Consider the following 57671-nt stretch of genomic DNA (forward strand, 5'->3'; position numbering starts at 1 on the left):
GTCCCCGTTTCCTGTTAAGCAAAAAGCCGCACAAGCTGGTTAGCTGTGCGACTTTAGCCCAGGGTTAACATAAGTCTCCATGACTGTATTACGGGCGCCTCAACAAGCGCCATTCTGCAAGCTGGAATAAACCATCACCCCAGTTTGCCGTAATATTTAAACGATAGGATTTAAAGGCTTGTTTATTGTCGAATGTATATTTCTTTGTCTGGAACCGGGAAGGGAACGATTCATTGTTCCGGCTGTCGAGCACTACCCAGTCTACCCCGTTATTGGATCCCTGGATCTCCCAATTTTTGGGATCCCTTCCGGGGGCATCGTTGGCTGAGGTCATGGTATAGGCCCCTGTGAATTGCGGCGTGGCAAAATCCAGCTGTGCCCATACATTCGTGAAATTAAACAGCAGGAACTTTGTATTGATATTATTATCGATCAGCTTTGACGAATTTTCATTTCCGTTGCTGGTGTTCTCAAACTGCACGGTATAGCGGATATTGGTATTGGTGATATCCGTTTCTATCAGTTTGGCCGGATCCAGTACTATCACCACGGTTCGTTTAGTTGAATCGAGCAGGTGATCTGATGGCTCATTGAGGGAAATGGCCAGTACCGGTTTGGCGGTAGCATTCTTTTGCAGGCTCGCAGCTTTTACTTTCAGTGGAAACGTAGCTACGTTAGCGTTAGGATCAAAATTCACCGTAGCCGGCAGCGTATAGTCGTCACCGGTAAAGGCTACTCCGCCGGGGATAGCACCTTTATTGAGCAATTGCTGTACGGTGTCGGGCGCTCCCATCAATCCGGCTGTAAAGGCGCTGCCAGCCACGCCTCCGAGCGACACGCTGATAGGGATCGTAACATCGGAAGTACCCAGGATAGCATTATCTCCCGAAGGCTGGTAAGATATATTACCTGCGTCGGTAAAATAAACATAGTGGATCTCTCCGGGCGCAATCACTTTATCGGTGTGAATCACCACCACGGCGCTGCTGTTGGTATTATCCAATGTATTGTTCTTACCGGGGTTTCCCAGGCTCACCGCAAGCGCCAGATCCTTCCCATAATTCTTTTCAATGGCCTGCATGGCTACGTCGAGGTTAAAGGAAAGCGTATCCAATCCGAAACGGATTTCCGCCGTCCGCGGAAGCTGGTAGTAGCGCTGCTCCAGCAGTACGGCATTGGGTAATTTCCCGGCTGCTATCAGTTTGCTGACGGTATCATTATTCACGCCGATACTTACCGTGAAAATTTTTGGTGTGCTGGCTGAAAGTGCCATCTTTACCGGAATGGTGATCTTTTCATTTGATTTGATATAGTTGCCTGCGCCTGGTACTACGATTTGCCCGTTAGTGCTGCTGATAGCTACTTTCACCGGCGCCAGCTGTTCATCCTGGTAACGGTCGTTTTTTTTGCAGGCCATCACCAGCAGCAGTAAGCCCAGTAGCTGAATGTATATATTTCTGTACATGTTAGAATGTTTATAGGTAGACAAAATCCGCACTGTTATCCGCCGATATTCGCATAAGTAGTGATCCACACCCTGCCGTCGAGGTTCCATTTGGTATCGGCGGGGATCTGCAACCAGCTGAGTATCTGCCGTACTACATCCACTGGCTGTGGTACCATCTGAGAGAGATTACTGTTTGCATTGGGGCACATGAGGTCACTGAAATCTTCCCAGCTATAACTGTTGTTGATTTTGAAATCATGTTTCAGACTGCCCAGGTCTTTGAATACGCCGCCAAATCCATCTTTACAGGGCCAATAACCTGCGAGGTAATCATAATAAGGATGTGAGGTGGGTAATTGATCGGTACAGAGATACGTTTTGATGACATCGTCCGGTACTGCGGCCTTAAAGAACTTCACCTCCGTTATATAAGCATCCAGCCAGCGATCGTTGGAAACATTGCCTGGCAGGAATCCCAGCGTAAGCGGCGCGCCGGTATTGAAGTTCCCGTAACCGGTAATTTCGGTTTCAAGGTTGAATTGTCCGTCTGTTAGCATACGCAGCCAACGTTTTCCATCGTGGCGGTAAAAAACAGCCGCCAGGTCATGCCACTTACCGTCGCCGATATTACCACCCACCATCACGTTGTGTGTACTGTTCTGACCATAGTGAACACCCCAGTTGTTCTGCTCCAGTGAAAGGTTCCAACCGGTGTTATGCCACCAGTCCGTTGATGTATTGTTCCCGATGATAGAAGGCCAGGTATAGGAATAATCGCCTGAGGCGTTTTTATTCTTTTTTATTTTCAACTCAATCGTTGCATCCGTTGTATCGCCCAGATCATAATCTTCCTTTCCGCTGTCGATAGTTGCATATACTGCGCCCGAAGCGTTGTTACCATGCAAACGTACTGCCCTGCCGGTATAACGGTTACCTGTAAACGGCCTGTCGATGAAATTTGGATTGTATTTGGGAGAATAAAAAATGGTGAAGGTATTCACCCTGGTGTTGCTGAGAATAGTACCATCATCTTTCGAAGGATCCAGCTGAGCCGGGCCCCCTCTGTTGGAGGTTACTACTACCAGCCAGCCTTCTTTGCTGTAGTTGGGCCGTTGCCGTAGTGCAGTAAGGAGGTTGCCGATATAAGTATCTACCTGCAGAATGGCAGCCTTATATTCCGGTGTATTGACGTCGTATCCGTGTGCGCTACCCGCTGCAGCAACCTGATCGAACTGGCCAAATACGATGCCTGCGGAATCTGTTTTCAATTCAGTCAGCAATGCCTGCTGTACTGCGTCGTCGCTGCCTGCGAATGTTTTATTGACATCAGCTCCGGTGATCAGTTGTTTCCCCAACGCATCGCTGGCGCTGAATGCGGCGATCCTGTACGCCGGGTTACGCTCTTTGATATATTTGAAGAACGCCGGGTATTGCGCCAGATGATTGCCTGCAAAGTCGCTGCTGATAACGCCATGCTTCTCTTTATGAACACCCGTGAGCAAATCTGCCCAGCCGGAGGCATCCTGGCTGATGGTATCGCTGATACTGTTCCAGCAATAGATGGCACTATCGGCCATTGCTGTTAACTGAGGCGCCTGCGCATCGCGCACCGCTTCTCCCCTTGCTCCATCTACGACAATGAACAATACTTTTGGCTGTTTCGCAACAACACCCGTTACATCGTCGTATTTCTTTTTCACCGGATTGTCCAATCCCTTATTACAGGCCGCCAACAGTGCTGCTGCTGTGATGACAGCCATCAGGCATTTCCTGCTAAGTTCCTTGATATGATGCATATGCAAAATGATTTTATTTAAATAACAGTCTGAAAATGTACCCTGCATCCTTCTCATTGAACCGGGTAAAGAATCCCATTACCAGGGCCTGGGTTTGACCGGTGGCACTCGTTGTTTCCACTACCTTCGCCACATATCCGTTGAAATCGCCGGTATTGTTATATCCCGCGGCCAATGTACCATTTGGATTGAGCACCATAAGGCCGCCGCGATGTACGCCCATATAGCTCCGGAAATACCCGCTGGCAATGATCAGCCCATTATTCAGCTGATGCGCCATATCATAATAGTTGCCATTGGCAATGGGCGCTGCGGTGAACTGCTGATCGATAGTACCATCGGCCTTCAACATCACCAGCCCATTTGCTGTAGCGCCGTTAAATTTTGTGAAGGTACCGGCCACCATGAAACGCTGGGTTACCGCATTGAACCGGATAGCGCGTATATCATTATCAGCCCCTGTGCCGCCGAAACCTGCATCCAGACTGCCGTCTGTGTTAATCCTGGCGATATAGGGAGCAGGCTGACCGTTGTACTTCGTGAAGCGGCCTGCTATCACCAGCTTACCGTCGGGCTGCATGTAGGCATCGCTGACAGGGCCATTGGGGCCGTCGAAGCTCCTGTGCCTGGCCAGGTCGTAGTTGAAAGTGGAATCCAGGGTTCCATCCGGATAAAAGCGTATCAGCTGACGTATCATTACACTGTCTGTTACCAGTGAGTCGCGCTGATGCAGGAAATCGCCCTTACTATAATCATAACTGAGGTAGTAATTGAAACTCCCGATGGCCGTAATCCTGTTATTGTTTACAAATACTCTGTAGATACCGCCATCCGTTCCTCCATTGAAAGCCGGTACGGTATCTTTTTTCGTATAGGTGTTCACGACAGTAGTATCCAGTGAACCGTTGGTATTGAGTGTGGTGATGTTGCGTATCTGGCCGGTGTGTGTATCATAGGAAGAGAAGCCGCCTACTATCACCAGTTTGCCACTGGGGAGTGCTGCCGCGGTAGTCAGGGAACCATCGGCTCCTTTGCCCGATAAGAGGGTACGGTCTACTTCTCCATCTTTCGATGTTAATACAATCCTGTTCAAAGGCTTTACGACACCCTTACGTTCAAAGTCCCAGAATCCGCCCAGCAGCAGCATGCGGCCGTCGGAATACTGGTAGGCATCCATTACCGCGTTGTTGGCGCCTATCGCCACTTTATAGTTGGGATCGAGGTCCAGGTTACCTTTCACTTTAAATACGGGGCCAAAATAGATCTGATCACCGATCGTTACGGAAGTTACGCCGGTGCTGCCGGTAGCAGGTATCTTTACCTTGATGCCGGCAGTATCTACTGCAACCAGTTCGGCCTTTTCTCCGTTGAAAGTAAATGTCAGCGAGTCTTTATAACGTGCCAGCCCGGTTGCTTTGAATGTCACCACCGTTCCGGGCGCACCCTCTGCGGGTGTGGGCGGATCGGTACTCAATTGTACGCCCAATGGTGATTTCCCGCCTGCATAGGGATTATCGAACGTTTGATTGTCCTTTTTACAGCCGGCCAGCCACAAACCAGCCAGCAGTGCCAAAAGCAGGATATACGTCTTGTATGTTGTCAATCTGGATATTATTACATTCATGTTATCTTTCTTTTTTACTATCCTCAAAAAATATCATCCTCCGGTTTTCATCACCATTTTCATATCTGCCAGGAAGGCGCTGTAATCAAATCCGAAGTAATAGTGATCGTTGGATAGTACGTGCACTACTCCGTTCGTAGTAAGTATATTGCTTGAAGCCACATTGGCGCGGATCCAGCCATCCCTGGGCTTTCCGGGATCGGGGATATAACAGATCGTGAGCTGGCGGTAACCTACATACTTCACGCCGTTGTCGTCGTTGTAAATTACACCGATGTTCATGGGCTTTCCGTTCCACGACAGATACCCCTGCCCCGGGTAGATCGACAAGAGGTCATAATCTATCTGTGGATAGTCTTTCAGCTGATTTAACTGATGGAACATATACAGCTCCAGGTAGCGCTGCCAGATGGTTGCCGGGATATCAGCGAGCTTTTTCACGGTATCCAGCGAATTGAAGTTGAGATCAGCATTGAGCGATTGTATGAGATGTTTTATGCTGTTATTCGTCGGACAAAAGAAAGTAAGCGAATCCTGTTTGAATACCTTTTCCATGCCGGCCAGTCGTACTACCTGCGCTACGCTGTCGAAGAAATACGGCACTGCATCCAGGTAGTCCATGGTGCTGCCTTTGAAATGCGGATCGTGAACACCGGAATCACGGTAGTAGTCTTTCTTGCAAGCGCTCATCCATAGCAGGATTCCTGACAGGGCGAGCAGGATATATAACCGGTTTGTTTTATGCTGCTGCATGGGAAATATTTTATCTTGACCAGTAATTATTCAATTGCATATTGGGATTATTATTCAGCACACCCGGATTGAGTGGCCAGGTCCAGCCACCGTTATCGAATTGTGCCTGCGTAAGCGGATAATAGCACCATTGCGGATTTGTAACGCGACCGGTACGTACCAGGTCGAAATAATAATGCCCTTCCATCATCAACTCTTTAGCACTTTCCATGTAGATGGCCTGCCGGAGCGGTTCTCCGTCGGCGCCCTGATACAGGGTTGCCTTGGCCCTGGTACGAATCATATTCAGCATGGTTTTGGCTTCAGCACCACGATTTAATCCCACCAGCGCTTCTGCTCTCAGCAGGATGGCGCCGGCATAACGGAGCAGGATCAGGTCATTATCCACGTTGGTATCATTATCTCCCTGCTCAAAGATGCTGCTGTATTTCAGGAAACAGAAAGTACCGTCGTTGGCATACATCTGGGAATCAAACCAGGTGCTGGCCCTGGCGTCCTGGCCGTCGGCGTACAGGCGGCGAAGAAAATCAGCGCGGATATAAGTAAAGCTGTATTGGTGATTCCAGGCGGGTCTTTTATAAGGGTAGTGTACAACAAACTCCGACAGGTCGTTCCATTTATCGCCCAGGGTTTCGCCATAGTTGGAGTTTATCACGATATCGAAAAGACTTTCCTTCGAACGGCCTTTGAAGATCGTGAACGACTGATCGATCGGCAACAATTCATAGGCGCCGCTTTTCACCAGGTCGTCGCCGGCTTGTGCGGTTTGCGTGTAGTAACGGGTAGCATTGGCTTTATCGAAACCGGCATTCCACATGCTCATTTCCATGATCAGCGCAAGGGCTGCTCCCTTGCTGGCCCTGGCCCCACGGTATGCAGGATCAGCAAAGGTCCAGGCCAGGTTGTCTTTTACTTTCGTCAGTTCGTCAATACAATTATTCATTACCGTTACCATCTTTTCTCTGGCCAGGGGCGCATCGTGGTAGGCATCTGTATAATAGGGCACATCTCCCCACATGCGCACCATGATAAAGTAAGTCAGGCAACGCATGAAAACAGCTTCCGCCTGATAACGTTTAATATCATCTGATGTAATGTCTGATATCTTCCGGTGATCCAGTTCATATATCAGTATATTGCTCGCCTGTACGATACGGAAATAGGGTTTCCAGTCGGACAGATTCCTAAGCTTGAAAATATTCCAGAAGTCTTTACCACCGGGGGTATTGATCACATTCATCAGGTCGTTCTTTGCAATGTTAACCACAAAGCTGCGGTCGTTACCATCATTCTTTTGCGGCGACATTTCCATCATGCCGGCCCGCATTTCTCCGGCGCATGCAAACAGCGGACAAGATCCGGCAGCGTCCCTGAATAATCCATAGATATCCCACAGATTACTCTCCACATCCTGGCGGGTCTGGAAGAAAGTGTTGCCCGACAAGCGATCCAGCGGTTTTACATCCAGGAATTTTTTACACCCGAGCGGCGTAGTCAACAAGAAAATAAGTGCGATATATTTAATCCTGCGAAACATAGTCAACAACTTTTAATTGAGAAGATCACGTTTAAAACTCTACGTTCAAACCAAAGTTCCAGGTACGTGGCACCGGGTATCCGCCCGACTGGTCGCGACCCAGGGCCGATACGTTCTCGGGATTAGGCCCGCTGTACTTAGAAAAGGTGAACAGGTTATTGGACGAAGCATATACCCTGACAGAATTAATCCCATAACGATTCGTCAGCTTCCGGTTGAGCAGGTAGGCCAATGTCAGCGTGTTGATCTTGAAATAAGAACCATCTTCCTGTATCAGCGTTTGTTCGTAACGGTAAGGGTTAATCTGACCTGCTCTCATATAGTCGAAAGGGTTAGGATAGTAAGCGTTGTAGTTATTGGCGCTCCAATAATTCACGTCTTTGAAATCCACCATCGTTTTAGGATCATAAGGATTGCCGAGATACTGCATCCGCTGCGCCAGGGCGTTGTTGAGAATAGATCTGATCAGCGTGAAAGAGCAGCTCACGTTCACGGAAAAGTTCTTCCAGTTTACGTACGACTGCAAGCCACCGGTGATAAGCGGTTGCGAGTTACCTGCCGCCGTATAGTCGTCACCGGTAACTACGTAGTTACCATCCACATCCTGCCAGATAGGATCGCCGCCTTTGAAGTAAGTACCGCCGGAAGTTCTGTAACGCAATCCGGTAGCGGGATCCACGGGCACGTCCGCATCAGTGGCGTATACCCCTTTGGTTTTAAAGAGATAGTTAGTAAGACTATTACGCCCCACTTTATAAAGGATAAACTGGTTGCTGGCATTATCGTACTGGATCAATGCTTTGGCGCCATTGGGCAAATGGGTAAGGATGTCTTTGTTCAGTGCGCCATTGATAGAAATAGTCCATTGCACCGCACTGGTACGAGGTAAAGGCCGGAAAGTGAATGTAGCTTCATAACCGTAATCGATCAACGAAGTTTCGTTGGTTACGATATTGTTGAAGCCGGTCATATCTGCTACATCTTTTGTGCGCAACAGGTTCAGCACTGATTTGTAATACGCGTCGAATATTATTTCCACACGGTTATCGAATAAGCCAGCTTCCAGCCCTACGTTATATTGCGTGGTTGTGGTAGGCTTCAGATTGGGATTGGGTAACTGGTTAAAGTCGCTTCCCAGGCGGGGATTCGCGTTGTAAAGTCCGCGGGGATAAAAGGTACCGTAGATAGCGAAGATGTCTCCGGAGGGTACAATGTTCTGACCCCAGCTTCCACGCACAGAGCCATAGCTCAGCCATTTACTGTCTTTAAATATCTCTTCCTTATTGAAATTCCAGCGTAAACCTATGGCAGGATTTCTTGAATAGGGATCTTCAAAACCCGTGCTGGAAGTACCATCCAGGCGGTAGCTCAGATCGAGTACATACTTTTGCCGGTAGTTATAGGAAAACGTTCCGGCGAAAGAAGCCACGTGTTGCTTGGAGTAGTTATCCAGCAATCCACCACCGAGCGAAGCCCATCCATCATAGCCCAGCGGGCCTTTATACTGATTGTTGGGTGTTTTCTCTTCCTGTATTACCTGTGCCTGGAAACCACGATTGTAAATTTCATTGAAGGCAGATATGAAGAAATTATGTTGCTCATTCAGCGAATAGAAATACGAGAGCGTATTGCGGTTATAGAGTGTGAATTTACGATCGTTATAGGCATACACCTGTGAAAAATCGTTGTGTGCAGCAGCAGGTGTAAAGCGGTCTTCCGTATTGGAAGCATAGTCATAACTCACGCTGGTAGCTGCATTCAGGCCGCGCAGCAACTGATAGTTTACATCTATGCTGGCTCTGACGTTTGCTGTCTTATTATCGTTTTTAGTAGTGAGTGACGACAATACCCCTGCTGAGCTTTGATAAAACGAAGGGCCAGGGAGCAGTGAAGAAGCGCTGGCATTGTTTGCCACACCATTTTGCACCAGGCCATTTCCATCTCCCTTATTCCTTTTTCCCACCTGTGTAGATAAAGTGGTAAACACCCTTAATTTAGGATTAGGCTGATAGAGCATGTTGGTGTTGATAGAATAGCGATCGAAGCCGGTATTGCGTATCACGCCATTCTCATGATAGTAGCCCAGATCCACTTTATAGTTAAACTTGGGATCTCCGCCACTGATATTTACGTTGTGCGTTTGGTTATAAGTAGTACGATAAAAGATGCCCTGCCAGTTGGTAGAATTATTATAGTAAGGATTCAGGCTATCGGCGAGGAAAGGGGTGGCAGATATCCTGTTGATATCATCCCGGTTGCCGCTGGCAAATATCTCCGCGATGCGTAGCCGGCGCTCGTCTTTACCGCCGATGGTATTACGCAGTTGCGGCGGCGTGTTCAGGAAAAAGTTTCCGGTATACCGTACCAATGGTATAGGCGAGCTACCGCGACGGGTAGTGATGAGGATCACGCCATACGCACCCCTGGAGCCATACAGGGCCGTGGCCTGTGCGTCTTTCAGGATTTCCATACTTTCAATATCTTCCGGAGGGATCAGTGATAAAGGGCTCACGCCCGGTCCGGCGGTCTGATAGCCGTATTCAAAATTGGCATCCGCTTCAATAGGTACCCCATCTATTACGTATAGTGGTGAAGTGGGAGACAGAAAGGCGTCGTTACCACTGCCTTTCACGGTGATGTTAGACAATCCCCTGATTTGTATGGTACCTCTTCCACCCGGAGCACCCGTGTTATTTTGGATGTTAAGCCCCGCTACACGCCCTTGTAACAGCTGTTCCACGTTGGAAACAGGAATATCCTGCAATTCTTTCCCACTAACGATCTGCGCCGCTCCGGTGGCTATTTCACGGGTCTTCTTCTGATACCCTACAACAACAGATTCGTTCAGTTTATTTTCGTATACGCCTAACCGTATTACCACATCACGTTTATCCTTCACCTTTAGTTTGTAATCTGCGAAACCCAGGTAACGGAAAATCACGGTAGCATCCGGTGCTACAGCCACATTAAACACGCCACTGCTGTTGGTGATGCCAATGGGCTTCAACGGTGTGCCGCCCAGGATGCTCACGCCCACCAGTGGTTCATTGGTTTGCGCGTCCCTTACCACTCCTTTGAGCGGTACTTTATCCTGTGCATACCCTGGTGCAACCATCAAAAAGCACAACAACAGGGTAATTGCCACACAGGGTTTCATCTTTTTATAAGTACATAAAAAATTCATGCTTATGTAATTTGTAATTGCGGTGATCAAATGGATTGTATCGCTTTTCCGGCTGTTTTATTCATCTCTGAACCTCGGGTTACTCCGGAAGTAGAATATAATCTCCCAGTCGCCTTTCTGGTAAATGCCGAAATACAGATCTACCGTGCCTGTCTGGCGCGTATGCCCAAACCCTAACCTGTCGAACGAAAAACTGATATGAGCTGCGGAGCCATCACTATTGGTAAAGCGGGTGGGCAGCCTGATCAGCGGAATCGGGTAAGCCACCTGGTACGTAACGGCGTTTTGTGTAATTACCGGATTGAATCCATGCAGCAGGGAGTCCCATTTGGTGAGATTAAAATGACTGACATCTATCGGCAGGGAATCTTTATCTACGAACTTAAACGTGAGACTATTTCCGTTTCCTTTCTTATGAAACAATACTCTCACGCTGTCTGATTTCAGCGGCTGATTGTTGTCATCATCGGTGATATTATAGATCCCGGGATGATTGTATACCAGCGAGTATATGGAAGAATCGCTGGGGTTGGGATAGTTGCGCCGTTGCTGGCCCGTGTAGGGATCACCATCGTAGGGTGAATACGGTTGTTCCCTCATCGGCAACAGCTGCAGGTTCTTATACATGTTAGTGCCACCGGAATTACTTGCTTCCACATCGAACAGATAGCCGGAATCGGGCTGCTGCCGCATGAATGAACTGTCGGCTCCGGCCCACAATATAAAATCGCCGGAATTGGGGCGTATTTCCCAGGCAGGATGCGATTCCACTACTCTTTTAGCTTCAATTTCAGCGATCGATTTTTCATAGCCGGTATATGCCTGTTTCCACACCAGCGTTTGCACGTTTTTGTCCAGATCCGTTGCCGGCTGTCCCGTTTTTTTATAACGCACGTTCATGATCTTAAAGTGAACGGGCGTGGTGGAATTATCAGTATTGAAGATGAGGCTGTATACAGTAGTACGGCCCAGAATGGGATTGAATACAGTTTGATTATACACGGCCCTGGGGCTCAGGTAATCCAGATCATCCGGCGCCCACTTTCTGCAGGCAGCAGTCAGTAAAATAATAGCGCCTGCGATCGCCCAGTAAAAATTAGTCTGAATTTTTCGTTCCATTTAAATAGGTTTATTGCTGTGTAGGAAAAAGCGCTGTTAGTTAACGAGCTTAAAAGTGACCGACTTCACATCGTATCCGCCGGTGTCCATCACGAAGCGCATCTTATGTTTCCCTTTAGTCAGGTGAACGGGTGTGGTAATAGCGGTGCGTTTATCATAGCCACCGGTGTTGATGGCGCTTACCTGGCCTGTTACATCGGTTCCGTCAAATTCGATGTGAAAGGTTTTCTTACTGCTTTCGGCAGTTCCCATCATGGTAACAGCGTTGTAAAAGCCGGTGGTTTTAACGTCCACATCATACTCCAGCCATTCGCCTGCTCTGGTCCAGCCGATAACATATCCACCTCCTTCATGCGGTGCAAAAGCGATTCCTACGCCATCGTCAGGTTTGTACTGACCGCCATCGTTATGGTCAGTGGTATTGTGATAGCCTACGCCTTCACCACCGGGATTGTAGTCTTCCAGCTGCACGCAGCCCGGAATGGGGATCGGCCGGCCTTTAGGTATAAACTTTATGAAACGCAGGTCGTAGTAAGCATAGTCGTAATACACGGTAAGGACATGTTTACCTTCCGGCAGCCGCAGGGTGGTATGCACATCCCTGTAATTGCTCCAGTCGCCGGTACCAGGCAGTAGCAGGCTGCTGCCTGATATTCTCACACCATCCAGTTCCAGATGCAGGCGGCCATTATCGCCTGCGCTGCCATAACGGAGCAGCATATCATAATCACCTGTTTCCATGATCTGAATGGTATATTTCATCCACTCATCTGTTTCGGTCCATCCGATTTTGTAACTGTTGTTTTCAGCGGTGGTGATATCTACGTCTTCTGCGGGCCGGAACTGGCCTCCGGCGTTACCCCTCGACCTGTCGTGATAAGCCACTCCTTCGCCTCCGCGGTCGAACATTTCCAGCCCTATTGTACCGGGGATAAACATTGGCTCTCCGCTCCAGGGCGTTGAATAGGTAGGGTTCATACGTGATATAAATTCATCGAAGCCAAACATATGATCCTTCTCCAGCACATTCACGTAACCATTTTTTGTATTTATGTCGATGGCTACTGTGCTGGTATTACTCCAGCGATTGGTATAGATGACGTGTTTTGTGTCGGAGAACTGGATCACGCCCGGGCCCCCTTTCACGTACCCTTCTGCAGTAGTGCGGTTCAGCTTACCATGCATCGGGTAATCGTCAATGGTATTGAGGGTAATACCGTCCTGGAGCTGCATACTGTCGGCGCCAACTTTACCACGAATGATATAGCGGCATACGAGCGAGTCGAGCTGATCAACGGGTAATCCGGAAAGGCCCATCAGTGGTCGCCCCTGTATGGTACGCAGGGTATTCATATTATCAATAGCCTGCCGGAAACTGGCGTCTGTAGGCGCAAATACCGTGAGCAAACTGTCTTTGTTTTTCAGCAGATCTGTACGGTGTACGAGGTTGGCTGCCAGCAAAAAAGAGTCGTATTGCTGCTGTTGTTTCAGGAAGTCGTATATCGTACCATCAAATTGTTTCAGTTGATTCTGATAATTGTAATCGCCGTCATTTTTCCTGCAGCCGGCAAGAAGCAGGGAACCCGTTATACATATGGCTAACAGGCCGGTCATCTTATGGATGTTGCGCATGTTCTTCATCATTTTAATTATTGCCAATAAGGGTTTTGCTTAATCAGTGGATTCTGGGCGAGGATGTTTTTAGACACGGGCCAGAAAATGCCTCCGCTGGCGATGAGCTGCATGAAAGCGGGGTCGTTTTGTTTTATCTTATTATACCGTATCAGGTCGAACCAACGCCAGCCCTCACCCATCAGCTCTTTCCGCCTTTCCCGGAAAATTGCATCTATCAGATCGCCTTCCACCACCGGGTCGTAGCGTTTGATTTTGCGTAGATCGCGGATAACATTCAGCAGGTCTATGGCCTGCTGGCGCTGCCCGTTTACGGCCTGTGCTTCGGCCTGCAGCAGGGTAATATTTTCCAGACGGGTAACGATGATGGTGCTGGAGAAAGTCCGGAACGACGGGTCCGTAGAGGGTCCGTCCTGGATCACCTTTACTTTCGTGAAGATGGGGACCTGTGTATTAAAGGAGGTAAAGTAACGTTGAGAAGTAGGCGCCCCGGTGAGGGTATCCAAACTGAAGCGCTCATCCACCGGCTGATCGAAAACGGAGAGGATGGTTTCCTTCGGCACGTAGATATCCGGCAGATCCTTGTTCACCACGGGTTTAGCCAGGGTTAATTCTTCCAGGTGCCCGGAAAAGGATTCGTCGCCATGTCCCCAGTCGAAGTTAAAGGCGAGGATATGGTTGTCCTGTTTCCAGTGGAAAAAGCCGTCGCCTCTCACCAATTCATCTGTGCCTACGTAGTAGCTGCCGGCTTTGCCGTAGTTATCGAGCACAAACTGTGCATACACGGATACATCGGCGTACTTACCCTGCCAGGCCGCAACATGTGCCAGCAGCGCGTAAGCGGTGAGTTTACGGGCCAGTACGCCCATCCAGCGGGCGCCGCTTTCATTGTAATAATTGCCCTGCTGCTGGGGATCGTTCTGACTGTATTTATAAGGCAGGTCGTTAGCCGATAGCAGTATTTCCTTTTCTATGAACGCAAGCACTGTTTCTTTCTTTTCACGCGGTTTATTACTGAACTCACCGTCGTGCGAAGTGGTGATCAGTGGCACGTCTCCCCAGATCGTCACAAGGCAGAAGTAGGCATATGCCCGCATGAAATGCATCTGGGCAATATCTACCCGCATATTCTGATCTGTGTACTTGGGATCTTTGGCTTTCACTTCGCCCACATGTTCGAGGAACATGTTAGCAGCATTGACAACCGCATAGAAACGGCGCCAGTCGGAGAGCGACTGCAGCAGCGGATAAGACGCCCGCAGATCGCCCCTGATGATGGCTTTCAGGTCCTGGCGTTGCAACGCTGTGAAATCCCCGCTGCGTAACTCCCCGTACATCCAGTAAGCGTTGTTGTCCGCCAGTGCCGCCCGCATCTGACCGTATACACTGATCAACGCTGCCCTGGTGTCTTCATGGGAATTCCAGAAATTCTTTTCAGATACCACATGCGATGAATCTACATCCAGCAGTTTTTTACAGCCCAACCAACTCAGGCTGCACAGGAGTATTATTGATATGAGCACTTTTTTCATGTCAGTGATTTTGCATACATGCTGTTATAAATCCATTTTCAGCCCTATGGTGTAAGTCCTGGGTATGGGTAGTCCATAACCGGTATCGAAACCATTGTAGTTGACCAGCTCCGGATCTCCGCCGGTGTAAGGCGTGATCGTAAAGAGATTACCTGCGGTACCATAGATGACCATTTTATTAATAGGTGTTTTCTTCTTCCACCACCGGGCACTGGTCAGGTCGTACTGGAGCGACAGTGTACGCAACTTCAGGAAGGAGCCGTTTTCGAGGAAGAGATCCTGGTCGGCACGATAGGCATCTACGGTGCTCCAGGGATTGTAGATGGGGTATTTATCGTAGTTGCCGGCTTTGCTCCAGAAGGTAATCTCTTTGATGGCGGTCATATCTATTTTTCCTTCTGTGCTGATGAAATCAAACCGGCTGGCCATTTTAGCATTCAATATTTTCCGGCCGAGTGCATAGTAGAAAGAGAAACCGAGTGTGAAACCTTTCCATTGAAAGTCGTTGGAAAAACCGCCGGAAACCAGTGGCATGGCGTGGCCGGCCAGTACTTTATCTTTATCGTCTATCACATAATCTCCGTTCATATCCTGCCAGCGGGGATCACCGGCCTGCAGTGGAATACCCTGGTAATTCAGTTTCTTTTTCGTGACAGGATCCACCGGAATATCTGTTTCCCTGTTATAGATACCGTTGTTCTTCAGCACCCAGAACTGATCGATGGCATGGCCTACTTTGAGCATACGGGTACCATCGCCTACTACCAGCTCCTGCAGCCCATCCGGCAGTTCCAGCAGGGTATTGCGGTTATAGTTGGCGTTTAAGGAGGCCGTCCATTTTAGTTTAGCCGTTGCCGGTAGTACAGCTGCCTGCAGGGTAAGATCGATTCCCTGATTGCGGACTTTCATCCCATTCTTGTATTGCATTTTGTAACCATATTCGGAGGAGAAAGGCACACCAAGAATCATATTCTTATCGACACGGTTATACACGTCCAGCATTACATTCAGCCGGTTGTTCAGGAAGCCGGCATCCAGGCCGAGATCCGTCTGATCCACATAAGGCCAGCGGATGTCGTTACCGATATATCCGGCTGAATAAGCGCGACTGATACCCGGGAAGCCGTTATAAGAGAACTTCATTGGGTTATTACTGAAAGAAAGATCGGAGGTATACTGCGTCCCTTCTCCGAACCGGTCGTCGGTCATCAGGCGGGCAACGCGGCCCCAGCTGGCATGAAAGCGCAGGCTGTTGACGACCTCCTGGTCCTCCAGCCAGATCTTTTTCAGATCGGCGCCGGCAGTGAATGTCGGAGAAACGAACCACCAGTTATCCTTTTGTGCACTGGAAGAACCATCGCTTCTTACCAGCACGGAAAAATCGAGGCGGTCATTATATTTATAGGCAGCCCGGCCGTAGAAGGATAGTAAGCGATGCTTTTGCTGGTCGAGCAACATAAAGGTCAGCGCGCGGCTGAACGATTTTAGCGTCAGGTAATTGTCCTGCGTGTTATCGGAGTTCAGGATATTCAGCTTAATCAGATCGTTCGGCCCTTTGTAGGCATATGCATAATTATACCGGTTGAAGTCGGACTGGAACACTTCTCCTGCTTCGAGGTTCAGCTCATGTTTCTTGTTCCACAGGTGGCGGAAGGAGATGGTATTATCAAAAAACACGCGCTGGTTATATCCAAAGTAATTAGAAACATAGTTCACTGTTTCCAGCAGGGTACTGGGATAAAACAGATCTCTGAGCCCTTCATTGTAGTCGAAACCGAAGTTGGAGGTAATGTTCCAGTCGTCGCCCAATTTGTAGTTCAGTTTAAAATAGCCGTTTACCTCATTCGTTTTATTATCATCGAACGACTTCCCATATTCGTTAAGGAACTGACGGTAGATATCTTTATTAGGAGACAGCGGGCTACTGAGATCCGGCAGGTATTGCATTTCCGCAAAGCGGTCGCGCAGATAGCGGTTACGCTTACGTTCGAGGCGGGTAGCGCTGATCATGGAGGAAATGGTGAAACCTTTGAGCGGCACCATATTGATCTCGAACATAGCGTTGTACCTGTCGAGCGAAGTAGCATCAGCCGGATTGGCGGAGCGCCGGGCACCGGCAGCAAAGAGGAAATTAGCCCTTTCTGTGCCACTGGAGAGGCTTGCATTCACGCCATATACAGGGTGGGTGCGGTAGTAGAGGTCCGTCCAGTTGGAGGGGCCGTAATACGCCGCGTTAGTAGAATCGCGCAGGTAGAGCGGGTAGCTCTGCAGCTGGTCGGTAGTGGCGTATTTATCATAGAACTGTTGCCGGAAGCTGTTTTCGGAGCTGGCGTTGCGGGTGGTAACATGAGGCGGCTGCACGATACCGAAATAAGTATTGAAGCTGATTTTCCTTTTACCCGTCACGGGGGCTTTGGTAGTGATCAGGATTACACCGCCATTAGCCGCGCGGGGGCCATATTTTGCAGCGGCGGCGAAATCCTTTAGTACTTCGATGGAGGCAATATTATCCGGGTCGATGGCAGCCAGCAGATTGGTAGCCGGACCGAGGCGGTTATAGTCGAAGCGTTGTACATCGAACGCAAAAGGATGATCCATGATAAGTGGAATCCCATCCACGATTACCGTGGGCTGCGCGTCGTATACATCTTTTGTGCTGAGGAAAGGAATGGCGGTACCGCGCAGGAACATATACTGATTGGTGCCAGGCTCCCCGCTGGGTTCCTGTACGTATACCCCTGCGGCATTGCCTTTCAGCAGTTGTTGCAGGGAAGCATAAGGGTAGATGCGTTCGCGGTCCAGCGGCAGGCCCTTTGCGGCTTTCCGGTCATAAGGAAATACCTGCCGGGTGGTATCGGCACCGGCTACCGGCTGAACCGAATCTGGTTTGTAGCGTGTATACTTTTCCGTTAGATACCTGTCGAAACTGCCAGCCCGCGCGAGGGAAGCACAATACAGCAGCAGGCACGGCGTGAAGATCCGTACAAATAAGTGCATAATTTTTATTTTTTAAATAAGGCGGGGTAAGAGGTGTCAGCACCTGTCACCTGTCAAGTAATCGTTTACGGAGACCAGCATGGCAATTCCTGGGCGCCAGCGCTCCCTGTTTGTTTTCATGACGTCAACTGATCAACTTAGTATTCGACGATGCGTACCTGTGTTGCTCACATACCCGTGGAAATAATACTGTATAGCGGCTCTTATGCCATAAAAAATTCCTATCCCTACCTTACATTCCCTGAATAAATAAATCGATTTAGCGAATCATATTTGCCATTCACTGGATAATTTTGTAAAATCGATTTAGCAATAGCTGTGGAACAAATACTGAAAAAGGGTTCTGGTACACTTGTCTACATGGGCTTTTGGATTTTTTGATTGATAAATTAAATTGATAAATAAAACCTGATATAGCGATTTATTGGTTGTGCTAACGTGAATTTTTTTAGAGTCAGGGTTTCCTTCCCAGGGTGAAACATGCTCACAGTTCGATCATAACAGGTCAAATTTAGTGAGCGATTATTTAATAAAAACACCATTTTTTATGCAAAAAAGACAATCTCAAAACAACGGAACTTAAAGCTTACAATGCCGAATTCCTGAAAAAAACAGTATAATATTCATGATCCGTAACAGTATATCTAAAATCCATATGTAACCAGAATTTCCCGTAAAATGATAAACCCAAAAAAATTAAATTCCGTCAACCTAAAACTTTTATCCATCGTCCTTGCATTCCGTATTATTTCAATTAAATTGCCCGGGCAATAGCTACTCTATCGGACAAACAATGATCAAAAAGGAGAAGTAACAGTAACCACTCCCCCTACCCTACTTCCCATCTCATCTGTCTGTGTGTCTTAGTATGACCAGGTACAAATCATGTCGAACCGTTAAATTGTTATCCGATGGCTAAAGTTGACCTGTTAATCAGGCTTGTCAATACGCTTACTAAAGCAGAGAAAAGGTATTTTCGGCTATATTCATCGCTCCAGCAGGGTAGTAAGGACTATGTCAGGCTATTTGATCTGCTCGAAAAAGGCTGGCATCAGAAGACGGCAGATGTCAAGGTAGCTTTCACCCATTTATATCCTGGTATTTCCTATGATGTAAGCAGTAAATATCTTTATAAGATAATCATGGATTGCCTGCTGCATCTGCATCTGCAACATCATCCAGGTGCTATGCTGACAGCCGGGTTGCTTAAAACAGAAATCCTGTTTGAACGGTCGCTGTACGACGAAGGCCATGCCCAGTTGCAGAAACTGCAGGACGCAGCAGAAGCAGCCAATAAGCAGGAATTGTTGCTATGGGCACTCAACCGCGAAATGGAACTGCTTAACCTGCTTAACTTCCCGGACATTCCGGAAAAACTATTGCTGACCAAACAGGCACGTATAAACGAAGTATGGCAACGCCTGGGTAATACCCAGCAGCAAACAGCGCGATACCTGCAACTCCGGCATCATCTCCTGTACAAAGGAGCCGCCAGGAGTATGCAGCAAACAGCTGCCTTCCGCCAGATACCCGGGCTGCTGCAGGAACCCGGTAGTGAGGTCACAACATTGCTATTCAAGGCCAACTATGCCCTGCTAACAGGCGATTATACGGCTGCATTGGATTATTTCGGTACCCTGTTAAACCGCATGGAATCCGGCGGGCACCTGAATGCCGACCGGCCCACCGAGCATCTGCAGGTACTGGAAGGAATACTGGACAGCTTCCGGTCGACCAGAAGGTATAAAGACATGCACACACTCCTGCTCAACATCAAGCAGCTGCAAACCGGGGTGCCTTACCTGGAAATGATGATACACCGGCTGGTATTCCTGTATGAGCTTATCAGCTATATCGACAGCGGCAATTTTCCTGCTGCCCTCCGGCTCGTAGAGCTACAGGCGCCGGCATTGATGAAAAAAATGGAACTGCTGGATATCAGCCAGCAGGCTGAAATGTATCTCTACCTGGCGCTCGTATACCTCGGCAATGAGGATATTAACAGCGCCCACGACAGCCTGGAAAAAGTATTACAACAGGGAAAACGCTACAGCAGTCTTCCCATCTTCCGGACCTTTAAACTCATCCACCTGCTGTTACACTACGAGTTGGGGAACTACGAATACATCCGTTATGAAACGAGAGCTTTCCGGCGGCACCTGCAGTCGGATAATAAAACCTCTTATCTGCTGGAGAAAACCATTATCAAGTTCCTGCGCAACAAACAGGTGTTTCCGGTTAGTTCCCGGCCTTCTAATATGTGGAAGAAAATGAGTAGCAGTTTTGATAAAATAAAGGAAGATAAATATGAAATGCAGTTGATGAAATTATTCGACTTCTCAGCCTGGATTGAAGCCAAGGTAAAAAAGAAACCACTTGGTAAGATTCTGAGAGAGAAGTATGAAGCAGAGATGGAGAAATAGCTGCCAGCAGCTGGCTGCCAGTAGCCAGCTGCTATTTTTTCCCCTTATGCATCATCATTGTTTCAATAACAGCAGTTACTTCTGCAAATGGCATTTTTTCGGTAAGATAAGCATGCGGCCCTGCGGGGTCATCTTCCCAGCTGTTGTTGCCGCCGTCGATAATAATACGGCCACGTTTTATTCCAAAATAAGGCGCAGTGCCACGAATGGCCACCAGCACGGCCGACTGGTCCCAGCTCATCCGGCCGTCATGATCTTCGGCCGACATCGGCATGCACCAGGCGAATACATCTTTCACAGGGCTCTGCAGAGATTTGTTGGCCACCAGGCGTGGACCGGTTTTGATCTGAGCACCAATTTCGTATCCACTGAAGAGGATGGAGCCCGGCCATTCCTTACACACTTTTGCAGAAGCCGTAGAATCGATAAACACATTATACTCCCGGCCATGCGGAAATGCGCCAGCCATTGAAACCAGCAGCTTCACTTTTTTTGCCACCAGTTCCCTGCCGTTGAGGCGGGAGATTTTATCGGGTTTGGAATCGAGTAAGGCAGTGAGATTGGTAAAAAAACCAGTAGTGACGATCGTTACGCTCGCATCGGGATGGCTGGCCAGTATGCGGCGATACAGCATCACGGCGTCCGGTGCATCGGCAGTGGTTTTCAGCCGGTGTGGATATTTCTTTACGATCATGGCGGGCCAGCCCTGGGTAGCTGTCTGATCAGGAGCGGTGCTGCTTTTAGGCACGCCGACAGGAAGATTGGGCCTGCCGAAATAAGTATTCAGCACATCAATAGTAGGGCCCACCCATTCGTTTTTATTGCTGGCCATCACCGCCAGAGGTTTTACTTCTCCCTTATCAGCCAGGCAGTGCAATACCGCCATTGCGCCCACATCATCGTAGTCGGGCCCAATATCCGTATCCATAATAAGCAGTACCGGCGTATGTTTCGAGGCATGTTGCGCCTGGGATGCCGGCGTGCAGAAAAAGAAACAGCACAATAACAGCAGGTATTTCATCATCGTAGAATTATTTATGTTTTGGTGAATAGTATAATATTCGTGTATCAGGCGCCGGCTGCAATCACTAATCCGATACCGGCAATAAACAGCAGAAACATACCTGCAATCAGGCGACTGGTGGCGGCATTACTGCCTTTGAACTCTTTCCAGATAAATACGCCCCAAAAGGCTGCCACCAGTGTAGCGCCCTGTCCCAGGCCATATGAAATAGCCGGACCGGCTTTACCCGCCGCAATGAGATTGAAGAGGTTTCCCAATCCCCAGATACAGCCACCCAGTATGCCCACCAGGTGCACGCCGGGTCTGCCCCGGAAGTAGTCGGCATAGCTGATAGGCGCCCCTTCCAGCGGCCGGCGCATCAGGATGGAATTGAACAACACGTTGCTCACTAAGATCCCGGCAGCAAATACCACAAAGGCGGTATAAGGCGTCATTTTACCAGCCGCCGGCGACACAAAATTTTCCAGATCCATACCTGCTGCAATGAAAGGATAGAAAGTAGACATCAATACACCGGCTATAACGGAAACGGCTATCCATTTTCCGGGTTTGCGGTTACTGCCGCTGTTGCTATGACGACGATAAGCGATCGCATTCACAATAATAGCGGCCGTTACCAGCGCTACGCCCAGGAACAATAGCACGGGATTGCCTTTGCTGAGCATGATGTAATTGATCAATACCCCGATGATCAGCGCCAGGCCGATACCGGTAGGAAAAGCTACCGACATACCGGCGCCGGCAATGGCCGCGGTGAGCAGGATATTAGCAAGATTGAACACCACTCCGCCGGTGAATGCACTGCGGATACTGGCGCCACTGGCCTGCGCCAGATCGGTGGTAAAGGAACGGCCCAGCGCTCCGTTGCTGCCCAGCGTAAAAGCGGCCAACAGAGAGAACAGGAAAATGCCGATCACATAATCCCAGTAAAACAGCTCAAAGCGCCAGGTTTTTTGTACCAGTTTCTGGGTATTAGCCCAGGATCCCCAGCAGAGCATGGTGATAAAGCAAAAGAAAATAGCTACGGTATAGTCTTGAACAACGAACATGAATAACGGGAATTTATCTTTATAAAATCACTTACAGGTTAGTAATATCCAGCTTTAACGCTACCAATTCATTGCGGTAAGGGATAGAAGATTGTGCACCCAGGCGGGTAACTGAAATGGCCGCCGCTTCACCCGCAAATTGCACCGCATTGGTAATATCCCTGCCTTCGGATAAAGCCACCGCCAACGCGCCGTTGAACACATCTCCCGCCGCGGTTGTATCTACCGTATCCACCTTACGCGCACTTACTGTAGTACATGTTCCTTCTTCACAAATCACCGCCCCCAGCGGTCCCATTGTTACTACCACATTTTTTACTCCCATGCCGCATATCTTCATGGCCGCTGCTTTCGCCGTATCCAGACCCGTTACTTCCATACCAGCAATCATACCAGCTTCGGTTTGGTTAGGCGTAAGTATGTGCGTATTTTTTAGCAAGGCTGCCGATAATACTGTAGCAGGCGCAGGATTCAGGATTACTTTAACCCCTTTGGAGGCAGCATAAGCAGATACTTGTTCCACTACCTGCATAGGAATTTCCAGCTGCAGCAACAATATCCCTGCATTACCGATTACTTCACGTGCCTTGTCCACATCGCTGATACTCAGGCTGGCATTGGCGCCAGAGGCTACCACAATACTGTTCTCTCCGTCTTTATCCACTGTGATCAGCGCAACGCCGCTGGGTAATTCTTCATCCGATATCAGGTAGGTAGTATCTATTCCCTCATGGTTAAATAACTGGGAAAACTGCTTGCCAAATACATCGTTGCCCAGCTTTGATATAAATACCACTTCGCCTCCAAGCCGGGCTACTGCCACGGCCTGGTTGGCACCTTTGCCACCGGGGTTCATTAAAAAAGATCCTGATAAAACTGTTTCTCCCGGCACCGGGATATGATCGGTTTTTACCATCATATCCATATTAGAACTACCTACAACTATTATTTTCCTGGAATTCATAAAGTACTGCGTTAGAAAAATTCGATTGGTTATTTAGCCAAAACTATCCATCCATTTAGCTAAAACAAAACCTAATATTTTATAAATTGGGAATTACAGGAAGATATAAATAAGCATATTTATATCATAAATAATTGATTATTAATAGTTTATTATTTTAATTTTATGTCTTTCTTATTATTAATAAAGTAGTATTCCCGTTATGACCCAAAACACCGCTATTCACCTGATAAAATCATTATCGGGTGCTGAAAAAAGATTCTTCAAGCTATATGCAAAGCGGCAGTCGGTAGACCGGTGTTACCTGGATCTGTTTGCACTTATCGACAAAACTGTTCATCCGGAGCCGCAGGCAATTTTCGAGGCCTTTCAAAAGAAGCATCCATCGGTTTCGGTGCACAATACGGCGCGGTACCTGGTAAAGGTGCTGACCGATTGCCTGGTACAGCTGAAAACCGAGAAGGATCCTTTCTTTCAACAACTGCACGGCATCATGCAGGTACAGGTATTACAGGAAAGATCCCTTCCCGGCGAAGCTGCACGGCAGCTGGGCAGGATACGCGATAAGGCCCAACGTCTGCAGCAGCAGGTGATCGAGTACCTCACCTGGCGCTATGACCTGAACTTTGCGGCCGACGGCAATTTCGGAGGCATACATGATCAGCAGCTGGTGGATATGCAGATGAAAGCCCGCAACGTACTTAAATCCATCAATCATATACAGGATCATCATTCGCTGTTCGAACTGCTGAAGTACCGCCTCGTCAATGCCGGCAGGATCTCATCGGAAGAAAATAAAAAACAGCTGAACGATCTTATGCTGAGTGAAATGGGACTGGTGGCTGGCAGATCGGGCAAAAGCTTTGCAGCACATAAGCTGCACCTGTTGTTCCAGTCGTTTTTCTTCACCGATATTGGCGATTACCATTCCGCCCTTAAAACCTTTGCGTCCCTGAATCAGCTGTTCGAGCGGCACCTGGAGCTGCTGGAACATCCGCCGGTGGATTATCTTTCTACCCTAAACGGCATACTGGATAATTTGCATATGCTGGAACAATACGGCCAGATGGCGTTTTACATGGATAAGGCCCTGCAGCTGGACCAACCTGCCTATCCCGGATATTTCCGGTACCGGGTGAGGAAAACCGTGGCAGTATACCAGCTGGTGAGCCTCATTACCCGGCAGCAATACCAGGAGGCCACGGCGCTTGTGGGCACTGAGCTGCTGGAAGCTTATAACATGGTAGACGAAGAAAAACAGTGGGAGCTGTACTTCTACTATAGCCTGGCCTGGTTCCGGATGGGGAACTGGAAAAAGGCTCACCAACAGATCACTGCCGTTACTCAACGCCAACAACCACATCCCCGGTGGCTGGTATGTAAAGCGATCCGTTTGCTGAATATCATCGTGCATTATGAAAAAGGAGATGCAGATTATATTGAGTATGAATTAAGATCCTATAAGCGCTTCTTTGGCAAAGAGCAGCAACTGAAATCAGAAAGCCTGTTGTTTCGTTTCATGAAGCTGTGCCCGGCTCCCGGTCGCACGAGAATGCCGGAGGCACGGCTCAGGAGCATGACGCAGGCACTGCAAGGCTTGCAGAAAGATCAGTATGAAAGACAATTGTTAAAGTATTTTGATATAACCACATGGATAGCGCAAAAGCTCGGTAGGTAACAAGGTCTTTAATTTTTCAGCCAGATTAATTAATTTTTATTATATTCATTTTGACAAGGTTAGGTATACTACACAATTAAAAATTAACCAACCTTTTTCGAGAGTGATATTTATTTCCGGAACATCATCCTCTTATCCTTACCTGGAGATACACAATTAACCGATTGGCATGAATACTGGCTTATTGACAAACCTCAGTACATTCCGCTTGTTGACAGGTGTGCTATTGTTATTACTACTGCTGGCCGGGTGCGAAACACATTCGGGGTACCCGCCTGATCATTCGGAATATTTTGATCAGTTCTTTCAGCGTACTGATAGTTTAGAGGCCAGCCAGGCTTTGCATCAACTGGATTCCACCTTTGCAGTTTTCCCCAATCCTGGTCCGATGGATCTGGCCCGTAAATATGCGTATAAAATGAATCATTACTGGTCGCGCAAAAGGGACAAGAAGATGGCAAGACTATATGCAGATAGTATCTTCTATGTGCTTAAAGGTAAAACTGACCGGCCGGATTATGGCCGGGAATATGGCGAGGCATTGCTGACGACAGGAGATATTATGAGGGATGAGGGCAAGTTCAGCGATGCTTTTGCACGCTATTATGAAGGGCGGGCACTTATACAAAAAAGCGGTGATACCTGTAGTTTCAATTCCTATGATGGCAGGCTGGCAATGACTTATTATCTGCAAAAACGCTACCGGGAAGCAATTCCGTATTTCGAAGAAGCCTTCAATGCACTTAGCTATTGCAAAAATGACCCTTATTATGGGTTCCGTATTCAGCAGGGCGAGCTCGATAACATAGGGCTGTGCTACTATAATCTGAATATGAACGATAGCGCGCGTTTTTACTACGACAGTGCGCTTCATTACATTCAACTCAACGAAAAGCCGTTTCATGATAAAGATCGGCACGTACAATTTATCGCAGAAGCCAGGGCTGTGATATTCGGTAACCTGGGCAGCATCTTCCTGCTGCAGGGAGATACCGTGAATGCGGAAAATAATTTCCAGGATAACCTGCGAATCACCATGAGCGGGGATCATGATAAGAGGAACGCGCAACAAACCGTTGCGAAGCTGATTCAACTAAAACTTTACCAGTCGAAATACGACGAAGCCCGTACCTGGCTGCGAACACTGCGTGGCATGCTTGACACACTGCCCTATGATTCTTCAGAACTCAACTGGCGGCAACTGCAATCAAAATACTATGCTGTTACCGGCAAACCGGATACTGCATTGGCGTTTCTGCAAAGTTTCGTAGCGCTGAAAGACTCTCTCACCGCTGTCAACAGCCCGCTGAATGACCTCGACATACAACGTGAATTTGGTTATATCTCGAAGGAGTATGAGTTGGAATTGCTAAGGAAACAAAATGAGATCAAATCTATCTACCTGGTGGTATCTGTACTATTATTCGCCATGGCAGCCATTATTGCCTTCCAGATCTGGCAATACTCTAAACGGTCTAAAAAGCATCTGACCGCACTGGAACAGCTTAACAAACAAGTCACCGATCAGAATGCGCAGATGAGCCGGAGCCTGAATGCACTGGAACAAAGCCAGCTCGATAACTCACGCATGATGAAAATTGTAGCGCACGACCTGCGTAACCCGGTTGGCGCCATGGCCGGGCTTACAGAAATATTATCACTTGACCTGGACAATACTTCCGACGGCACCCAGGAAACGCTACAGCTGATGCGGGAATCCGGCGAACGTGCCCTTAGCCTGATCAATGAACTGCTGTACCTGAACGTTACCACAGAAATGCAGCGCGAACCCGTTGAAATGGATGTAGTATTGCGATACTGTGTTAACCTGTTATTACCTAAAGCAAAAGAAAAAGGCATTACCATACAACTTTATACCATCCCCGTTACATTCTTTGGTAACCGGGAAAAGATCTGGCGGGTATTCAGCAATCTTATTACCAATGCCATCAAATTCAGTCGCCGTGGCTCCGTCATTGATGTACGGATGCAGCCGGAAGAAAATGATATGGTAAAGATTTCCGTTAAAGATGAAGGCATTGGTATCCCTCCGGATATCCGTGAAAAAATATTCAACCTCTCCCCCGACTCCAGCCGGAAAGGCACTATGGGAGAAGAATCCTTTGGCCTTGGCCTGGCCATTTCCAAGCAGATTGTAATGGCGCATAGCGGAAGAATCTGGTTTGAGAGTGAAGAAGGAAAAGGATCGGTGTTCTATGTGGAACTGAAAAGGGGATGAGGGGAAATGAGAATTACGAATTAAGAATTACGAATTACGGATCAGAGCGAAGAGTTAAGCGGATATTGTTACTATCGCTTAGTTCTTCGCTCTGATCCGTAATTCGTAATTCCTATTTTCTTCTTATCTTCGAACACTGTTCGTAAAATTAAACACTACATGGGGAGCAAAGAAAGAATGGCCCGGGAGAAAGAGGAACTGAGGAAGAAGATCCTGGATGCTTCACTCGAAATTATTATTGCCGAAGGCTGCGAAGCGCTGAGCATGCGCAAAATAGCGGACCGGATAGAATATGCTGCGCCTACCCTTTATGAATACTTTAAGAATAAGGACCAGATCATGACCGAGCTAACGGGAAGAGGTTATACGATACTGTCCGACGAAATCCGGAAGGCGCTGGAGAAAAAGGGGGATGCGGAAACGAGGCTCCGGGCAATGTGGACGGCCTATTGGCGTTTCGGCTTCAAACATACAGAGCTCTACCGGCTGATGTACGGTGTTAAGGTAAGCTGCCCCAAACCCAAAGGAACGGTAGCCAACATCGACCGGCCACAGGAAATGTTTACCCGGGTAATCGGCGAACTCCTGCCGGATAGCCAGCCTGTGAAGGGAGAAGCGGAAAGATGGTATTATGCTTTATGGTCGCTCGTACACGGACTAATTGCCATCAATCTCACCAATGTGGAACTCGCAGATAAAATGAACAGGCAGATACTGGAAGATGCAATGGGAGGATTGATAAGGAGCATCCGGCATTAGTGGATGAGCAAATGAAACGTGATTCCTTTCATCCTGCTGGTTTAATTTATACGCCACTTTAAGCGTGGGCGCAGTCCACCGTTTCAAAGAGAACCAGCTGCTGGCAGCAGTTAACTATTAATCAAGCAGATGTTTCATGTATTCTTCGGAATTACATCCTCCCAGGTCCAGCATGCCGTTCATGGCATCCCAGTAGCAGGTTTTGGATATTCCTGTGGTGTTCAGCAGAATCAGAAAATGATAATCGGGCGCCAGCAGTATCAGTTTGTTTTCTTTATCCAGCTTCCAGTATAAGCCATTGGTGGTGTTCGGATTTTTTATTCCCTGGCCGTAAAGCCCTGTCAGCGTATTCCTGATCACCGGCAATTGCGCATCCGTCATTTCTATCAGGCATCCATTGATGGTTCCGTCGGCCTGCTCCTTTTTGAGCATTGCAGAAAGTTCGTCTGCGTTACTTACCCGTTCCATTTCCATATGACCGCCACCGCCACGCATCGATGCCTGGATTTTTTTCCGGTAGGCCGGGGATGTTAATTTGAAAATGACAGTAGCACTATCCAGCGGAATGTTGTTGAAACTATAGCTGTCGGTAACTGCATTGGTCAGTATCATGGCATCCGGCACTTCAACGGTCGACATGCCTACAGTAATGCCCTTGCTTTTCCATCTTACCAGGTCTTTCACCTGTTCATTCAAATGCAGTGTGGACAGGTCGATACGGGATTCTGGTTTGCAGCTGCCCAGTAATATGGCTGAAAGCAGCGTGATAGCGATCCTTCTGTGCATAGTTCTTTACAGGTTGTTATTTTGATCAGCCGATTGATTTGGTTGAATACAATGATCATAAATTTATCATTATTTTCTCTGATAAATTCATTCGTCTGAACATATTGTTACTTTTGATTCCCTCCCGGCCTGATTCTCTGTACTATGCCATAAATCGCAATGAGATAACATGCAATATTGATACCTGCCACCAGCACCACCATCATAGACAATCCTTCTTTCCGGTAGCCGCGGTAAACTGCAAAAGTAAATATCGGGCAAAGCAGGAGCATCACGATATAGAACCAGGTATTCCGGGGACCGGTTTGCTGCCGCGGAGGCGGCGCAGACGGGCGAATACGGTCCCTTGACCGCATAGCGGCCTGGTAGCTACCGGAATCGAATCCCGCTACGGAAAAGCCACTCCCATTGCCAATAAGATCGTCTGTCCAGTAACCAAGACCTGCTATCGCAGCATCATTTTGTTTTATACCTTGTATGACTTTGCTCAGATAGTCCAGCAATTCGGTTACGGAGGTGAAATTGGAAAAAGCGATGATATCGAGACTGATACCCTCGTTTGTTTGTTTTATTAAATCGGCGAGGTAATTCCTGAAATCTTCAAACAGCTGCAGGGCGCCGGGATAATGCGTTTGCAGGAAACGCTGCATATCGCGGGCATTATTCCCGAATTGCGCGGGGCTGATCAGGAGTTCGGAGGAAGGCAATGCCGCATCGTCCGGTTCTTCAGCATCCGGATCGTCATAGGCCTTTTCGATTGTCAGCCAATCGCTCTTATGCCGGTGCAGCATTTCTTCATCCAGCAGCCCGATCCAGAAGACCGGAAGCGAATTATTAGCCTCAAACAGGCAGTCATTTTCCTGAGGTGTTCGCAAATAGAGATAACTTCTATGTCCCATAAGGTGTATTTGGAGGAACTGATAAACCTGTTCAAAGATGCCTATTTAAGGTTAATGCAGGTTAATAATCATCAGCATGACAAGTTCATTATATACCTTTCTCGGCTCTTTCTTTTTCTACCTGCAAGATATTGTGCTGAATATCTTTCATGATCCACCTGGCCCACCAGCTTGCGTAAAAATTAAAAGTAGTTGTTAATTTAAAATGACTGTAAAGATGTAGTCTGTACGTTGTATCATTCAATTTTTCGAGCTCGTAAGTGCCATTCAGTACATCAAAATACTTTCCACCGATTACTACATGATCATCCATTGTTGTAGAAGGGATCTCGTAGGGATATGCCTTGATGGAAAAAACCATTTTTTTCTGTTCTTCATATGCCGATACTGTTTCGTGAAAAACAAGTCCACCGGTAAATATGGCCTTCCGGTAAGCGCCCACTCCGTTAAAATTCAATTCTGCCTTCACCGGCCGGGGAAAGCCGAGTGCTCTTGTGAGCCAACCTTTATCCTGTTCGGCGGAAATTGCTTTCACCCTCGTTACGTTGTTCCAGATCCTTTCTGCGGGCGCATGAATATCGATATACGTATAGGCTTCATAGGTACCCGGAATTTCTCCCACCAGTTTTTCCACCGGTGCAGCCATAAATGGCAGGAGCGCAAATAAAGAGATATAGCGTTTATTTTCCTTATCGCGTGATTTCAGATAGCCGCCAATGAAACCTCCGAGAGAAGCCGCCAGCAGGAAAAGCGGCAGTACCATCAGCCAACAGGCCCATCCCTCCAGCGCCAGTGCCAGCGTGATTACAAAAAATATACAGATCGGTATCCAGGGTGCGAAAAAGCGATATACCGGTTTTCTGGCCTGTTCAACATTTGAAAAATACACTGTTAGAATACCGACGATCACCGGCAGGAAAAACAGGAAGGATACCGACATTACCCTAAAGAGGCCGTCCCAGGTGTCAACCCCGAAAAGCAACCTCAGTATAATCGCATAAAGCACCGCAATACCTATCGCAATAAGTAATGCTTTTTGTCCTTTGCTCATCATCTATTTCAGAAAATTCACCGCCAGATAATATCCACCTCCTATCACCAATAGTGGTAATCCCGCGGCAGTTAGCAAGATAGCCCAATTGAAAATACCGAAATAACTCAGCATTCTCACTGTTTGGGGATCGTCGGGATGATAGATGAGCATTTGCTGCTCTCCTACCGACCACGCCGATGGACTGCTCGACATATTCAGATGGTATTTGTACTCTTCATTGTTACTGGTTCTGAATGTAAAGACGGGGCTATAGAACCTGCCGTCCGCATCATTGTATTCGGTTAATTCAGTAACGGTGCCCATTGCCTTTTCACCTGTGTGCAGGAAGAAAAGGGATTTCCTGAGAAAAAGACAGGCAAGGATTAACATCAGGCCCCCCAGGGCGAGCATCAGGCTATAGTACCACATAGGTGTTGCTTTATTGTTTAAGGGTTTAAACATGACCTAAAGATACGGGATTGTGCGGACGTATCGATCAATGCTGACTCCTGAACTCTTTGGGCGACATCCCTGTCTTATTCCTGAACAGCTTCGTAAAATGAGACGGATGCTGAAACCCCAGATCATAGGCAATTTCACTGATTGGGTTGCTGGTACTCCATAACAACAATTTTGCTTTATCCACCAGCTTTAAATGAATGTGCTCCTGTGTTGATTTACCCGTATATTTTTGCAACAGATCAGCAAGATAATTCGCCGACAGGTTCAGTTGCAGAGCAAAATACTTTACATCGGGAACTCCGGATTCAATAAGGGAATCACCCGTGAAATAATCATTTAAAAGTCTGTCGAATTTCCCGACAATATCATTGCCCGATCTTACTCTTGTCAGAAACTGACGATCATAGAACCTTGAGCTGTAAGACAGCAACAACTCGAGGTTAGTCAGGATGAGATTGTAGGAGTGAGTATCCAGGTTCATGGATATCTCCCTTTGAATATTTAAAAGGCAATCCTGCAGGATCTTCCCTTCTGTATCTGAAATATGCAGGGCTTCATTGGCATCATAGCCCCAAAAAGAATAGGTGGTTAATTGATGTCCTTTACCACTGGCATGTAAAAAATCAGGATGGATATAAAGCCCCCAGCCTTCTACCCTGTTCTCGATCCCGGGCGACAACACCTGGTAAGGCGCTGTAAACATCAATGTACCTTCCGAAAAATCGTAGCTGGTGTGGCCGTACTTAAAGGAGCCTTCCACTTTTTTGCAGGCAACGGAATACATGTCCATCCGGTATAAAGCCCCGGGCTTTCTATGCGAACGGTCTACTTTTGCCAGATCTACCACTGATATTAAAGGATGCAGTGGCTTATGATAATGAAAGAAATCGTGCAGATCAGCAATTGATTTGATATCTACGTACTCCATCTCGCATTGATTTAGATGCCGGATACAAAGCTATCAAAAATAAATCAGCCATCTGTCAGATAAAGATTCCACCACCAACTTCAATACGCTGCGCATTCACAAAACGGCTATCGTCCGATAGCATGGCTGCTACAAAAACGCCCACATCTTCTGCTTCTCCCAGCCGGCCTAATGCTGTCACGCCGGCAATCTGCTGACGTTGACTCTCATCCCCTTTACCACCTCCAAATTCCGTATCTATGGCACCGGGCGCAACGGTATTGACACGGATCCTTCGGGAAGCATATTCCTTAGCAAAGTACCTGGTTAGCCCTTCCACGGCCGATTTGATTGCCCCGTATACAGCCACTCCGGGAAAAGCAAACCGGGCAAGTCCGGAAGAGATATTAATGATTTGCCCGCCATCCTCTATAAGCGGCATCAGCTTTTGCGTCACAAAAAATACACCTTTGAAGTTCACGCTTACGAGTTGGTCGAAGATGGCTTCGGTAGTATCTTTAATCAGCGTCCGCTGGGCGATGCCCGCATTGTTGACGAGGTAGCTGAATTGTTCCGAGTTCCACTCCTGCTTAAGCACCTGCCGGACTTCTGCAACAAAATCATCCAGCGACACCATATTAGCGGTATCCAGTTTTACGGCCACCGCCCTGCCACCGTTTTTGTTGATCGCTGCAGCTACAGCGGTTCCTTCTTCCGGATGGCTGTTATAAGTAAGAATAACGCCCATACCACGTTTCGCGGCATTCAATGCAATGCTTTTCCCAATACCCCGGCTGCCACCAGTTATAATTGCGATCTTTGTATTCATGATAAATTAGTTTTGCAACACAAAGCTCCAACGATTCGCAGTGGCTTACTTATATGTTTAAGGAAAAGACTTATACATTTCTCTGATGGCCTGAAGGGCGCTGCCTGTCTATAAATCAGTAAAAAATTGCTTTGTTACATGTATATTAGTAACCAGTTTTAGCAAGATGTATTTCATGCTATAGCAGTCCCTGCCAAACGGACGGTGGAAAGCGATCTTCAAAACCTAAACGAATCCACATGAAACAGGAAATCGAAAAAAGAACATTCGTAACTGTTCAAAAAAACTTCCATACTTCCGCAGAAGAAGTTTTTGATGCGTGGCTCAACACCGGGTTGCTCGGGAAATGGATGTTTGGCCCAAGCGTCAGGGAGGAAACAATTGTTAGCCTTACCAATGATCCACACCCTGGTGGTAAGTTCAGCTATAAAGTAAAAAGAGGCGACCTGGTGCTCGACCATATTGGCACTTACCTGGAAATAGAAAGGCCTGCACGCCTCGTTTTCACCTGGGGTGTTGATATTGATTCAGGAGACGACAGCATTGTCACCATTCAGATTCAACCCGTTGAAAACGGCTGCACACTGTCTCTGCAGCATGATATGGATATCAAATGGGAACCTTATGCAGATCGCACAAAAGCATCATGGGCCTTCATGCTGAATCGCCTGGAGGAGCGCATGCCAGGCATTTAAAATCAGTTATAATATTTCCACATATCCATCTGTTCCATTCACCCGGATCCGCTGGCCATCGCGGATCAATTTAGTAGCATGTTCTACTCCAACCACTCCTGGCAAACCGTACTCACGTGCAATAACTGCTCCATGCGTCATCAAGCCGCCTACTTCGGTGATCAGGCCCCTGATCGATAAAAACAAGGGCGTCCAACTGGGATCGGTAAAAGAGGTCACCAGTATGTCTCCATCTTCCAGATCAGCATCCTCCATATTCAGGATAACACGTGCACGCCCTTCTATAACACCGGAGGATACCGGCAGCCCTACAATTGCGTTAGCCGGAAGATTTTCCCGCTTGTACTCCCCTGTAACAATCTCTCCGTCAGAGGTTATCACCCGCGGTGGATTTAATTTTTCATATAGCCTGTATTCATTTTTACGCTGGCGAATCAGCTGGTAATCCAGTGTATGCGTTCGCGTTACTTCACGCAATTCTTCCAAAGTAAGATAGTATATATCCTCTTTCTCCTGAATTACGTTGGTGCGTACGAGTTGTACCGCTTCTTTCAGTAACGCCTGTTTATAGATAATGTAATGGCTTACAATACTGTATTTGGGGTATTCCCTGTAACCGGCTAAACTCCGTACCAGATGGATCATTCGCTCAGTTTCTGCTGCTTTTTCCGTTCCATCCGGTAATTGCTTCAGCTGATCCAGTAACGTTTGTTCCTTTCGCTGTGCATCCTGTTTTCCCTGTTCAAATTTCCGGGTACTGGCACGTGGTTCAAAATTTTTGATATTACTGAGGATCAAAGGCACCAGGATAGCAGGCTTCTCACACCAGCGCGTTCTGGTAATATCAATTTCCCCGGCGCATCGCATACCGTATCTATCGAGAAAATCAGTAATCGCCTGCTGAGTTTCCTGTCCTCCATGAAACCCGGGCAGTTCATTCAAAAAGTTATCATCTTTCGTGTGTTGCAGATATGCTATTACTTCCGGATAAGGACGAATGACATCTGCCACATCCAATAACGCCAGCCCCATTTCTGAAGTAATATTATTGGGCACTGATTGAGAAAGCGTGTCGGCCACATTCTTTTCGTTCAGCCACTCCTTCATTTTATCATTGATCCATGCGGCTGCATTCATAGCTGTTACAATCACCCCCAGGCTCTGCGATTCCAGGAAAAACTTCCTTAAGTTTCTTGTGTCTTCTATGATAAAATCAATCAGCTCTGCCCCAGACTTCGTTTGTATGTTATGCTTTAGCTCATTTATCAAAGCCTGACTACTGCTGATCAGGTCAGATACAACTGCAGGATCATATTCATTCAGTGCCTGAAAATCCATGAGTGACCGGCCGCTGCCTGGTTCCTGGTCTTTTACGTCATCTGGTGGTAACTGCTTTATAAAATCATTCCGCTTTAAAATGGTCATCAATGCATCCTTTATGAGCGGGTCAGATTTGCCCAGCACATCCACCACCATATCTCTTTTTACAGGAGAAGCCAGTTCTGGTGCCACATCTACAAACAATCTTCCTGCAGCTACATACATAGGCCGGGTTGCCAAGCGGAATAACGACCAACCCAAAGGTCTCATGGGATCAGTCATCATTTGCTGATGCCCCACAGATACATAAACATGGTTCTCTTCATCATTCGCCTCGGGAACCGGGTATAAAGTAGTAATGGGCCTGCTCTGGACTATATAAAACGTATCATCCGACAGGCACCATTCAATATCCTGTGGCTGCCCGAAATGAGCTTCTATTTCCCTGCCAGTCTGCTCCAATTGTAAGATCTGTTCATCTGTCAGTGCAGGATTGTTCTGCAGTTCAGGTTGTATCGGTTGTTCTTTTGTGCCGCCATCTTTCAGGGGATAGATAGCCAGTTTTTTGGCAGATATCTTTTTATCGGTCACCCTGCCGCTGCGAACTTTATAGACGTCTGCATTCACCAATCCCGACACCAGGGCCTCGCCCAGGCCGAAGCTGGCATCGATGGATACCACCTTTCTGTTGGAAGTGACCGGATCGGCAGTGAATAAAATACCCGCTGCCTCCGGAAATATCATTTGCTGAACTACTACAGCCAGCTGAACTTTGCGGTGATCGAATCCATGCTGTAACCGGTACATGATTGCACGCTCCGTAAACAGGGATGCCCAGCATTTGCTGATATGCTGCAGAATAGCGGCTTTTCCGATGATGTTTAAGTAGGTATCATGCTGTCCTGCAAAAGATGCGGTTGGTAAATCTTCGGCGGTTGCGCTGGATCGAACAGCATACGCAGCTCCTTCTTCAAACCGGGATAGCTGCCGGAAAATTTCATCCACAATATCCCGGGGGATAGCTGCTTCTTCAATAAGCTTACGAATTCCGGTACTTAATGCGCTGATTTGATGCCGGCTATCGACCTTCAGCAACGCCAGCTGCTCCAATAATCTATTGATCAACGGAATTTCCACAATGATCCTCTCAAAGGCCTCCGTGGTTATACAAAAGCCATCGGGTACATGAATGCCGTTGATCCCCGAAAGCTCCCCCAGGTTCGCTCCTTTTCCTCCGGCCACGGCCAGCTTTGTTCTGTCAATTTCCCGAAAACTTAGTACAAATGAACCCTTACTGATCATATTTGGATGTTTTCTTGTTTGCTGCTTTTATTTACTGTTCAGCGTGTTGGTGGTATCATTCATTATTTCGATCGCTTTTGAGAAGTAGGTTTCTATGACTTTCATCTCTTCATTTGTAAACGAAGCCATCAATTTTTCTGTTTTGCTCCGGAATTCCTTATAAAGCGGTTCAAAAAGTGCCATTATTTTTTTTGTGTTGGGCACGATGATGACTTTTCGCCTGTCGTTTTCAGCGAATTGCCTTTTCACCAGTTTTTTCTTCTCAAACCTGTCTATCAACCCCGTGATAGCACCGGTAGTCAGACCCGTTAACCCGGAGAGTTCGCCTGCGGTCATTGCTCCTTTCACTATTAAAAAACCCAGGTACTTATGGTCAGTCCCTGACAGCCCGGCCTTTCGGCCAATGGCTTCGTGCATATGAATAGAGGTATAGGCGTATGACTGGCTGAGTTTTCTCACCCGGGTGATGATGTCGTCGTTCATTTTATATCTTACTAAATAAATATCTTAGTTACTAAGATAATACAAAATAACAAGGGAGAAAAATAATTTGAGGAAGATGTGAGAAAAGGGAAAAAGAGGTTAACAGAACAGGATTCATTTCCTCCGTGTCATTACAGCTTAAAATGCTGCCGGTCTATTTTATCTCGAAGGTAGTTGTTGCGATATGAAATGCTTTTTGATATTCCCTGCCACCAATTGTTCCGGGCTTTGTGTCAACCGCCGACACTTCCACCTGGTAGCCCCCCTGTTCTACGGCGTCAAATACCAGCTGATTGCTGCCATTAGCTGCTATATTGATATGCTTTCCGGAAGGAGAAAAAACAGTAATCTGATATTTCAATCCTTCCGGTAAAGTAGCGTGAAAGAACACTTTTTGGGTTCCTTTGCTTAAAACGGGTAAAATGCTCATTGGCAACAAACTTCTGTCGGGCGAAATAACATTGGCAACTGCATGATCATTTCCTATCCAAACATTGGTACAGGCATAAAAATAAGGTACAAAGGATCCGGTTCCGTCAAACGTCAACACGCCGATTCTTTCGTGTTTCAACAGTACCCGGTATAGTCCTTCTTCTTCCGGGGTAAACGTTGCGGCATAACAATCTTTCTGCGGTTTAGCTTCCAATTTGAACTGCTTCCCTGAAGGGCTTACTGCCCACAGGTCAAATCCTTTTGCCATGCTCCATTCCTTACTGTCCAAAAGCTCCTTTTGCTGAGCTGGTTCTGCGAAGTATACAATTACTTCATGGGGAGTTCCCTTTTTGCCAGTACCTGATGTTTGAAGCCATAAAGCATGCGCTGATGCATTGTATGCCGATAATAATAGTAAAAGAGCGACAATAGCTTTGGGTAATTTCATGTTTTCGTAATTCTAAATAATAAAAATGGATTTCCTGATTGGGTCAAAAACGCCTATCCCACAACATCAGCATATGAACGCTGATATCGGATACGGCTTAGCTACAGCTGGCGATATATGACATCATAAAAGTAGTTCCGCTATTTTAATATGATTTACGATTTCGGGAAAATAATTTATGATTTCGGGAAAGACATGCCTTGATAGTATTTTCTGGTCCGTGTCCATAGTCTGATAAATTCCTGAATTCGTAAATGGTTTTTCCAAATTCGAAACCTGCCAATACATACCCTGTTTAATTTGCGCCCGTCTAAAAAAATATAGTTCAATAGCTGAATTAAAATATCTGAAATGAGTAAAAAAATCGTACTAATCACAGGGCTGCTCTTTTTCATAACTGTAGCATTCGGGCAAAACGCCATCAGTATAAAGGGAAGAGTATTAACGGCAGATGGCCGGCCCATCGAAGGAATTTCAGTATCACTTGATAAAAAAAACCTGGTAACAGCAACAGATTATACAGGGCAATATGTACTCAGAAATGTTCATTCGGGATCCTATCATCTTATTATTACCGGCATAGGACTAAAAGCTGTAACAGTTCCTGTTACTGTTGGAACAACTGATTTACAGATAGCAGATGTGCATCTCACGGAAACTTACACAGCGTTAAGCGAAATCGTCATCAAATCGTATAAGACTAATAAGTTTGCCCAAAAGAGCAGCAGCTATGTATCTAAAATGCCATTGAAGAATCTTGAAAATCCGCAGGTATATACCAGTATAACCAAGGATCTTGTAGCAGAACAGGTAGCTTTCAGCATTGAAGACGCATTGAAAAATGCACCAGGTATTCAGAAAATGAGACAAGGATCCGGTCGTGGAGACGACGGAGGTACGTATTACAATTCAAGGGGATTCAGTGTACAGGCCAAACTTCGCAACGGGATAGCAGGTAATGTTATTAGTGGCATCGACGTAGCGAACCTGGAACGCGTAGAAGTAATCAAGGGGCCATCAGCCACATTATTTGGCAATTCGCTTACCTCTTTCGGGGGCTTAATCAATCGCGTAACCAAAAAGCCGTACAAAGAATTTGGCGGAGAAGTAAGCTTCGCCACTGGCTCATACGGTTTCAACCGGCTCTCCGGCGATGTGAATATACCGCTGGATAGCGCTAAAACAGTTCTGGCACGTATTAATACAGCCGTAACTTCCGAGAACAGCTTCCAGGACCAGGGCTTCTCCAGGAACTTTGTATTCGCCCCCAGCCTTACCTACCTGGCGAATGATAAGGTGACTTTTAACTTCGATGCAGAACTTGCGGTTGGCGCCAACAGCTGTCCGCAATACTTCTTCTTTGAACAGCCTGTCAGTCAGCTTTCAGCAAATAATATCAGGGATATGAAAATCGACTACAAGAGATACTACGCCATTGATGATATATTTGTAAACCAACGTACCGGAAACTTTTTTGGAGAGATGGCCTACAAAATTTCCAAAAATTGGCACTCTCAAACAAATATCTCCTTTACTTCAGGATTCTCGGATGGCCCGCTGAGTGCATTTTATATTAAACCCAACGACTCGCTTCGGCGCATAGCCCAGGTAACAAGATCTACATTAAGCCAGGCAACGGAAGTACAACAAACTTTTAACGGCGATTTCCAGATAGGAAGCCTGCGCAATCGCGTGGTGCTGGGACTGGATTATTTTAACCGCTATAGTAAATCTTCCATTTTCGTTGCTAATTTTGATCAGATTCCTGCTTATGGAAACATTCCTGCCTATACACGATTTAACCGGGCCAAACTGGATTCAGTGTTAAATAACCAAAGCACCATAAATCCTACTACTATTACCCAATCGAATACCTACAGCGCTTTTGTTTCAGATGTGCTGAATATAACGGAGGATTTAATGGTATTGGCGGCACTTCGCGTAGACCATTTTGAAAACAAAGGTTCATATAATCTGACAACCGGACAAACAACAGATAAATATTCGCAAACGGCACTTTCCCCCAAATTGGGAATTGTGTTTCAACCAGTACATAACAAGGTCTCTTTATTTGCCAATTATCAAAACAGCTTTAATAACCAGGGTGTCTATTACGCTTTTAATGAACCATCCAATAACCTGGTACAAGTTTCCGCAAAGCCCGGCTTTGCAAACCAGGTTGAAGGCGGGATAAAGCTGGATTTATTCAACGGACGCCTTTCTTCCACCATCTCTTATTACAATATTGAAGTTTCGAATGTGCTCAGAAGTGATATGCGCTTAGCTGGTGCATCCGTACAGGACGGAACCCAATTGAGTAAAGGAGTTGAAGTTGAACTGATTGCCAACCCCGTTAACGGTCTGAATATCGTTGCCGGCTATGCCTATAATGATTCCAAAATGACAAAGGCCGATGCCGATGTGGAGGGAAGAAGACCTACGGGAGCCTCTTCACCTACGACCGCTAATTTCTGGATGAGCTACCGGATGCCCAAAGGCGTTTTAAATGGGCTGGGCGTAGGGTTTGGCGGTAATTACGCCAGCGAAAACAAAGTAGTGAATAGTGTGAGCACGGGCGTTTTCAGTTTGCCGGAATTTACCATTTTAAATGCCTCTGTTTTCTATGATTACAGGAAAATAAGGGTGGCTTTCAAAATAGATAATCTCACCGATCAAAAATCATGGATTGCTTTGGGAAGTTCTTTCGGACCTCAGAAGCTTAGAAATTTTGGCGCTAATCTGGTCTATAAATTCTAGAAAAAGTGCATGCCCGGGCCGGGAAGACGGCTTTGCTGCGCTTCCCGGCACTTTAAAAATCATGATCGCGTCAACTGATATGTTCTATATCCAATCATTTTAACAAAATAAAAATGAAAGTAGCTGCAGCAAAAAAATGGTTCTGGTGGCATTCTGGGCAATATTCGACCTCGCTACAATTGCGGCATTGGCAACCGGGATATACCTCTGGATCAAAAGGCGAAATGCAGCCAATCAGCAATGGGTGTTAATGGAAGAATCTGAAAAAAACATGCAGGATGCAACAAGATAAAAGAAAGATATTAGTACGGTTATGGGAAATGCCGGTCTTATTATTTATCCTTACGCTGGCCGGCCTGATTATATGTCTAGTGTATGAAGGAATCTGGGATATCTTGTCCTGGATTACATTGGCAATTCCCATTGTACTTATAATGAAGTACCTTTACTGGCCCAGGCCGGATCATATGCAAAAATGATTTCAATCCTGGAGCAGGAAGCCAAAAGAGTGACAAATAACTATTTATGACAGAATTTTGGGAGAACAGTTTTCAGGAGAAACAGGAAATGTGGGGACTCAACCCTACTAACTCCGCCCTGCTAACCGCAACAATGTTTGCTGATAAGGAAGTAAAAAAAGTACTAATTCCAGGCATAGGCTATGGGCGCAACGCGCAGGCTTTCATCAATAAGGGAATGGAAGTTACAGGTATTGAAATTTCGGCAACTGCCATCGAAATGGCGGCAAAGCACTACACACCATCAGTAAAAATCTACCATGGCTCCGTGACGGATATGCCATTCGACAGTCATCATTACGACGGTATTTTCAGCCATGCACTCATTCATCTACTGGACAAAGGTGAGAGAGCAAAATTAATCAGCGATTGTTACCATCAGTTAACCGGCGGAGGCTATATGGTTTTCACTGCCATATCCAGGAAAGCCCCAACCTACGGACAAGGTAAATTAATCAGCAAAGATCGTTTTGAACAATTCGGAGGGGTGAATATATTTTTTTATGACGAAGAAGCCATCCAGGAAGAATTTGGCCCATATGGTCTCTTTCAGGTAGAGGAGATAGTTGAAAATTATCCGTTTTATTTGATTAAATGCAGAAAATAACCAGCGGATATCATTTTCATCTCTTCCTGTGATTTGTTTTTGTTCTTCAGTTAAAATGAGTTTTATTATAGGCAGTATTCGCTATCAACTCATTGCTACCACACTCCATGTCCTCCTACCGGAGAATGGACAGGCGCATACATAGGTGCGTAGAATGGAGAATAACCATTATAAGTACCTCTACCCACACCAACACTTCCGGAAATAGAGAATGTCCTGTCATTACTGATGTACATCACCCCTATTTTAGCATCAGACCAGGCAGAGAAGTTGTTTTGCTGCATCCAGCTATTCCCCTTATTCGTCATAGGCTGATAAGGCATGTTGGAACGAAAAACGGCGGGCGTAGCTGATACTGCGCCAAAAGCAAACAGGTTATTGGTTAACTGACGATTCAGTTGCAACGACAACGGCACCGACAAGAAAGAACCTCCTCCTCCTTTAAATGCTACAAAGCCGGCAGAAACGCCTGCATACTTCGTTATAGACCATTTTGAACGGATATGGTTCGTATCATTTACGGGTTGCGGGCGATTAAAAGCTGACTCCCGGCGATTCACAGCGCCGGAGGAGGAATCTGTCTGCGCTTTTACAGCCAAACCAGACATTAAAACAGCAGCAAGAAAAATGATCCGTAACATATATATGAAGATAAGCATCCTTTTTTTATTAAAATGCTAAGGGAATCACAATATATACCACTTATTTGCGGGCTGAGAGGGATCACAATCGAACACTTTGTACTCATTCTGACTTTTGATCTATTCAGGCCGCTCCAATTCTTTTTTATTTTAATGTGTTCATCAGTTTAATCTGCTCTGCCGCATCACCAGGAGCATATAATGCCTCTCGCCATAGGTACGACCTCCCTTTTTCTATCTCTCCCTGTTCAAGGTAATACTTTCCCAACTTCGTGCAGGCATTCTTCACCTGCCATTGTTCCCCATACCCTTTACTGTCTGCGAGTGAATGATACCATAGGCGAGCGCCCTCTCCATCATTCGTACTTTCATACCATCGTGCGATAGAGTCATGAACCTCAGGATTAAAATAGCCAGTCGAAATATAAGCCTTGATCGCACTTTCCATTTGTGTTTTTAAACTTTGGCTACCTATCTTTTCCAAAAGATAGATAAGAGATGGGTCCATTCTTTGAAATCGTGCTACATCATTTTGCGCCAGGTACTGCAGCAAAGTCTGAGCGACTCCTTTGGTTCCATTATAATTCTTTTCTACATAGTATTGGGTAAGCGCGTGGCTGAATACTTCGTCGTAGATGAGCGGATAAGCAGACGGCGTCTTCGTCTTCATCAAATCCTCATAAGAAAGATGTTCGCCATGTTGCAAAACAGCATGTTTAAAAAATGCAATGGCAAACGGAGAATTCAGCAAATTACCAAAACCCAACATGAACGGCTCGGAAGCAGCTACACTATTACTAAGTAAAATAAAGGCACGTTTTTCTTTTGGTATCCGGATAATAAGCGCCGCGTATGATTCTCCATATCCATAATGCCAGTGAACCTGCCTGTCGGCAATTTGTTGAGTTGACCAGCCTAACCCGTAAGGATTTTCCCTGCCACTATTGGTTACAAAAGGTGTTGTTAGTTTGTGATAACCATCCGCACTAAGGAGGGTATTGTTATCCAGCGCTGAACTATACGCTACCAGGTCATCAATAGTCGTAAAAAGGTTTGTTGCAGGAAATAATGTGGTGGCCCCGGAGAGACCTTTGTCCGGGTTGAATTTTTGATGTTCACGATCCCATGAATAAGTCGTTACGACCTTTGCGGAGAATGATACATTTTGATAAGTCGGATACCCTGGAAAAGTATTCTTCATTGCAAGAGGCCTTAATATGTTTTTAGTCACTTCATCAGCAAAGGCCTCATAATGCTTTGTGTTGCCACTAATCTTCTCGAATACGCCGTACACGAAACTATAGCGGTTGCCATTGTAGATATAATTTGAACCGGGTTCCCCTTCAGAGGTATGACTAAGTACATGCTTAATCTTCAGGTTCGGCGTCACCAGCCGGTCGGGTGTGAGGCCGACCGGCAAAAAGGGATAATCCAAAATATAGTCGTCTATACTTGCTTTGCCCTGCTGCTCATATAACATGAGTGTTACCGCCGCAAACGTTTTTGTAAGTGATGCAACAGGGAATATATGGCTACGGCTGATAGGGATCTTTTTCTCAACATCTGCGAAGCCCTCGGTCTGCAGGAACACAACCTGGCCATCTTCTACTACTGCTGCCACCAGGCCAGGGATCTTAAGCGTTGCTGCATGCGTGGCAACGGCTTTGCGTAACGAAGTAAACTTATCACCTCCAGTATTTGCAGAAGCATTAAAGGATAGTTGAGGGGTCAGGAGCGCGAGGGAGGCCATACCTGATTGTTTCATGAAAGTTCTCCGCGATGTCATAGTGGTAGATTTGATGCTACCAAAATATACAAATATTTACGTATATTATATTTATCTGGTTGTGATGTCTATGAAACAGTCTGAGCGCAGAACGCTGCACCATCCGATTTCGTTGACCACTTCAGTCGGGTTCTGACGGACCATCTTTTTCCGATTCAAACTGACCATAGTTATCCGGCTTAAACTTACCACACCTATTTTCACAGGGAAAGACCGATAGCTGTAATTGGAAAAAGGGATACTCCTGGCAGCCAGTCAGCGATGAGTATCACTCCGTACCACCATCATCAGCAAATTGTAGAATCATATCGGGTACCCGCTTATTTTCGTCCAATGCCAATTGCGATCTCAGATATTCCATTGGTTTTAAACCTGTAAAATGCGAGAAATCCTTTATAAAATGAGCCTGATCAAAATAGCCATACCGGTGAATGATGGCAAACCAATCAATATGGTCTTTATTCTTTTGAATTTCCGTCACCACCTGACTTAATCGATGGATCCTTTGCAGATATTTAGGGGAAAAGCCGGTATATGTTTTAAGCAGGTGTATGACATGTTTTTGTGAATAACCCGATTTTTGTATTAACCAGTCGAGGGGCTTGTCTATATGCTGGTTTATAAATTTCACAATATGATCGCCCATATTCTCCTCAACCGAATACTGTAAAAAATAGCGCTCGATCAATGCAACTCTTTCAGCAAAGGAGCTGGCATTGAGCAACTGTTCATGTAACCGCATAAAGGAACTTCCGAAAACTTCTTCTGCTTCAATACCCACCTCATCCAATACTGCTACAGGGATCCTGGTAAGCGAAAAAAAACCGCCGACCGTAAAGCGGATCCCCATGATAGTAGAATTCTGATTGTTTTTGTACATAATGGCCTGTTTCTGCGTGCCAGAGATCCAGGCATTCTTTACAACCTTCTTACTGCCGGTCATTATTTCCGGATAGACAGTATTTACAGTATTTTCATTCAACTCAATCACCAGGTTTATACCGCCCTGCGGTAGTTCCCTCAGGTAAGGAGTCGGTAATGCGCCGCTTACGTAAACGATGTGTTGAATAAAGTTGCACAGCGGATATTTTGGGATGTGCTGTTGTACCTGCATGATTGATCTAAAGTTACGTTAGAAAAGATTCATAAGCAGTGGCTTTTGCAGATCTATCAGGATGGCATTTATCGAACACCTGCCATGCTTTATATCCTATCCCACAATCATCTGATAATGAAGGAAAAAAGGGTTATTGATATACAAAAAAAGAGGAGCTTTTTAATAAAGCCCCTCTTAGCGGAGAGTCAGGGATTCGAACCCCGGGACCTGTTACAGTCAACAGTTTTCAAGACTGCCGCAATCGACCGCTCTGCCAACTCTCCATGCCGCGAAAGTATAAAAGAGATTAATTCTAAAAAAATTTGTTTTTATATTTTTTTTCCTTAATAATCGCCCCCCTGGCCTAATCCACCTGCTCCACTTTTACGTATACCCGTTGGAGGTAGTTTCGTTCCCTGTTCGGCAAATGGTTCCATCACTTTTCCGTAAATTTAGTGATGAACATATTTTTTGAAGGACCCGTTTTATGGTCTCAGATCGATGCTAATATGCATCTGCGCCACTCGGCTTATGCCGATTTCGCCGCCCAGGCAAGGCTCAGCCTCCTCGAAAAAGTAGGTATGTCTGCCGCGGATTTTATCCGCCTGCAACTCGGCCCCATCCTGTTCCGGGAAGAGCTCCTTTACCACCGGGAAGTAAACCCCAATGATACCATCCGGGTAACGTGTGAAATGACAAAGTGCCGCGCCGACGGATCCCGCTGGTCCATCCGGCATGAGTTGTTCCGCGGCGATGGCGTCAAATCAGCTACCATAGTGGTAGACGGCGCATGGATCGATACCCGCAAACGAAAGCTTGCAGCACTTTCCCCTGACCTGCTCGAGAAATTCAAAGCCGTTCCGCGCAGCAGCGACTTTGTAGAAGAAGGATGACTATTTCAAAGAGAGCGGTTTACCTTTCCTCTCCATTTCCAATTCCCGGATGAAAGGGAGCTGGTTCTGTATATAAGCGCGTGTTGACTGTTCCAGGTAATTGTCGAGCTGGAAAAATTCAGCTGCCCTGGTGGCGCCCAACAACTTGTTGATGCGCCGGAAATAACGCATCTGTAACCGGCCAAACTCCAGGTCATTGTTGATCAGTTGCCTGGTGAGCGAATTCATCTTCCGTTCGTCCAGAGAAGTAAATTCTTCGTTATACATCTTCAGTAATGCAAAACGCTCCTCCAGCCACGGCTTTTTATCACTCTCATATTCCAGGAAAGCATCCTGGAACATTTTTTCCTCAACCGGGGAAATAGCGAGGTAATCATTCAACAACGATTCCTTATTTTTTCCAAATATCCGGGTCACCAGATCATCATCGCTATTGTATACAGCCTCTGTGGGCAGGTTCTGGGCACACAACCGCCATGCGGCGCCCAGCAACACCAATAAAAAGAAGAACTTTTTCATGGGTCGAAAGTTTAAGATGAACGGGGCTTCATCCACTGATATAACGGCATCAATATATGGGGGGTACGGGCACCCGCTCATGGCGGTATGTAAGCAGGTTTAGATTTGCCAGGCAGGTGAAGTGCCCTCTACAATCCGTGGCAACGAAGCCAGTATTTAATTAACAACAAATGGCCTCAAATAGTTGTTACCGCTCCACAATTTTCCAGGAGCCTGTACACAAACAGGCGCCGCCCATAATTGGAACGACGCCTGTATAGTCCGGTACCCGAAGTACAGAAAATTGGGGTATTAGTTGGATGAAGAATGATACGCTTTCATAAAAGTATCGTAGGCTTCCCTGGTCCAGTGCTGATAGTCTTCCAGGTTTATACCCAGCCGGTCGTCGCGCTCCACTTCCTTGTACTCCCGGCTATCCCAATAGCCTCTGGCCAGTGACTGAATATGCCGCGCCACTACTGCCGGCTCATCTTCATAATCGGCTGGATAACTTTTATAATTACCTGTCGCCAATTGCTGAATTTCATGTTTTACTGCATCCTTACTTTGCTTAGCCATGGTTAAAATTTTTTGATTCTTAGCTGGTGAATCAAAAATGGTTCCTCCATGGCCAACCGAGCCTGTTTTTTAAGGTTTCTTTAACTTAACGAATTGTTAAGGCTTCACAGCATAATAGATTTGATCAGCGCGTTGCCGCCTGTTCCCCACTTCCCCATCACCTTGGTAATGGCCTCCCTGATTCCTTTGCTATCAACCGGTTTGCCTTTAACCGGAGGTGTTAGCGATGTTTCTTTTATATCATCTACCAACACTTTGGTGGCAAACCAGGTAATATGCTCATGCGGTAGCGCCACTCCCAATATCATCCCGGGTAAGCCGGAAAAGGACTCAGGACCACCCGATGGCACAATAGCATCTGTATAAAATGCCACCACATATACCGAATCCATGATCAGCGCATTCGCCCGCCGGCAGTCAAACCCTGCAATTTTGCGGGTTTCATCCGTGATCTTCCAGTTGATCTTCCTCACCGAATCCTTCACCAAATAGATCTGCTCGAATACTTTTTTCTGAGATATACTCTGCATACTGTCTAACCGGGTATACACAATGTTCTCCTCCGCCGGCCCATCGCCCCAGATAGACTTTTTAGTATCTGTATTCTCCCTTCCCGGCTTGTACAGCGCTACATTCCCGGAAAAAGAATAATCGAAATAACTCACCTGATACTGACTCATGCCTTTCTTTATAGCATCACTCCAGGAATCATCTTCTCCCTTATTCTGCTCATCCATACGGGCATAAGCATTCACCCGCTTTTCAAATTCGATACGCCCCGATTGCAGAAACATGCCCTGCTGCGCTTTCAGCGATAAAGCTGTCAATATAACGATAACGAATACACTAATTCTTTTCATATCGATTATTCTTTAGCGGATCCGGGACCCAGTTTGTTGAAATTCCAGATAAACGACAACATAGCATACCGGCCAATAGTACTCTGCGTAGTTTGCGTGATAGTATTGGTATTAACCGACCGCTGGAAACCTATGTTCTGATTTAATATGTCATTTACAGCAAGATTGATCTGCACCAGTTCTTTCTTACCAAATTTCTTCGCCACGAAAGCATTTAATATGGCTGCATTGTTGTTGCCAGTGAATATTTTTGTTTTCTGACGGATGTTATAGTTCATATCTGCATGCAGCTGAATATGTGCAGGAAGAGAAACATCCCCGCTGGGGTTGATATTGAAGGTCCAATATTGGGTGGTCAGGCTGTTATCAACAGAGGAAACGCTGTGATTATAATTTGTGCCCATATCAAGACTAACATCATATTTCTTCTCAACGTATTTGCCTATCCAGTAGCCCAAACCTACATCCGTTGCGCGCGTTATATTCTCCAGGCCATTTACGAAGTTTACATTCCGGTTCAATCCGCCATTCATGCGTACACCTACCCTGGTGTCAATAGGCGCAATTTTCCAGTTAGTGTTGAGATAGAGCCGGGCATTCCTGTTCCCGTTCACATTCACTGCCTGCGATGTACGTTTACCCGACGCATCCACTATACTACGGTCGCTGATCGCATTGCTGGTCGACTGATAGTTAAAGCTTACCCAGTAACCATTTCCGGACATCACTTTGTATTCTGAATAGCTGACATTGAAACTATTGTTGAAGGAAGGCTTCAATTCAGGGTTACCAATTATGATATTCAGGGGATCGTCATTCACCTGTATAGGCTGTATCTGATTCATACTCGGCTGCTGGGTATTCCCGTTATAGTTGAACGACAACCGGCGCTGCTGCGACAAGCTATAACGAAAACTTGCCCTCGGATACCAGTTCACAAAGCTCCGCTCCATCTTGCGATCACGGAACATATCTTTCTGGTTATAATCCGTGAAACCAACATTACTGCCTATGTTAACCTTTAATTTATCCTTTGAGAAATTATAGGTAAGCCCTCCTTTATGCGTCAGTACATTAAAAGCATAATCGTTACTGTACAATGAATCGAGCGATGAATATTTCCCATCCGTTCCCCTGTTGAAGGAGCTCCGGTTAGAATGATTGTTGTTCACAATCACGCCATAGTTAAATGCCAGGGAAGACGCCTTGGACAACGGTTCTGTATAAGTAAGATTAGTGACGAGGTTGACACTCTCATTATTGGTTTTCTTGGCCTGATCTATCTTCTGTGTAGAATCTATTATTCCTTTACCGTAATAGTCTGTAAGGGCATACAGGTTACCATCTCCGTTTGTACGATTATAGTTTTCTGCGATATCTAATGATATCGTTCTGCCTTTCTTTTTCAATTTCTTTTTCCAAAGCATATTGGAGTTAAAGCCTCCGATATCTGATGCGGAAGAAGTATTCCGGCTATTGGCGTTGATCAACTGATCATTCAGCTGCATATTGCTGGAGGTGTTCATCTGCGAGATCTTATGATCAATACTCCCGTCGACCGACAGCTTGATAGATGAAGAAGAATCCACCTGTATTTCATAGCTGCCGTTCAAACGGTTCCTGAAAATGCTGTTTTTGAAGCTTTCGTTCGACCTGTTATAATAAGTCTTATCCGGCAATATATTCTGCGACAGGGTTTGCTTGTTGCCATCCACATATAACTGCATGATCTTATAATTGGCATTCATATTCTGCCGGTCACGGTCCCACTTGTTATTGTAATGCAGCCCTCCGGTTTGTACCAGCGGATAGCCATCACCGTTAAACCTGCCGTCCCAGCGGTCCAGGTCGTCGCCGCTATAAGAAAACATCATATCACCATCATCCGTCACCGACATTTCTCCGCTTCCGGACCCGAATTTTTCCCGATCGCCCCAGTCGAGTCCTATCTTACCGGTATTGGAAGCAATTCCAAAAACCGAGAATTTCTTCTTGCCCTTGAATAAATTGAACATTGCCTGATTTTCATGAAATCCGTCGGGGCCTGCTCCCAGCGCCAGTTTACCGAAATACCCTTTCTTCTTATCTTCTTTCAGTTGTATATTAATGGTCTTTGTTTTCTGCCCATCATCTATCCCGGTAAAATTGGACTGATCGCTCTTTTTGTCGTACAGCTGAACCTTATCCACCATATCAGCCCGTAGGTTCTTGGTTACCAGGGTAGGGTCATCACCAAAAAACTCTTCCCCGTCTACCAGTACTTTCTTTACAGTTTCCCCCTGTGCAGTAATCTGTCCTTTACTATCTACCTGTATCCCCGGCAATTTCTTCAACAGATCCTCTACCGAGGCATTGGCAGCGGTTTTGAAGCTGGCAGCATTGAATTCAGTGGTATCCCCCTTCATTTTGATAGCAGCTACTTTCTGCTGAATCACCACTTCCTGTAATAATCTTGATCGCTGGGTCAGGATAACTTTTCCCAATTGTACTGCCGAAGTATCTGATAACGTTAACGGCTCTACGTAATCAGCAAAGGAAGGATGGCTGATCATGATTACATACTTTCCAGCCCGCAGCCCCTTCAGCTCAAAATGCCCTTTCTCATCACTGCGGGTGAACTTGTATAGAATAGAATCTTTCGCTTGTAAAAGCGCTATCACTGTGTTGTGTAACTGTACCTGGTTTAGTGTATCTCTCACATTTCCTTTAACGACCGCCTGTTGGGCTGTACACAAATGGGCCAGGAACATAGACAAAATAATCGCGTAAATTTTTTTCATTGTGGATTCTACAGGTTAGTTGTACAGATGCAACGGAATTAAAATTCCATAATAAAATTTGAATTTTATTTGAGGTGAATGATAAACATCTGTTAAATGATAGCCTAGTTATCATGTAGGGAAAGCATGGAATAAAAATTTCCGGTTTCGGGGGCATTGACATAGAAGAGCAAAAAACGTATTTTAGCCCTTAGCCTTGGTTGTCATTAAAAACTAACAGCTAAAGACTAAACGCTAAAATCACGTTATGCATCAACTACGAAGCAGCAATTGGTTTGCCCGCGATGGCAAGGACGGCTTTATTTACAGGGCCTGGTTAAAAAAGCAGGGAATTCCGGCTTATGAGCTGGAAGGGAAACCCATTATAGGTATTTGCAACACCTGGTCGGAGCTCACACCGTGTAATTCCCATTTCCGGGAGCTGGCAGAGTCCGTAAAAAGAGGAATCCTGGAAGCTGGTGGTTATCCGCTGGAGTTCCCGGTAATGTCATTAGGCGAAACGCTGATCAAACCTACAGCCATGCTTTACCGCAACCTGGTAAGTATGGATGTGGAAGAATCTATCCGTGCCAACCCGCTCGATGGTGTAGTGCTCCTGTGCGGTTGCGACAAAACCACTCCGGCGCTGGTGATGGGCGCCTGTAGTGTGAATCTCCCTACTATTGTGGTTTCCGGCGGCCCAATGCTTACGGGTAAACATCGGGGCCATAGTATCAGCACCAGCGATGTATGGCGCTTCAGTGAAGATCTTCGCGCCGGACGCATGACACAGGAAGAACTGGCGATGGCGGAAGCAGGCATGTGCCGCAGCGATGGCCATTGCGCCGTGATGGGCACCGCCTCTACCATGGCTTGTATGGTGGAATCCCTGGGGCTTTCATTACCACAGAATGCCGCCATTCCTGCCCCCGATGCAGCCCGCAAAGTGCTGGCTCACTTCTCGGGGATTGAGATTGTAAAAATGGTCCGGGAAAACCGGCGTCTTTCTGATATACTTACCAGGCAGGCATTTGAAAACGCGATCCGTGTTAACGCCGCCATCGGAGGATCTACCAATTTTGTTATTCATCTGCTGGCCATTGCCGGCCGCATGGGCGTGGAATTGCAGCTACAGGATATGGACACTTTCTCCGTCGATATCCCGCTTATAGCTAACCTACAGCCTTCCGGCAGTTATTTTATGGAAGACATGTACTACGCAGGAGGTCTTCCGGCGGTCATCAATGCGTTACTCGATCATCTGCATAAAGAGGCAATCACGGTGAATGGTAAAACCATCGGCGCCAATTACGCACATGCGCAGAGCTATAATAAAGAGGTGATCAGTTCCCTGCAGGAGCCCTTCAATGCGGTTTCCGGAATTGTTGTGCTGAAAGGAAATATCTGCGAACAGGGAGCCGTTATCAAACCTTCCGCTGCCAGTCCCCACCTGATGCAGCATACCGGTAAAGCAGTTGTTTTTGAAGATATTGATGATTACAAAAAGCGGATCGATGATCCTAACCTGGAAGTAGATGAAAACAGTGTGCTTGTACTCAAAAACGTAGGGCCTAAAGGCTATCCCGGGATGCCCGAAGTGGGTAACCTCGGCCTGCCGGCCAAATTGCTGGCCAAAGGAATCACCGATATGGTGCGCATTTCCGACGGCCGTATGAGCGGTACCGGCTTTGGTACGGTTGTGCTGCATGTTTCTCCGGAAGCCGCTGCCGGCGGCAACCTGGCCATCCTTCGCGATGGCGATGTTATTACGCTGGATGTACACGAACGCCGCTTGTTTGCTGATATTTCGGAAGATGAGATCGCACGCCGTAAACAAGCGTGGCAGCCATCTTATCCGCAGTCCACCCGTGGTTATGTACAACTTTACCAGCAACACGTGGAGCAATCGCATCTTGGCGCTGACCTCGACTTTCTGAAAGGCAGCTCCGGCAGCGAAGTTACAAGGGATTCACACTAAAATTATCAATGGAAAAATCTACGTTATGACATTCAGCAAGAAAGTAGCCATCGTTACCGGCGCAGGACAGGGCATAGGATTCGAGATCTGCAGACAACTGGCTACCCGTGGCGCCACCGTGATACTGAACGATATCGACAAAACGCTGGCAGACAACGCTGCCAATGAACTCTCCGGGCTCACCGGGCAGTGTATTTCCATGCCAGGCGATTCCAGCGATGTTACCTTCATTCAACAAATGGTTCATACAGCTGTTACGGAATACGGAAGCCTTGATGTAGTCATTGCCAATGCCGGCATTACATTGTTCGGCGACTTCTTCACTTACACACCCGAATCATTTAACCGGGTGATGCAGGTGAACCTGGGCGGCACTTTTTTCCTCGCCCAGGCTGCCGCCAATCAGATGAAGCAACAGTCCCGCGGCGGCGCCATCCTTTTCACTTCCTCTGTTACGGGGCATCAGGCGCATAAAGATCTTGCTGCATACGGCATGAGTAAAGCCGCACTTGAAATGCTTGCCAAAAACCTGGTGATTGAATTATCGCCGTTCAGGATCACGGTAAATACCATCGCGCCCGGCGCTACGCTTACCGAACGCACACTGGACGATCCCTCCTACGAGAAAACCTGGTCAACGCTAACGCCTATGGGACGTCCGGCATATACCACAGATATCGCCAATGCGGCGCTGTTCCTCGTTTCCGACCAGGCCAGGCATATCACCGGCCAAAGCCTGATCATCGATGGCGGATGGACGAGCATCAGCCCTTCGCCATTCTGATATTACTGCACTGTGATCAGTTCCAGTAATTCCTTTGCACTGAGCTTGCCCGACCGGTCGCTGCCTTCCAGCAGCCGGTCGGCCAGGTCTCTTTTGCTATTGTGCAACGCTATAATCTTTTCCTCAATCGTATGTTGCGCAACCAACCGATAGATAGTGACCGGCCGTGTTTGTCCTATGCGGTGCGCCCTGTCGGATGCCTGCTCTTCTGTAGCCGGGTTCCACCACGGATCCATGTGGATCACATAATCCGCTGCCGTCAGGTTCAGGCCTTGCCCTCCTGCTTTCAGACTGATAAGGAACAACTGCCCCTCTCCTGCCTGAAAGGCTTTCACCAGCTTATCGCGCTGTGGTAATGATGTGCTGCCATCCAGGTAAAGGTAGCTGATACCCATCTGGTCCAGCGCGGCAGCTACCAGGTGAAGATGCTTAACAAACTGGCTGAACACCAGCGCCCGGTGGTTATTGGATATCAACTCTCCGGCGATTTCCCGGAATGCCGTTAGTTTGGAAGACAGCAAATCCGTTTCGCCATCCACCAGCACCGGATTGCAGGCAGCCATTCTGAGGCGCCCTATTTCTGCCAGTGCACGGATCCGTTGTTGCGCAACATTGCCCTCCTGCGTGCGGATGTTTTCCAGTGCCGTTCTGCGCAAAGCTTCATAAAAAGCTGCCTCGTCGGGCGACAGGCTCACCATTCTGGTGATCTCTGTTTTCTGCGGTAGTTCGTCCAGCACCGAGGTTTTGGTACGGCGCAATATAAATGGCGCTATCAGTTTCCGAAGATGCGCTTTCACAGCGCTTTCGGGGTTACGGATAGAAGGGAATACAAACTGCTTGTTGAAATGTTCCAGCGTGCCCAGCAATCCGGGATTGAGGAAATTGAACAACGTCCATATCTCTCCCATATGATTTTGTATAGGCGTTCCTGTTAGCATGAGTCTGAAATCGCCTTGCAGCGACATGGCTGCCTTAGCAGTTTTCGTCTGGAAATTCTTGATCATGTGTGCTTCGTCCAGCACGAGGGTATGCCACTTCACTGCCGATAACAGGGTTTCTTCCACCTGCAACAATCCGTAGGTGGTTACCAGTACATCAAAAGCACCGGCTTTGCGGATGAGTGCTGCACGCCGGCCCCCTTGCAGGGTGATCACGTTGAGAGAAGGCGCAAACTTATGTATTTCATCGCACCAGTTGCTCATCACAGAAGCCGGGCAAATCACCAGTGCCGGCCCATTGCCGGCGCGCTGAAGCAATATGGTAATCGCCTGTATGGTTTTTCCCAGCCCCATATCATCGGCCAGGCAGGCGCCTGCCCCCCAGGCTGCCAGGTGTGCCATCCAGCGAAATCCGTCTTCCTGATAAGGGCGCAGCGTTGTTTGCAGTGTAACCGGTACAGCCGGCACCTGTTCCATCGCCGCCAGACGCTTTTGGGCAAAGGCTTTCCAGGCATCGTCGGTAGTTACGCTGCCCGCCTGTTCCACCAGCTCATCGAGCATAGGCACCGCATAGTAGGGAATACGAACGCCACTACGATCTATCTGGGCTGCGCTGCCCATTTCGTTCAGCCGTTTACGTAAGTTACCCGTCAGCGCCAGGAATTCGCCATTCCGCAGCTCAATAAAACGCTGCTTCACGATGCGGCCGGTATCCAGCAGGTCCTTCAGTGCGAGCACAGTATGCTCATCCACCTTTAGCTCACCGGTGCACTGGAACCAGTGGTCTTTTTCCAACAGGGAGAAATGCAGGTCCGGAAATCCTGCCGTTTGCTTTAGTTTATACCGCTCCCCTTCGGGCCATTCGGCGCGTACGATTTCCGGATGTTCCCGGATTACCTCCAGCAGGAAAAGGCAGTCCTGCGGATCCTCGAAAATGATGGCATCGTCGGTTACTCCCTGCGTAACCATTGCCTGAATCAGTTGCAGCAGCATATCCAGGTGCATCCGTTCTTTCTCAAGATCGCGAATGGCCTGCCAGCGTTCACCGTTGCTGATACCGATGATATTGTGAGCACCTGTACCAGGCTTACAATAAGGAGGATCGGACGTAAAGGGTTTTACATAGATGGAAGCCTTCAGGCCTTCTCCCAGCGGCGACAGCTGAATAACGATCCTGCTGTCGGCAGGGCGTTTACTGAGATTGGCGGCAATTTCCCCCATATCCGCGTGAATGGTAAGATGAGCGCCCAGGCTCTTCAGTGCCTGTACCAGTTTATCTTTCCCGGCGGCGGGCACCAGCGGAATCTGTTGCAGCGTTTGCAGCAGCCTGCGTTGCTGCTGACTAAGCTGTATGATCTTCAACCGGAAGGATCCTTCCTTCACAAAAACAGTTTCGCTGACAAAGTCACTTATATTGGCACTAAACGTATAGCCGTGAGCGGTACTGTTCACGCTCAATTCTGGCTGCGCCCGGATGATTTCCACCGGCTGGGCCGGATCATCTGCCGAAAACAGCAGCGGATGGCCGGCAATTTCTTCCCACACATTTTCCGCGAATGTATACATCTCACCCTGACCATAATGATAGTGCTCTTTTTGTACGGTGGCTCCTATTCTCAGGTCCTGCTCCGTCATTGCTTCGGCCTTTCCTTCTTTCAGCCGTTTCAGTGCCACATTTCTTCCGCCGCTCCAGGCGCTGCCGCCCTGCGAGGTTTGCACTACCGGCTGTATCCGGTAGTGGTCGAGGTCTACGAGGTAGATCAGGCGATGTACCAGCTCGTTCTTTGCTTTCCTTCCCGTAGGCTGATCGGCCCCCAGCAATGAGTTTAGCAGCCGCTCCCAGTCGGGCGTCCGCTCTGCCAGCGAAAATACCGGCGGGTGGCCGGCGATGGCTTCCGCCTCCTGGAAGGCACGCTGATAGCCCTGGTAATCATCGTCGTGAAACAGGTATAAATATTCGTAGGTCAGTAACCGGTAGCCATGCAACATAGCCGTGTTCAGCCAGCCAGCCGCGGCTGCACCGTAGGTGCGCAGCAGCCTGCTTTTAGGATACAACAGCTGCAACACCAGGATAGCGAGGAATCCGGGCAGCTGTTCTTCCTTACTTTCCAACAGCAGCTGCAGGAGGCTTTCGCCTTTTTCTCTGCGTCCCGCATGCAGATGCAGCAAAGCAACAGCCGGCGCCAGATGAGGGGGCAGTTTTCGTTCATACGCTGCCGTTATTTTCGTGATCAGCGGATTCACCTGGTCGCCCGGAAGTATGGAAAGTGTATAAGCGTAGTAGAAAGCAAACAAGGGCGACAGTGGCAGCGTATTCTTTTTATCGTACTGCCGTTGACGTTTGATCCCTTTCTCAAACAAAGGTAAGGCCTTCGCCGGCTGGCCGCTGTAGAGCGTCTGCACCGCCTGCGCGTACCAGTCGTCCGCAGTGAATTCCGCAACAGGTATGTTAAACCGCAACTGCAGCAGCTCCAGCTCCGGAAAGCTGACATCATATTGCCGGCGGAATCGCTCCAATGTGTCCACCGGCGGCATTTTCAGCAGATTGGATTTCAGTGCGTATATCGCAATTTTATCTATACTATCGGGCGAAAAATATTGCAGTAATCCTTCATAAGCCGGAAAATAAAGCAGGTACATCAGGTAGGGCTGGTATTCCTCCAACTCCAGTTCCAGCTTTTTCACCGGCGCCAGTATAAGTGAACGGTCGCCGGTAAACCACGCCACCAGTAACTGCTGCAGATCCTGCATGCGGACGTTGAAGCTGTAAAAGCTCAGTCCCCTGTAACGGACGTTTGCCAGCAGTTCCAGGTATGCCGGCTTTACAATGTTTTGTGGAAACAGGGTGAAGTTCATCTCGGGCACCAGCGAATAACTTCCCGTTACCTGCTTTACAGCAAGCCCGGCATCACACAAATGCTTCAGAATAGCACTAATCCGGGTGCCCTTTACTTCCATCACCCGGTTCACCGCATCCGTAATGGTATATGTTTCCAGCGGATACAGGTAGAGCGACATGATATCCATTACCAATCTGCTATCCTTTCCATCTTGTTCGTATTGCTGCTGGTAAAAATGCTCATTGACCATAGTAACAAAATAAGGAAAAATATTTCTTTCAGCAGGCAACCTTCCGCATGGTTTGTACGAACTATTGACCAGATTCTTTATTAAATCCATTCACATGAATCGTATACAAATCACTTTACTGGCATCGATGATGCTGATGGGAACCACTATGTTCTGTGCCTGCAGCGGCAGCAGGAACAATTCAGACAACCCGGCCCCCAAACCCGTCGTACAATTGAGTAACAGCGCAACACTGGGAAGTTATCTTACTGATGGAAGCGGCAATACTTTGTACTATTTCTCAAACGACTTTAACGGCAGCAACAATTGTAGCGGAGGATGTGCTGCAGTATGGCCTGTTTACTATGCAGGAGCAACACTTACACAGGCCATGCTGGGCACCGGCCTTGATATCAAAGACTTCACCACCATTACCACCAGTGATGGCAAACAACAGACTGCCTACAAGGGCTGGCCTCTCTATTATTTCGCTCCTTCTGTAAATGGCAGTAATGTGAGAGAAGCGCCAGGCGAAACAAAAGGAGAAGCGGTGGG

General features: G+C 47.2%; 42 protein-coding genes and 1 tRNA gene (1 of these 43 cut by a window edge). 12 read left to right on the plus strand and 31 right to left on the minus strand.

Features of this window, described 5'->3' with window-relative positions:
- Window positions 1-88: 88 nt before the first annotated feature.
- The 10 genes from UNH61_RS20620 to UNH61_RS20665 are packed head-to-tail and all read right to left on the minus strand — an operon-like array spanning window position 89 to window position 17621.
- The gene (locus tag UNH61_RS20620) at window positions 89-1465 is read right to left on the minus strand and encodes a discoidin domain-containing protein (RefSeq protein ID WP_326993890.1); all 1377 of its coding nucleotides are present in this window, start codon (window positions 1463-1465) and stop codon (window positions 89-91) included.
- 35 nt (window positions 1466-1500) lie between these two features.
- The gene (locus UNH61_RS20625) at window positions 1501-3243 is read right to left on the minus strand and encodes an alkaline phosphatase family protein (RefSeq protein ID WP_326993891.1); all 1743 of its coding nucleotides are present in this window, start codon (window positions 3241-3243) and stop codon (window positions 1501-1503) included.
- Between the two features lie 13 nt (window positions 3244-3256).
- Window positions 3257-4867, minus strand: a complete 1611-nt coding sequence (locus UNH61_RS20630) for a DUF5008 domain-containing protein (RefSeq protein WP_326993892.1) — start codon at window positions 4865-4867, stop codon at window positions 3257-3259.
- Between the two features lie 33 nt (window positions 4868-4900).
- Window positions 4901-5620, minus strand: a complete 720-nt coding sequence (locus UNH61_RS20635) for a hypothetical protein (RefSeq protein WP_326993893.1) — start codon at window positions 5618-5620, stop codon at window positions 4901-4903.
- Window positions 5621-5630: 10 nt separating this feature from the next.
- Complete coding sequence (locus UNH61_RS20640; RefSeq protein WP_326993894.1) at window positions 5631-7157, minus strand: RagB/SusD family nutrient uptake outer membrane protein; 1527 nt, start codon at window positions 7155-7157, stop codon at window positions 5631-5633.
- A 31-nt stretch (window positions 7158-7188) separates the two neighbouring features.
- Window positions 7189-10341 (minus strand): SusC/RagA family TonB-linked outer membrane protein, encoded by a 3153-nt coding sequence (locus UNH61_RS20645; RefSeq protein WP_326993895.1) that lies wholly within the window; start codon window positions 10339-10341, stop codon window positions 7189-7191.
- Window positions 10342-10398: 57 nt separating this feature from the next.
- A complete protein-coding gene (locus UNH61_RS20650; RefSeq protein ID WP_326993896.1) occupies window positions 10399-11460 on the minus strand; it encodes a DUF5007 domain-containing protein in 1062 nt (353 codons plus the stop codon).
- A gap of 36 nt (window positions 11461-11496) precedes the next feature.
- The gene (locus tag UNH61_RS20655) at window positions 11497-13092 is read right to left on the minus strand and encodes a carbohydrate-binding protein (protein ID WP_326993897.1); all 1596 of its coding nucleotides are present in this window, start codon (window positions 13090-13092) and stop codon (window positions 11497-11499) included.
- Between the two features lie 17 nt (window positions 13093-13109).
- Window positions 13110-14624 carry a RagB/SusD family nutrient uptake outer membrane protein gene (locus UNH61_RS20660; protein WP_326993899.1) on the minus strand — a complete coding sequence of 505 codons (1515 nt, stop codon included), beginning with the start codon at window positions 14622-14624 and terminating at the stop codon, window positions 13110-13112.
- A gap of 24 nt (window positions 14625-14648) precedes the next feature.
- On the minus strand, window positions 14649-17621 hold the full coding sequence (locus UNH61_RS20665) for a SusC/RagA family TonB-linked outer membrane protein (protein ID WP_326993900.1): 2973 nt from the start codon (window positions 17619-17621) through the stop codon (window positions 14649-14651).
- 911 nt (window positions 17622-18532) lie between these two features.
- On the opposite strand from UNH61_RS20665, the gene UNH61_RS20670 reads away from it, so the two are divergent.
- Window positions 18533-20044 (plus strand): hypothetical protein, encoded by a 1512-nt coding sequence (locus tag UNH61_RS20670; protein ID WP_326993901.1) that lies wholly within the window; start codon window positions 18533-18535, stop codon window positions 20042-20044.
- Window positions 20045-20075: 31 nt separating this feature from the next.
- Here UNH61_RS20670 and UNH61_RS20675 read toward each other — a convergent pair whose 3' ends face one another.
- The 3 genes from UNH61_RS20675 to rbsK are packed head-to-tail and all read right to left on the minus strand — an operon-like array spanning window position 20076 to window position 23081.
- Entirely contained in the window at window positions 20076-21068 is a 993-nt protein-coding gene (locus UNH61_RS20675; protein WP_326993902.1) for a nucleoside hydrolase, read from the minus strand.
- A gap of 44 nt (window positions 21069-21112) precedes the next feature.
- On the minus strand, window positions 21113-22117 hold the full coding sequence (locus UNH61_RS20680) for a GRP family sugar transporter (RefSeq protein ID WP_326993903.1): 1005 nt from the start codon (window positions 22115-22117) through the stop codon (window positions 21113-21115).
- A gap of 31 nt (window positions 22118-22148) precedes the next feature.
- Window positions 22149-23081: a ribokinase gene (rbsK, locus tag UNH61_RS20685; protein ID WP_326993904.1), complete on the minus strand. Its 933-nt coding sequence runs from the start codon at window positions 23079-23081 to the stop codon at window positions 22149-22151.
- Between the two features lie 202 nt (window positions 23082-23283).
- Between rbsK and UNH61_RS20690 the strand changes: the two genes are divergently transcribed.
- From UNH61_RS20690 to UNH61_RS20700, 3 genes are all read left to right on the plus strand, one after another.
- Window positions 23284-24759 (plus strand): hypothetical protein, encoded by a 1476-nt coding sequence (locus UNH61_RS20690; RefSeq protein WP_326993905.1) that lies wholly within the window; start codon window positions 23284-23286, stop codon window positions 24757-24759.
- 169 nt (window positions 24760-24928) lie between these two features.
- Window positions 24929-26998 (plus strand): ATP-binding protein, encoded by a 2070-nt coding sequence (locus tag UNH61_RS20695; protein WP_326993906.1) that lies wholly within the window; start codon window positions 24929-24931, stop codon window positions 26996-26998.
- A 159-nt stretch (window positions 26999-27157) separates the two neighbouring features.
- Entirely contained in the window at window positions 27158-27757 is a 600-nt protein-coding gene (locus UNH61_RS20700) for a TetR/AcrR family transcriptional regulator (RefSeq protein ID WP_326993907.1), read from the plus strand.
- 117 nt (window positions 27758-27874) lie between these two features.
- Here the strand turns inward: UNH61_RS20700 and UNH61_RS20705 are convergent, their stop codons facing one another.
- The 6 genes from UNH61_RS20705 to UNH61_RS20730 all read right to left on the minus strand — a co-directional run bounded on the left by UNH61_RS20705 (window position 27875) and on the right by UNH61_RS20730 (window position 32673).
- Window positions 27875-28543 carry a hypothetical protein gene (locus UNH61_RS20705; RefSeq protein ID WP_326993908.1) on the minus strand — a complete coding sequence of 223 codons (669 nt, stop codon included), beginning with the start codon at window positions 28541-28543 and terminating at the stop codon, window positions 27875-27877.
- 107 nt (window positions 28544-28650) lie between these two features.
- Window positions 28651-29442, minus strand: coding sequence for a hypothetical protein (locus tag UNH61_RS20710; protein ID WP_326993909.1), 792 nt, complete (start codon window positions 29440-29442; stop codon window positions 28651-28653).
- Window positions 29443-29530: 88 nt separating this feature from the next.
- The gene (locus tag UNH61_RS20715) at window positions 29531-30493 is read right to left on the minus strand and encodes a hypothetical protein (RefSeq protein WP_326993910.1); all 963 of its coding nucleotides are present in this window, start codon (window positions 30491-30493) and stop codon (window positions 29531-29533) included.
- A gap of 3 nt (window positions 30494-30496) precedes the next feature.
- Entirely contained in the window at window positions 30497-30937 is a 441-nt protein-coding gene (locus UNH61_RS20720; RefSeq protein WP_326993911.1) for a DUF3592 domain-containing protein, read from the minus strand.
- A 34-nt stretch (window positions 30938-30971) separates the two neighbouring features.
- On the minus strand, window positions 30972-31865 hold the full coding sequence (locus UNH61_RS20725) for a helix-turn-helix domain-containing protein (RefSeq protein WP_326993912.1): 894 nt from the start codon (window positions 31863-31865) through the stop codon (window positions 30972-30974).
- A 55-nt stretch (window positions 31866-31920) separates the two neighbouring features.
- Window positions 31921-32673, minus strand: coding sequence for an SDR family oxidoreductase (locus UNH61_RS20730; RefSeq protein WP_326993913.1), 753 nt, complete (start codon window positions 32671-32673; stop codon window positions 31921-31923).
- 239 nt (window positions 32674-32912) lie between these two features.
- Here UNH61_RS20730 and UNH61_RS20735 point away from each other — a divergent pair, with 239 nt between their 5' ends.
- Window positions 32913-33368, plus strand: a complete 456-nt coding sequence (locus UNH61_RS20735) for an SRPBCC family protein (RefSeq protein WP_326993914.1) — start codon at window positions 32913-32915, stop codon at window positions 33366-33368.
- Window positions 33369-33374: 6 nt separating this feature from the next.
- Here UNH61_RS20735 and ppsA read toward each other — a convergent pair whose 3' ends face one another.
- The 3 genes from ppsA to UNH61_RS20750 form a co-directional block, all read right to left on the minus strand.
- Window positions 33375-35990: a phosphoenolpyruvate synthase gene (gene ppsA, locus UNH61_RS20740; RefSeq protein WP_326993915.1), complete on the minus strand. Its 2616-nt coding sequence runs from the start codon at window positions 35988-35990 to the stop codon at window positions 33375-33377.
- A gap of 27 nt (window positions 35991-36017) precedes the next feature.
- Window positions 36018-36473 (minus strand): MarR family transcriptional regulator, encoded by a 456-nt coding sequence (locus UNH61_RS20745; protein ID WP_326993916.1) that lies wholly within the window; start codon window positions 36471-36473, stop codon window positions 36018-36020.
- A gap of 154 nt (window positions 36474-36627) precedes the next feature.
- Complete coding sequence (locus UNH61_RS20750; RefSeq protein WP_326993917.1) at window positions 36628-37353, minus strand: hypothetical protein; 726 nt, start codon at window positions 37351-37353, stop codon at window positions 36628-36630.
- Between the two features lie 351 nt (window positions 37354-37704).
- Between UNH61_RS20750 and UNH61_RS20755 the strand changes: the two genes are divergently transcribed.
- From UNH61_RS20755 to UNH61_RS20765, 3 genes are all read left to right on the plus strand, one after another.
- Window positions 37705-40110: a TonB-dependent receptor gene (locus UNH61_RS20755; protein ID WP_326993918.1), complete on the plus strand. Its 2406-nt coding sequence runs from the start codon at window positions 37705-37707 to the stop codon at window positions 40108-40110.
- A 145-nt stretch (window positions 40111-40255) separates the two neighbouring features.
- The gene (locus tag UNH61_RS20760) at window positions 40256-40402 is read left to right on the plus strand and encodes a hypothetical protein (protein ID WP_326993919.1); all 147 of its coding nucleotides are present in this window, start codon (window positions 40256-40258) and stop codon (window positions 40400-40402) included.
- Window positions 40403-40635: 233 nt separating this feature from the next.
- Window positions 40636-41235, plus strand: coding sequence for a class I SAM-dependent methyltransferase (locus tag UNH61_RS20765; RefSeq protein ID WP_326993920.1), 600 nt, complete (start codon window positions 40636-40638; stop codon window positions 41233-41235).
- A gap of 95 nt (window positions 41236-41330) precedes the next feature.
- Here UNH61_RS20765 and UNH61_RS20770 read toward each other — a convergent pair whose 3' ends face one another.
- The 4 genes from UNH61_RS20770 to UNH61_RS20785 all read right to left on the minus strand — a co-directional run bounded on the left by UNH61_RS20770 (window position 41331) and on the right by UNH61_RS20785 (window position 45042).
- On the minus strand, window positions 41331-41876 hold the full coding sequence (locus tag UNH61_RS20770) for a hypothetical protein (RefSeq protein WP_326993921.1): 546 nt from the start codon (window positions 41874-41876) through the stop codon (window positions 41331-41333).
- 145 nt (window positions 41877-42021) lie between these two features.
- Entirely contained in the window at window positions 42022-43662 is a 1641-nt protein-coding gene (locus UNH61_RS20775) for a serine hydrolase domain-containing protein (protein ID WP_326993922.1), read from the minus strand.
- 268 nt (window positions 43663-43930) lie between these two features.
- Complete coding sequence (locus tag UNH61_RS20780; RefSeq protein WP_326993923.1) at window positions 43931-44776, minus strand: AraC family transcriptional regulator; 846 nt, start codon at window positions 44774-44776, stop codon at window positions 43931-43933.
- Between the two features lie 181 nt (window positions 44777-44957).
- Window positions 44958-45042: transfer RNA gene (locus UNH61_RS20785), tRNA-Ser, on the minus strand.
- Window positions 45043-45216: 174 nt separating this feature from the next.
- Here UNH61_RS20785 and UNH61_RS20790 point away from each other — a divergent pair.
- Complete coding sequence (locus UNH61_RS20790; RefSeq protein ID WP_326993924.1) at window positions 45217-45651, plus strand: thioesterase family protein; 435 nt, start codon at window positions 45217-45219, stop codon at window positions 45649-45651.
- On the opposite strand, the gene UNH61_RS20795 is transcribed toward UNH61_RS20790, so the two are convergent.
- The 4 genes from UNH61_RS20795 to UNH61_RS20810 all read right to left on the minus strand — a co-directional run bounded on the left by UNH61_RS20795 (window position 45652) and on the right by UNH61_RS20810 (window position 50368).
- The gene (locus UNH61_RS20795) at window positions 45652-46170 is read right to left on the minus strand and encodes a hypothetical protein (protein ID WP_326993925.1); all 519 of its coding nucleotides are present in this window, start codon (window positions 46168-46170) and stop codon (window positions 45652-45654) included.
- Window positions 46171-46461: 291 nt separating this feature from the next.
- Complete coding sequence (locus UNH61_RS20800) at window positions 46462-46728, minus strand: hypothetical protein (protein ID WP_326993926.1); 267 nt, start codon at window positions 46726-46728, stop codon at window positions 46462-46464.
- Between the two features lie 104 nt (window positions 46729-46832).
- A complete protein-coding gene (locus tag UNH61_RS20805; protein ID WP_326993927.1) occupies window positions 46833-47588 on the minus strand; it encodes a GLPGLI family protein in 756 nt (251 codons plus the stop codon).
- 5 nt (window positions 47589-47593) lie between these two features.
- On the minus strand, window positions 47594-50368 hold the full coding sequence (locus UNH61_RS20810) for an outer membrane beta-barrel protein (protein WP_326993928.1): 2775 nt from the start codon (window positions 50366-50368) through the stop codon (window positions 47594-47596).
- A 247-nt stretch (window positions 50369-50615) separates the two neighbouring features.
- On the opposite strand from UNH61_RS20810, the gene UNH61_RS20815 reads away from it, so the two are divergent.
- Together UNH61_RS20815 and UNH61_RS20820 are read left to right on the plus strand one after the other, a co-directional pair.
- On the plus strand, window positions 50616-52325 hold the full coding sequence (locus tag UNH61_RS20815) for an IlvD/Edd family dehydratase (protein WP_326993929.1): 1710 nt from the start codon (window positions 50616-50618) through the stop codon (window positions 52323-52325).
- 25 nt (window positions 52326-52350) lie between these two features.
- Entirely contained in the window at window positions 52351-53109 is a 759-nt protein-coding gene (locus tag UNH61_RS20820) for an SDR family oxidoreductase (RefSeq protein WP_326993930.1), read from the plus strand.
- Window positions 53110-53111: 2 nt separating this feature from the next.
- Here the strand turns inward: UNH61_RS20820 and UNH61_RS20825 are convergent, their stop codons facing one another.
- Window positions 53112-57137 carry a DEAD/DEAH box helicase gene (locus UNH61_RS20825; protein ID WP_326993931.1) on the minus strand — a complete coding sequence of 1342 codons (4026 nt, stop codon included), beginning with the start codon at window positions 57135-57137 and terminating at the stop codon, window positions 53112-53114.
- Between the two features lie 94 nt (window positions 57138-57231).
- Here UNH61_RS20825 and UNH61_RS20830 point away from each other — a divergent pair, with 94 nt between their 5' ends.
- A protein-coding gene (locus UNH61_RS20830) for a hypothetical protein (RefSeq protein WP_326993932.1) crosses the window boundary here: on the plus strand, window positions 57232-57671 show its 5' portion. The gene runs 421 nt beyond the window's last position; only the first 440 of its 861 coding nucleotides appear in the window; the start codon lies at window positions 57232-57234; its stop codon lies beyond the right edge, outside the window.

Origin of the sequence: Chitinophaga sp. 180180018-3 (assembly GCF_037893185.1) — a bacterium.
In the GTDB taxonomy this organism is placed as follows: Bacteria; Bacteroidota; Bacteroidia; order Chitinophagales; family Chitinophagaceae; genus Chitinophaga.

Bases quoted from the DNA above. Each gene is read 5' to 3' on its own strand.
- UNH61_RS20620 (WP_326993890.1), bottom strand. From the start codon at position 1,465: ATGTACAGAAATATATACATTCAGCTACTGGGCTTACTGCTGCTGGTG.
- UNH61_RS20625 (WP_326993891.1), bottom strand. From the start codon at position 3,243: ATGCATCATATCAAGGAACTTAGCAGGAAATGCCTGATGGCTGTCATC.
- UNH61_RS20630 (WP_326993892.1), bottom strand. From the start codon at position 4,867: ATGAATGTAATAATATCCAGATTGACAACATACAAGACGTATATCCTG.
- UNH61_RS20635 (WP_326993893.1), bottom strand. From the start codon at position 5,620: ATGCAGCAGCATAAAACAAACCGGTTATATATCCTGCTCGCCCTGTCA.
- UNH61_RS20640 (WP_326993894.1), bottom strand. From the start codon at position 7,157: ATGTTTCGCAGGATTAAATATATCGCACTTATTTTCTTGTTGACTACG.
- UNH61_RS20645 (WP_326993895.1), bottom strand. From the start codon at position 10,341: ATGAATTTTTTATGTACTTATAAAAAGATGAAACCCTGTGTGGCAATT.
- UNH61_RS20650 (WP_326993896.1), bottom strand. From the start codon at position 11,460: ATGGAACGAAAAATTCAGACTAATTTTTACTGGGCGATCGCAGGCGCT.
- UNH61_RS20655 (WP_326993897.1), bottom strand. From the start codon at position 13,092: ATGCGCAACATCCATAAGATGACCGGCCTGTTAGCCATATGTATAACG.
- UNH61_RS20660 (WP_326993899.1), bottom strand. From the start codon at position 14,624: ATGAAAAAAGTGCTCATATCAATAATACTCCTGTGCAGCCTGAGTTGG.
- UNH61_RS20665 (WP_326993900.1), bottom strand. From the start codon at position 17,621: ATGCACTTATTTGTACGGATCTTCACGCCGTGCCTGCTGCTGTATTGT.
- UNH61_RS20670 (WP_326993901.1), top strand. From the start codon at position 18,533: ATGGCTAAAGTTGACCTGTTAATCAGGCTTGTCAATACGCTTACTAAA.
- UNH61_RS20675 (WP_326993902.1), bottom strand. From the start codon at position 21,068: ATGATGAAATACCTGCTGTTATTGTGCTGTTTCTTTTTCTGCACGCCG.
- UNH61_RS20680 (WP_326993903.1), bottom strand. From the start codon at position 22,117: ATGTTCGTTGTTCAAGACTATACCGTAGCTATTTTCTTTTGCTTTATC.
- rbsK (WP_326993904.1), bottom strand. From the start codon at position 23,081: ATGAATTCCAGGAAAATAATAGTTGTAGGTAGTTCTAATATGGATATG.
- UNH61_RS20690 (WP_326993905.1), top strand. From the start codon at position 23,284: ATGACCCAAAACACCGCTATTCACCTGATAAAATCATTATCGGGTGCT.
- UNH61_RS20695 (WP_326993906.1), top strand. From the start codon at position 24,929: ATGAATACTGGCTTATTGACAAACCTCAGTACATTCCGCTTGTTGACA.
- UNH61_RS20700 (WP_326993907.1), top strand. From the start codon at position 27,158: ATGGGGAGCAAAGAAAGAATGGCCCGGGAGAAAGAGGAACTGAGGAAG.
- UNH61_RS20705 (WP_326993908.1), bottom strand. From the start codon at position 28,543: ATGCACAGAAGGATCGCTATCACGCTGCTTTCAGCCATATTACTGGGC.
- UNH61_RS20710 (WP_326993909.1), bottom strand. From the start codon at position 29,442: ATGGGACATAGAAGTTATCTCTATTTGCGAACACCTCAGGAAAATGAC.
- UNH61_RS20715 (WP_326993910.1), bottom strand. From the start codon at position 30,493: ATGAGCAAAGGACAAAAAGCATTACTTATTGCGATAGGTATTGCGGTG.
- UNH61_RS20720 (WP_326993911.1), bottom strand. From the start codon at position 30,937: ATGTTTAAACCCTTAAACAATAAAGCAACACCTATGTGGTACTATAGC.
- UNH61_RS20725 (WP_326993912.1), bottom strand. From the start codon at position 31,865: ATGGAGTACGTAGATATCAAATCAATTGCTGATCTGCACGATTTCTTT.
- UNH61_RS20730 (WP_326993913.1), bottom strand. From the start codon at position 32,673: ATGAATACAAAGATCGCAATTATAACTGGTGGCAGCCGGGGTATTGGG.
- UNH61_RS20735 (WP_326993914.1), top strand. From the start codon at position 32,913: ATGAAACAGGAAATCGAAAAAAGAACATTCGTAACTGTTCAAAAAAAC.
- ppsA (WP_326993915.1), bottom strand. From the start codon at position 35,990: ATGATCAGTAAGGGTTCATTTGTACTAAGTTTTCGGGAAATTGACAGA.
- UNH61_RS20745 (WP_326993916.1), bottom strand. From the start codon at position 36,473: ATGAACGACGACATCATCACCCGGGTGAGAAAACTCAGCCAGTCATAC.
- UNH61_RS20750 (WP_326993917.1), bottom strand. From the start codon at position 37,353: ATGAAATTACCCAAAGCTATTGTCGCTCTTTTACTATTATTATCGGCA.
- UNH61_RS20755 (WP_326993918.1), top strand. From the start codon at position 37,705: ATGAGTAAAAAAATCGTACTAATCACAGGGCTGCTCTTTTTCATAACT.
- UNH61_RS20765 (WP_326993920.1), top strand. From the start codon at position 40,636: ATGACAGAATTTTGGGAGAACAGTTTTCAGGAGAAACAGGAAATGTGG.
- UNH61_RS20770 (WP_326993921.1), bottom strand. From the start codon at position 41,876: ATGTTACGGATCATTTTTCTTGCTGCTGTTTTAATGTCTGGTTTGGCT.
- UNH61_RS20775 (WP_326993922.1), bottom strand. From the start codon at position 43,662: ATGACATCGCGGAGAACTTTCATGAAACAATCAGGTATGGCCTCCCTC.
- UNH61_RS20780 (WP_326993923.1), bottom strand. From the start codon at position 44,776: ATGCAGGTACAACAGCACATCCCAAAATATCCGCTGTGCAACTTTATT.
- UNH61_RS20790 (WP_326993924.1), top strand. From the start codon at position 45,217: ATGAACATATTTTTTGAAGGACCCGTTTTATGGTCTCAGATCGATGCT.
- UNH61_RS20795 (WP_326993925.1), bottom strand. From the start codon at position 46,170: ATGAAAAAGTTCTTCTTTTTATTGGTGTTGCTGGGCGCCGCATGGCGG.
- UNH61_RS20800 (WP_326993926.1), bottom strand. From the start codon at position 46,728: ATGGCTAAGCAAAGTAAGGATGCAGTAAAACATGAAATTCAGCAATTG.
- UNH61_RS20805 (WP_326993927.1), bottom strand. From the start codon at position 47,588: ATGAAAAGAATTAGTGTATTCGTTATCGTTATATTGACAGCTTTATCG.
- UNH61_RS20810 (WP_326993928.1), bottom strand. From the start codon at position 50,368: ATGAAAAAAATTTACGCGATTATTTTGTCTATGTTCCTGGCCCATTTG.
- UNH61_RS20815 (WP_326993929.1), top strand. From the start codon at position 50,616: ATGCATCAACTACGAAGCAGCAATTGGTTTGCCCGCGATGGCAAGGAC.
- UNH61_RS20820 (WP_326993930.1), top strand. From the start codon at position 52,351: ATGACATTCAGCAAGAAAGTAGCCATCGTTACCGGCGCAGGACAGGGC.
- UNH61_RS20825 (WP_326993931.1), bottom strand. From the start codon at position 57,137: ATGGTCAATGAGCATTTTTACCAGCAGCAATACGAACAAGATGGAAAG.